The 57,671-nt window shown below is 52.5% G+C and carries 52 protein-coding genes (1 of these 52 running past the window's edge); 23 read left to right on the top strand and 29 right to left on the bottom strand.

Annotation, left to right across the window (positions count from 1 at the left end; translation table 11 throughout):
• From ACQ4M4_RS05805 to ACQ4M4_RS05830, 6 genes are all read left to right on the top strand, one after another.
• A protein-coding gene (locus ACQ4M4_RS05805) for an ArsJ-associated glyceraldehyde-3-phosphate dehydrogenase (RefSeq protein WP_430683526.1) crosses the window boundary here: on the top strand, window positions 1-722 show its 3' portion. It extends 292 nt beyond the left edge of the window; only the last 722 of its 1,014 coding nucleotides appear in the window; the start codon falls outside the window, past its left edge; the stop codon is at window positions 720-722.
• 12 nt (window positions 723-734) lie between these two features.
• On the top strand, window positions 735-1,997 hold the full coding sequence (arsJ, locus tag ACQ4M4_RS05810) for an organoarsenical effux MFS transporter ArsJ (RefSeq protein ID WP_430683527.1): 1,263 nt from the start codon (window positions 735-737) through the stop codon (window positions 1,995-1,997).
• A 187-nt stretch (window positions 1,998-2,184) separates the two neighbouring features.
• Entirely contained in the window at window positions 2,185-2,850 is a 666-nt protein-coding gene (arsH, locus tag ACQ4M4_RS05815) for an arsenical resistance protein ArsH (RefSeq protein WP_430683528.1), read from the top strand.
• Window positions 2,851-3,217: 367 nt separating this feature from the next.
• Window positions 3,218-4,288, top strand: coding sequence for a pentapeptide repeat-containing protein (locus tag ACQ4M4_RS05820; RefSeq protein ID WP_430683529.1), 1,071 nt, complete (start codon window positions 3,218-3,220; stop codon window positions 4,286-4,288).
• Window positions 4,289-4,406: 118 nt separating this feature from the next.
• Window positions 4,407-5,219, top strand: a complete 813-nt coding sequence (locus tag ACQ4M4_RS05825; protein ID WP_430683530.1) for a hypothetical protein — start codon at window positions 4,407-4,409, stop codon at window positions 5,217-5,219.
• A gap of 268 nt (window positions 5,220-5,487) precedes the next feature.
• Complete coding sequence (locus tag ACQ4M4_RS05830) at window positions 5,488-6,189, top strand: cytochrome b/b6 domain-containing protein (RefSeq protein ID WP_430683531.1); 702 nt, start codon at window positions 5,488-5,490, stop codon at window positions 6,187-6,189.
• Between the two features lie 93 nt (window positions 6,190-6,282).
• Here ACQ4M4_RS05830 and ACQ4M4_RS05835 read toward each other — a convergent pair whose 3' ends face one another.
• On the bottom strand, window positions 6,283-6,408 hold the full coding sequence (locus tag ACQ4M4_RS05835) for a hypothetical protein (protein WP_430683532.1): 126 nt from the start codon (window positions 6,406-6,408) through the stop codon (window positions 6,283-6,285).
• Window position 6,409: 1 nt separating this feature from the next.
• On the bottom strand, window positions 6,410-7,747 hold the full coding sequence (gene gorA, locus ACQ4M4_RS05840; protein WP_430683533.1) for a glutathione-disulfide reductase: 1,338 nt from the start codon (window positions 7,745-7,747) through the stop codon (window positions 6,410-6,412).
• Between the two features lie 640 nt (window positions 7,748-8,387).
• Between gorA and ACQ4M4_RS05845 the strand changes: the two genes are divergently transcribed.
• Window positions 8,388-8,552 carry a hypothetical protein gene (locus tag ACQ4M4_RS05845; RefSeq protein WP_430683534.1) on the top strand — a complete coding sequence of 55 codons (165 nt, stop codon included), beginning with the start codon at window positions 8,388-8,390 and terminating at the stop codon, window positions 8,550-8,552.
• A 33-nt stretch (window positions 8,553-8,585) separates the two neighbouring features.
• Here the strand turns inward: ACQ4M4_RS05845 and ACQ4M4_RS05850 are convergent, their stop codons facing one another.
• From ACQ4M4_RS05850 to ACQ4M4_RS05890, 9 genes are all read right to left on the bottom strand, one after another.
• Window positions 8,586-10,037, bottom strand: a complete 1,452-nt coding sequence (locus ACQ4M4_RS05850; protein WP_430683535.1) for a Ni/Fe hydrogenase subunit alpha — start codon at window positions 10,035-10,037, stop codon at window positions 8,586-8,588.
• 8 nt (window positions 10,038-10,045) lie between these two features.
• Window positions 10,046-10,669: a CBS domain-containing protein gene (locus ACQ4M4_RS05855; RefSeq protein WP_430683536.1), complete on the bottom strand. Its 624-nt coding sequence runs from the start codon at window positions 10,667-10,669 to the stop codon at window positions 10,046-10,048.
• Window positions 10,670-10,886: 217 nt separating this feature from the next.
• On the bottom strand, window positions 10,887-11,429 hold the full coding sequence (locus tag ACQ4M4_RS05860) for an oxidoreductase (RefSeq protein WP_430683537.1): 543 nt from the start codon (window positions 11,427-11,429) through the stop codon (window positions 10,887-10,889).
• Window positions 11,430-11,488: 59 nt separating this feature from the next.
• A complete protein-coding gene (locus ACQ4M4_RS05865; protein ID WP_430683538.1) occupies window positions 11,489-11,665 on the bottom strand; it encodes a hypothetical protein in 177 nt (58 codons plus the stop codon).
• A gap of 11 nt (window positions 11,666-11,676) precedes the next feature.
• The gene (hoxU, locus tag ACQ4M4_RS05870; RefSeq protein WP_430683539.1) at window positions 11,677-12,393 is read right to left on the bottom strand and encodes a bidirectional hydrogenase complex protein HoxU; all 717 of its coding nucleotides are present in this window, start codon (window positions 12,391-12,393) and stop codon (window positions 11,677-11,679) included.
• Between the two features lie 36 nt (window positions 12,394-12,429).
• Window positions 12,430-12,978 (bottom strand): universal stress protein, encoded by a 549-nt coding sequence (locus tag ACQ4M4_RS05875; RefSeq protein ID WP_430683540.1) that lies wholly within the window; start codon window positions 12,976-12,978, stop codon window positions 12,430-12,432.
• 119 nt (window positions 12,979-13,097) lie between these two features.
• Entirely contained in the window at window positions 13,098-14,804 is a 1,707-nt protein-coding gene (locus ACQ4M4_RS05880; protein WP_430683541.1) for a NuoF family protein, read from the bottom strand.
• Between the two features lie 23 nt (window positions 14,805-14,827).
• The gene (hoxE, locus tag ACQ4M4_RS05885) at window positions 14,828-15,382 is read right to left on the bottom strand and encodes a bidirectional hydrogenase complex protein HoxE (RefSeq protein ID WP_430683542.1); all 555 of its coding nucleotides are present in this window, start codon (window positions 15,380-15,382) and stop codon (window positions 14,828-14,830) included.
• Window positions 15,383-15,563: 181 nt separating this feature from the next.
• Window positions 15,564-16,106, bottom strand: coding sequence for a universal stress protein (locus tag ACQ4M4_RS05890; protein WP_430683543.1), 543 nt, complete (start codon window positions 16,104-16,106; stop codon window positions 15,564-15,566).
• Window positions 16,107-16,554: 448 nt separating this feature from the next.
• Here ACQ4M4_RS05890 and ACQ4M4_RS05895 point away from each other — a divergent pair, with 448 nt between their 5' ends.
• The 4 genes from ACQ4M4_RS05895 (at window position 16,555) to ACQ4M4_RS05910 (ending at window position 22,198) form a co-directional block, all read left to right on the top strand.
• Window positions 16,555-17,298, top strand: coding sequence for an ABC transporter ATP-binding protein (locus tag ACQ4M4_RS05895; RefSeq protein WP_430683544.1), 744 nt, complete (start codon window positions 16,555-16,557; stop codon window positions 17,296-17,298).
• Window positions 17,299-17,506: 208 nt separating this feature from the next.
• Window positions 17,507-18,934: an HlyD family efflux transporter periplasmic adaptor subunit gene (locus tag ACQ4M4_RS05900; RefSeq protein WP_430683545.1), complete on the top strand. Its 1,428-nt coding sequence runs from the start codon at window positions 17,507-17,509 to the stop codon at window positions 18,932-18,934.
• Between the two features lie 178 nt (window positions 18,935-19,112).
• The gene (locus ACQ4M4_RS05905) at window positions 19,113-19,802 is read left to right on the top strand and encodes a DUF6629 family protein (protein WP_430683546.1); all 690 of its coding nucleotides are present in this window, start codon (window positions 19,113-19,115) and stop codon (window positions 19,800-19,802) included.
• Between the two features lie 35 nt (window positions 19,803-19,837).
• Window positions 19,838-22,198 (top strand): ABC transporter permease, encoded by a 2,361-nt coding sequence (locus ACQ4M4_RS05910; RefSeq protein ID WP_430683547.1) that lies wholly within the window; start codon window positions 19,838-19,840, stop codon window positions 22,196-22,198.
• A gap of 109 nt (window positions 22,199-22,307) precedes the next feature.
• On the opposite strand, the gene ACQ4M4_RS05915 is transcribed toward ACQ4M4_RS05910, so the two are convergent.
• The 3 genes from ACQ4M4_RS05915 to ACQ4M4_RS05925 form a co-directional block, all read right to left on the bottom strand.
• Window positions 22,308-22,670, bottom strand: coding sequence for a response regulator (locus ACQ4M4_RS05915; RefSeq protein WP_430683548.1), 363 nt, complete (start codon window positions 22,668-22,670; stop codon window positions 22,308-22,310).
• A 362-nt stretch (window positions 22,671-23,032) separates the two neighbouring features.
• On the bottom strand, window positions 23,033-23,158 hold the full coding sequence (locus ACQ4M4_RS05920; RefSeq protein ID WP_430683549.1) for a hypothetical protein: 126 nt from the start codon (window positions 23,156-23,158) through the stop codon (window positions 23,033-23,035).
• A gap of 72 nt (window positions 23,159-23,230) precedes the next feature.
• A complete protein-coding gene (locus tag ACQ4M4_RS05925; RefSeq protein WP_430683550.1) occupies window positions 23,231-23,803 on the bottom strand; it encodes a PAS domain-containing protein in 573 nt (190 codons plus the stop codon).
• Between the two features lie 871 nt (window positions 23,804-24,674).
• Between ACQ4M4_RS05925 and ACQ4M4_RS05930 the strand changes: the two genes are divergently transcribed.
• On the top strand, window positions 24,675-31,343 hold the full coding sequence (locus tag ACQ4M4_RS05930) for a PAS domain S-box protein (protein WP_430683551.1): 6,669 nt from the start codon (window positions 24,675-24,677) through the stop codon (window positions 31,341-31,343).
• Window positions 31,344-31,461: 118 nt separating this feature from the next.
• Here the strand turns inward: ACQ4M4_RS05930 and ACQ4M4_RS05935 are convergent, their stop codons facing one another.
• The 8 genes from ACQ4M4_RS05935 to ACQ4M4_RS05970 form a co-directional block, all read right to left on the bottom strand.
• Complete coding sequence (locus ACQ4M4_RS05935) at window positions 31,462-31,884, bottom strand: hypothetical protein (protein WP_430683552.1); 423 nt, start codon at window positions 31,882-31,884, stop codon at window positions 31,462-31,464.
• Window positions 31,885-32,338: 454 nt separating this feature from the next.
• Window positions 32,339-33,442 (bottom strand): hydrogenase expression/formation protein HypE, encoded by a 1,104-nt coding sequence (gene hypE, locus ACQ4M4_RS05940; RefSeq protein WP_430683553.1) that lies wholly within the window; start codon window positions 33,440-33,442, stop codon window positions 32,339-32,341.
• Window positions 33,439-33,654, bottom strand: coding sequence for a hypothetical protein (locus ACQ4M4_RS05945; RefSeq protein ID WP_430683554.1), 216 nt, complete (start codon window positions 33,652-33,654; stop codon window positions 33,439-33,441). The genes hypE and ACQ4M4_RS05945 overlap by 4 nt, the downstream gene beginning before the upstream one ends.
• A gap of 61 nt (window positions 33,655-33,715) precedes the next feature.
• Window positions 33,716-34,837: a hydrogenase formation protein HypD gene (hypD, locus tag ACQ4M4_RS05950; RefSeq protein WP_430683555.1), complete on the bottom strand. Its 1,122-nt coding sequence runs from the start codon at window positions 34,835-34,837 to the stop codon at window positions 33,716-33,718.
• A gap of 98 nt (window positions 34,838-34,935) precedes the next feature.
• Window positions 34,936-35,187, bottom strand: coding sequence for a HypC/HybG/HupF family hydrogenase formation chaperone (locus ACQ4M4_RS05955; protein ID WP_430683556.1), 252 nt, complete (start codon window positions 35,185-35,187; stop codon window positions 34,936-34,938).
• Between the two features lie 3 nt (window positions 35,188-35,190).
• Window positions 35,191-37,527, bottom strand: a complete 2,337-nt coding sequence (hypF, locus tag ACQ4M4_RS05960; RefSeq protein WP_430683557.1) for a carbamoyltransferase HypF — start codon at window positions 37,525-37,527, stop codon at window positions 35,191-35,193.
• A gap of 16 nt (window positions 37,528-37,543) precedes the next feature.
• Window positions 37,544-37,885, bottom strand: coding sequence for a hydrogenase maturation nickel metallochaperone HypA (hypA, locus tag ACQ4M4_RS05965; RefSeq protein WP_430683558.1), 342 nt, complete (start codon window positions 37,883-37,885; stop codon window positions 37,544-37,546).
• A complete protein-coding gene (locus tag ACQ4M4_RS05970; RefSeq protein ID WP_430683559.1) occupies window positions 37,867-38,424 on the bottom strand; it encodes a hydrogenase maturation protease in 558 nt (185 codons plus the stop codon). Before ACQ4M4_RS05970 ends, hypA begins: the two co-directional genes overlap by 19 nt.
• Before the next feature lie 899 nt (window positions 38,425-39,323).
• On the opposite strand from ACQ4M4_RS05970, the gene ACQ4M4_RS05975 reads away from it, so the two are divergent.
• From ACQ4M4_RS05975 to ACQ4M4_RS06010, 8 genes are all read left to right on the top strand, one after another.
• Window positions 39,324-39,623, top strand: a complete 300-nt coding sequence (locus ACQ4M4_RS05975) for a hypothetical protein (RefSeq protein WP_430683560.1) — start codon at window positions 39,324-39,326, stop codon at window positions 39,621-39,623.
• Window positions 39,624-40,344: 721 nt separating this feature from the next.
• Window positions 40,345-40,827 (top strand): MSMEG_0572/Sll0783 family nitrogen starvation response protein, encoded by a 483-nt coding sequence (locus tag ACQ4M4_RS05980; RefSeq protein WP_430683561.1) that lies wholly within the window; start codon window positions 40,345-40,347, stop codon window positions 40,825-40,827.
• A 137-nt stretch (window positions 40,828-40,964) separates the two neighbouring features.
• Entirely contained in the window at window positions 40,965-42,011 is a 1,047-nt protein-coding gene (locus ACQ4M4_RS05985; RefSeq protein ID WP_430683562.1) for a Nit6803 family nitrilase, read from the top strand.
• Between the two features lie 249 nt (window positions 42,012-42,260).
• Window positions 42,261-43,352: an MSMEG_0568 family radical SAM protein gene (locus tag ACQ4M4_RS05990; protein WP_430683563.1), complete on the top strand. Its 1,092-nt coding sequence runs from the start codon at window positions 42,261-42,263 to the stop codon at window positions 43,350-43,352.
• A 217-nt stretch (window positions 43,353-43,569) separates the two neighbouring features.
• The gene (locus ACQ4M4_RS05995; RefSeq protein WP_430683564.1) at window positions 43,570-44,094 is read left to right on the top strand and encodes an MSMEG_0567/Sll0786 family nitrogen starvation N-acetyltransferase; all 525 of its coding nucleotides are present in this window, start codon (window positions 43,570-43,572) and stop codon (window positions 44,092-44,094) included.
• Window positions 44,095-44,218: 124 nt separating this feature from the next.
• Window positions 44,219-45,220 carry a sll0787 family AIR synthase-like protein gene (locus ACQ4M4_RS06000; protein WP_430683565.1) on the top strand — a complete coding sequence of 334 codons (1,002 nt, stop codon included), beginning with the start codon at window positions 44,219-44,221 and terminating at the stop codon, window positions 45,218-45,220.
• Window positions 45,217-46,431 (top strand): MSMEG_0565 family glycosyltransferase, encoded by a 1,215-nt coding sequence (locus ACQ4M4_RS06005; RefSeq protein WP_430683566.1) that lies wholly within the window; start codon window positions 45,217-45,219, stop codon window positions 46,429-46,431. Before ACQ4M4_RS06000 ends, ACQ4M4_RS06005 begins: the two co-directional genes overlap by 4 nt.
• A 63-nt stretch (window positions 46,432-46,494) precedes the next feature.
• Window positions 46,495-46,782, top strand: a complete 288-nt coding sequence (locus ACQ4M4_RS06010) for an MSMEG_0570 family nitrogen starvation response protein (protein WP_430683567.1) — start codon at window positions 46,495-46,497, stop codon at window positions 46,780-46,782.
• Between the two features lie 5 nt (window positions 46,783-46,787).
• On the opposite strand, the gene ACQ4M4_RS06015 is transcribed toward ACQ4M4_RS06010, so the two are convergent.
• The gene (locus ACQ4M4_RS06015; protein WP_430683568.1) at window positions 46,788-47,180 is read right to left on the bottom strand and encodes a tetratricopeptide repeat protein; all 393 of its coding nucleotides are present in this window, start codon (window positions 47,178-47,180) and stop codon (window positions 46,788-46,790) included.
• A gap of 154 nt (window positions 47,181-47,334) precedes the next feature.
• Window positions 47,335-49,137, bottom strand: coding sequence for an ABC transporter ATP-binding protein (locus tag ACQ4M4_RS06020; RefSeq protein ID WP_430683569.1), 1,803 nt, complete (start codon window positions 49,135-49,137; stop codon window positions 47,335-47,337).
• Between the two features lie 354 nt (window positions 49,138-49,491).
• On the opposite strand from ACQ4M4_RS06020, the gene ACQ4M4_RS06025 reads away from it, so the two are divergent.
• Entirely contained in the window at window positions 49,492-49,743 is a 252-nt protein-coding gene (locus tag ACQ4M4_RS06025; protein WP_430683570.1) for a hypothetical protein, read from the top strand.
• 78 nt (window positions 49,744-49,821) lie between these two features.
• Here the strand turns inward: ACQ4M4_RS06025 and ACQ4M4_RS06030 are convergent, their stop codons facing one another.
• Window positions 49,822-50,466 carry a hypothetical protein gene (locus tag ACQ4M4_RS06030; RefSeq protein WP_430683571.1) on the bottom strand — a complete coding sequence of 215 codons (645 nt, stop codon included), beginning with the start codon at window positions 50,464-50,466 and terminating at the stop codon, window positions 49,822-49,824.
• A 120-nt stretch (window positions 50,467-50,586) separates the two neighbouring features.
• Complete coding sequence (locus tag ACQ4M4_RS06035; protein WP_430683572.1) at window positions 50,587-52,116, bottom strand: UDP-N-acetylmuramoyl-L-alanyl-D-glutamate--2,6-diaminopimelate ligase; 1,530 nt, start codon at window positions 52,114-52,116, stop codon at window positions 50,587-50,589.
• A gap of 207 nt (window positions 52,117-52,323) precedes the next feature.
• Here ACQ4M4_RS06035 and ACQ4M4_RS06040 point away from each other — a divergent pair, with 207 nt between their 5' ends.
• On the top strand, window positions 52,324-52,662 hold the full coding sequence (locus tag ACQ4M4_RS06040; protein ID WP_430683573.1) for a hypothetical protein: 339 nt from the start codon (window positions 52,324-52,326) through the stop codon (window positions 52,660-52,662).
• 165 nt (window positions 52,663-52,827) lie between these two features.
• On the opposite strand, the gene ACQ4M4_RS06045 is transcribed toward ACQ4M4_RS06040, so the two are convergent.
• Window positions 52,828-54,297 (bottom strand): choice-of-anchor I domain-containing protein, encoded by a 1,470-nt coding sequence (locus tag ACQ4M4_RS06045; RefSeq protein ID WP_430683574.1) that lies wholly within the window; start codon window positions 54,295-54,297, stop codon window positions 52,828-52,830.
• A 614-nt stretch (window positions 54,298-54,911) separates the two neighbouring features.
• Here ACQ4M4_RS06045 and ACQ4M4_RS06050 point away from each other — a divergent pair.
• Entirely contained in the window at window positions 54,912-55,118 is a 207-nt protein-coding gene (locus ACQ4M4_RS06050; protein WP_430683575.1) for a hypothetical protein, read from the top strand.
• Between the two features lie 371 nt (window positions 55,119-55,489).
• On the opposite strand, the gene ACQ4M4_RS06055 is transcribed toward ACQ4M4_RS06050, so the two are convergent.
• Both ACQ4M4_RS06055 and ACQ4M4_RS06060 read right to left on the bottom strand, forming a co-directional pair.
• On the bottom strand, window positions 55,490-56,542 hold the full coding sequence (locus ACQ4M4_RS06055; protein ID WP_430683576.1) for a threonine aldolase family protein: 1,053 nt from the start codon (window positions 56,540-56,542) through the stop codon (window positions 55,490-55,492).
• A 113-nt stretch (window positions 56,543-56,655) separates the two neighbouring features.
• Window positions 56,656-57,585, bottom strand: a complete 930-nt coding sequence (locus ACQ4M4_RS06060) for a tetratricopeptide repeat protein (RefSeq protein WP_430683577.1) — start codon at window positions 57,583-57,585, stop codon at window positions 56,656-56,658.
• Between the last annotated feature and the right edge of the window lie 86 nt (window positions 57,586-57,671).

A 57,671-nucleotide genomic window follows, 5' to 3' on the forward strand; every position in this document is an offset into this window, starting at 1 on the left:
CGGGCAAGTTTCGCACCACCGAAACGCTAGAGCCCTACTTCAAGCGCGGAGTGCGCAAAGTGATTGTGGCGGCTCCTGTCAAATCCGGAGCCTTGAACGTGGTGATGGGAGTCAACGATCACCTGTACGATGCGGTGCAGCATCATTTACTGACGGCGGCCTCTTGCACCACCAACTGTTTGGCTCCGGTGGTCAAAGTGATTCACGAGGGATTGGGCATCAAGCACGGAGTCATCACCACCATTCACGACAACACCAACACCCAAACGCTGGTGGATGCACCCCACAAAGATTTGCGGCGGGCACGAGCCTCTGCGCTGTCGCTCATTCCCACCACCACGGGCTCTGCAACGGCGATCGGCCTCATCTATCCCGAACTCAACGGCAAGCTGAATGGTCTGGCCGTGCGGGTTCCCCTGCTCAACGCCTCCCTCACCGATTGTGTGTTTGAGGTGGCGCGACTCACCACAGTTGCCGAGGTGAACCAACTGCTGAAACAGGCATCGGAACAGGCACCCCTCAAAGGCATTTTGGGCTACGAAGAGCGTCCGCTGGTGTCGATTGACTATGTGAATGATCCGCGATCGGCCATTGTGGATGCACTGTCCACCATGGTGGTAGATGGCACCCAGGTCAAGATCTACGTCTGGTATGACAACGAGTGGGGCTATGCCAACCGCATGGTGGAGTTGGCGCGCAAAGTGGCCCTGAGTTTAACGTGAGGAATGGCAACGATGACGAATCCTTCAGCCGCTACCGCCAACCTCAAAAACTATGTCCTGGTAACGCTGGCCTATTGGGGCTTTACGCTTACCGATGGTGCCCTGCGCATGCTGGTGTTGCTCTATTTCAACGAAATTGGCTACACCCCCATCCAAATTGCATTTTTGTTTTTGTTCTACGAAATTTTTGGCATCGTTACCAACTTTTTGGGAGGGTGGATTGGCTCTCAGTTGGGGCTCAAGGTAACGCTCTACAGCGGCATTGGGCTGCAAGTGTTTGCGCTAATCATGCTGTCATTTCTCAACCGCGACTGGGTGCAGTGGTTTGCGGTGCTGTATGTGATGACCTCGCAAGCCTTTTCTGGCATTGCCAAAGACCTGACCAAAATGAGTTCTAAAAGTGCGATTCGGCTGGTGGTGCCGCAAGATGCCCAGTCGTCGCTGTTCAAATGGGTGGCCGTGCTTACTGGGTCAAAAAATGCGCTGAAGGGAGTGGGCTTCTTTTTGGGGGCGGCATTGTTGGGGGCGTTTGGCTTTGGAACGGCGCTGTGGATCATGGCGATCGCCCTCATCGGTATCATGCTCACTGGGATGATGTTGCCCAAGGGCATGGGCAAAATTAAGGCCAAGGTCAAGTTCAACCAACTCTTTTCCAAAAGTCAGGAAATTAACATTCTCTCGGCGGCACGATTCTTTTTATTTGGCTCACGAGATGTGTGGTTTGTGGTGGGCCTGCCTGTGTTTTTGCGCAGCGGGTTGGGTTGGTCGTTCTACCAGGCGGGGGGATTTTTGGCCTGCTGGGTAATCGGCTATGGAGTGATTCAATTTCTTGCACCTGCACTTCTGCGACGATTTGGCACAGGGGAACCGCCCAAAGCTAAGACAATTCAGTTTTGGACCGGCATGCTAACGGCAGTGCCTGCCAGCATCGCGTTGGCAATGCAGCTGAATGCACCACTGAATGTAACCATCATTGTTGGATTATTGCTGTTTGGCGTAGTGTTTGCCTTCAACTCAGCCGTTCACTCTTACTTGGTTTTGGCCTTTACGGATGATGACAAAGTTGCACTCAATGTTGGGTTTTATTATATGGCCAACTCTGGCGGACGGCTGATTGGTACAGTGCTGTCTGGATTCGTTTATCAGCTGTATGGATTGGTGGGCTGTTTGTGGATCTCGTCCATCTTTGTATTCGCAGCCTGGGTGATTTCGCTCAAGCTGCCCGATCCACAACTCCGTTATGCGATCGCCTGGAAATCTGGCAATGGCGAATAGGTTTTACAAGCTCGTTTTTAAGTCTCATCACTTAAAAAATTGCAAGATAGTTGCTTTGTAAAAACCGAGCGCTGCGCTAACTTTATGGACTACGGCCTCAACCGCGACGGTGTGGCTGGCTTGCCCACTGCTGCCTAGCTCATTGTGCGCCAACCCTGACTGAACTTGGTGATATTTGGATTACAAGATGACGTTTGATCACAACCCTCGAATATTGTTCCTGTATGGTTCATTGCGCGATCGCTCCTACAGTCGGCTGCTGGCAGAAGAAGCGGCTCGCATCATCGCAGCTTTTGGGGCAGAGGTGCGCTTTTTCGATCCGCATGAGCTTCCCATTTATGGCAGCGTGCCCGATACCCATCCCAAGGTGCAAGAGCTGCGCGAGTTGAGCATCTGGTCTGAGGGGCAGGTGTGGTCTAGCCCCGAACTGCATGGCCAAATTTCGGCGGTGATGAAGAATCAAATTGACTGGATTCCACTCAGTCTTGGAGCAGTGCGTCCAACCCAGGGTAGAACGCTGGCGGTGATGCAGGTTAGTGGTGGATCTCAATCGTTTAATGCGGTGAATACGCTGCGAATCTTGGGACGGTGGATGCGCATGTTTACCATTCCCAACCAATCCTCCGTCGCCAAAGCCTACGAGCAATTTCACGATGATGGCACGATGAAAGATTCCTCCTATCACGATCGCGTGATTGATGTGATGGAAGAACTCTACAAGTTCACGATATTACTGCGGGGACAAGCCGATGAGTTGTGCGATCGCTACAGTGAACGCAAACAGAAAGGCGTACAGGAATCAATGAGTGACATTGGCAGAATGGTAAACAACGTTAATTTGAGCCAGATGTAATGTCCGAATGAGGAGAGCTGTGAACGCAAGCATGATGGAAAATTTCTACCATCTTTCAGAAATGTCATCCTTAGGGTTTGTAGAAACCCAATAGCGCCCCAAGCGCTGGTTGACGTTTGCATTTTTTGGGAGCCTTTGCGCGACAAAGGTTCCCAATCTTTGTCTCAACTCAGCCAGGACTAGAAGGCGAGAGCTCCCCAAAGATAGGAGCTAAGGGGCGGATTGGTTGATGCTGCGACTTCTGGACAACGTTTTGGCATGTAGGACGAGCTGCATTCATCCTGGCAGCTTGTAATTCAGACAATGCCAGATTGGACTGATAGCCGCTGTCGTAGCAGCAGTGCTTGTGAAGAATGTTTGATCAAATATGCGACAGAAAATTGTGGCTGGCTGTGCAGGAACTTCTTTGTTGGTGGTTTTGCTGACGGCGGGGGCGGTGTACTGGCGAATGCATCCTGCCAATGTGGACTGGGCCAGCCGTAGCCGTGATGGCTTTTCCGATTTTCGGGCAATGGATTTGGCCGATGAAAACTTGGCGGAGGCTAACCTGTCGGGCATGGTTTTTCGGGAATCGCAACTGAGCCGAGCCAACTTGCGGAACGCTAATCTGAGCCGAGCCGACTTTAGCGGCGCAACCTATTTGGATGAGGCCGATCTGCAACAAGCCAACCTAACGAGGGCGTTAATCCGATACACCATCGCGGAAAAGGCCAATTTTTCCCAAGCCAATTTGCAACAAGCTGACTTGGAAGGGGCAAATTTGCAAGGGGCAAACTTGAGCAACGCCAACCTGGAAGGCGCGCACCTTTACCGAACGCTGCTAAATGGCGCAAACCTGAGCGGTGCCGATTTAAAGCACGCAGTGCTGAGTCAGGCCAATTTGACGGGGGCGAACCTGGACGGAGTCAACCTAGACGAGGTTCACCTATGCAACACCATCCTGCCCTCGGGTGAACTATCGCAGCGCGATTGCTTTGTCCCCTCTGCTGAGTTGGCCCAAGCACTCGCAGCGCAACAGTGGCGCGAGGCCGAATCTGCCACAAGCTCACTCTTCTACCAAGTGAAATATGATGCGGATAACCAGGAGGTTGAGCCCAATCCGTCTTGCGAAGATTTGGCGCGACTAGATGCTCTGTGGCACGATGCCAGCAACGGTCGGTTTAGCTACCGAGTGCAGCGTCAAATTTGGGAAAGCCCAAGTGTGAATCAAGATTATGGCAAGTATGCGATCGCCGTTGGGTGGCGGCAAGGTAGCGACTGGCTCAAGTTCGACGAACTCAAGTTTGACCCGACGATTGCAGAAGATAACGCCATTCCCGATGGGCATTTGCCGTGGCATCGCTGGCAAGTGCTAGAACCCACGGAAGCTGAACCAACGCTATTTCGGCGAGAAGGCTTTGGGCGATGGATGGCGAAATTGAAACAGTGCAATATCTAATGCATCTCTCAAGGCTGCGGCCAACTTTGGGCAAACTAAGGGAAACCTGCGCCCAAATGATGAATGTATGCTGAGATGGAATCACTTTAGAGCCAAGCATTTGGTTCGGAGTTCGGTCATGGTTGGGCTGTTGTGTGCGCTGGAAGGCGGGGCAGCGATGCTGGCTCCGGCCCAAGCTCAACTGCGTTCTGAGGATGGGGCGATCGCCCTGCCCCAACGCTACTGGGATGCCGTGGAAGATGCCCGCACTCCCGAACCACAAGAAATTTTTCGAGGTTTAACGGCCATTACCCCACACAACCCCGCCCTCCGTTGGAACGACCAAGGGCAACTGTTAGTCGCCACTTGGACGAACTGGTCTGGATACTCCCAAAACATTGGCAATCAGCTCATTTTGACCCGCGACTTGTGGGTCACGGCTGTTCCCGATTTGCAGCTGTTTTGCAAACACTACCGCCCAACCGCAGAAACATCACTCGCGGCTCGGCTCAATCAGCTTTTGGGGCTGCCACCTGAAGTTGCAGAGGTGGCGGCAACTCGGCGTGTGGTGGAACTGTGGGTCGATCCGCAATTCCTGTTTCGTCCCAGCCCTGATCCCGAAATTACCGACTACGAAGCCGAACTGCACTTCCGTCCCTCCACCGAGTTTGTGTCGGTATCGCCGAGCTATCGCCACTGGTTTTATGCGCAGTACGATCAGCGATATCAACATAACGGACTGCCCATGACTCGCAGCAGCGCGGAGTCTGCGAACGTGGTGCCCTATCCCTGGACCCAACTGGGGTACACCTATGATTGGGGCAATGCTGCTGATTGGAGCGCTGTAGATTCAACCCGTCCTGCCCAGGTTGGTTTGAGTGAATTTGTCATTCGCCAATGGTCACCCATTTCGGTTCACATCACTCAAGAACTGGGTGATTACTGTCACTGAACCCTCTAAATCGCCATATTTTTCTAGCAGAATATTATAGGGACTGACGCACTTCATCCAAAAACCAGGGAATTGCATGATGTTTGGGACGCTTAGCACCTCCAAACATCATGTAACTGCGCAAGTCCTGATTGTCGTTTTGTTGTAGTTTTGTGAAAGAGTTGACCCTGTAAAAGTGCGACTCGGCCAGTTTACCGATAGGCTGGGTCATCCATCGTTTATTTGTAATCAACTCTCTCGTCCTCTTTCTTTGGTGTTCTGTGACTTTATGAAAGCTAGTCAACCGTATCAACCGCTGCTGTTCCGCATCCTGCATGGGGTGACGGGCGTATCGCTTATATTGGCGATTCTCACGGCCTACTGGACCTACGACACCTACGATGGCCGCTGGGGCAGAATTCCCTTGCCAACCTATCGAGAAATTGAAGGCATTCACGGCACGTTTGGGTTGTACACGCTGCTAATTTTTCCGGTGTTTGTGATCTATGCCTTTCACCGCGGGCAAAAGCGGTTGGTGCAGTCCGATTCCCTGGCAAAGCTGACCCAGATCGGAACGCCCATTTGGTGGTATACCCTCAACCGATGGATGAATACGCTGGCGTTGCTGGCGCTAACGCTGGCACTGCTGAGCGGCAAGATGGTGGATTCTGAATGGTTGCCTCGGGGGGAACTCAACCACGCCTGGTACTACACGCATCTCATTAGCTGGGTAGTGATGGTGGTGGCGATCGCCCTTCACTTGTTGTTCAACGCTAAGGTTGGTGGCATGCCGCTGCTGCTTTCGGTTTGGAGCCGACAGGTGCGTGAGAAAGATAGTCCGGCTCATTGGTCAGCTCATACAGCGAAGTGGTGGTTTGCCGTTCAACAAGGAGCATGGAAAACCTGGTTTCAGCCCATGACTGTTCCAATCCTGTTGGAATTGTTCATGTTGCTCACAATTGTCATGGCTTGGGTTCTGTCGTCTATTTAAACAACCCTAAGTACCTCGACACCATCAAAACCCAAACTCTAAAACTCTATGCCGCCCGCACTGCGGGCGGCATAGAGTTTTAGAGTTTTATATTTAACTATGGCTTGATGACTTATGACGGAGCTTGTGTTGCCGCATTTGGGGCGTTGCGCTGCCAGGAGCATGGAGCGATGCGATCGCCCCCAATCGCGCAATGGTCAGGTAAGAATGACCAGACACCTCACAGCGACAAAAGTTCTTCGCCACTGGAGGGGTGAATGCCAATGGTGTGCATGAGCTGGTGGTAGGAAACATTGGCATGGAGCGCGATCGCGACGCTTTGTACAATTTCGGCGGCATGTTCGCCAACCATGTGAATTCCTAGCAGACGATCGCTGGCTTGGTCTACAACCACTTTGATGAAGCTTGGTTGAGCGTGCGGTGTGAGGCGATCGCGCAGGGGAATAAACTCTTTGCAGTGACTATTCACCTGGTCAAATTTGTCGCGTGCTTGGGATTCTGTTAGACCTACACTTGCGACTTCGGGACGGCTGAGCACCGCCGATGGAACGAGGTGATAATCCAGCGGAGCAACTTGGCTGCCAAACATGGCATCAACTGCATTTTGTCCCTCGGTACGGGCTACGGGAGTGAGCTGCTTGCGGCTGGTGCAGTCTCCCACGGCATAAATGTGCGGTTGGGAAGTGCGGCTGTGTTCATCGACGGCGATCGCTTTTGGGTCGAACTCAACACCTGCTGCATCAAGCCCTAAGCCTTCTAAATTGGGAGCCCGACCAGTGGCACACAGAACTTGATCGACGACCAGCGTTTCAGGACAGTCGCCTGTGAGCTGGAGGCAGATTCCATCTGAGGTTTGAGTAATGTGGTTGGTGGTGGTGTTACACAGGCTTTGGATGCCCCGTTGGATCAACCCATCTCGAACGCGCGATCGCACGTCATCATCAAACCCTTCCAAAATGCAGGCTTCATGGTTCATGATGGTGACTTCGCAGCCAAATCCTCGCAAAACGCTGGCAAACTCCACCCCAATGTACCCACCACCAATAATGGCAATGCGTTTGGGCAATTGCTGAAGGTTGAAAAAATCATCGGAGGTGAGGGTGTACTCAATACCCGAAATGTCGGGTTTTATGGGCTTTCCTCCCACGGCTAGCAGGACATGGCGAGCCGTGTAGCGCTGACGATTCACCTGTACCGTTTGGGGATCTACAAACTGAGTGTGCCCCTGCAGGATGTGCACTCCAGCTTGGGTGAGGGAATCTTTCTGCACTTGGCGTAATCGTTGCAGTTCGCGATCGCGCTTGTGTTGAAATTTTTGCCAATGAAAGTTAGCCGTGCAGGGCTCCCAACCATAGGCTTCGGCTTCTTGCATCGCTGCTGCAAAGTCAGCCGCAAAAACCATTAACTTTTTGGGAATACAGCCTCGATTGACACAGCATCCCCCGAGCTCCTGCTGTTCTGCGATCGCCACCTTAACTCCATATTGGGCGGCCTGTTTTGCAGCGGCGAGCCCTGCCGAGCCTGCACCAATAATGAACAAATCAAAGTCGTATGTCATAACAAATTTGGAGCTATTCGCGATCGATCTAGATTAAAAAAATTAGCCTAAAAACCTAAAAATAAGAATGGTGGCTGACATAGAGCTAGCCCTGCACCATGGAAAACCAATTCTAAAAGGGTGTCTAAGAAGTATCCAATGTTCTGCATTCGCCCCCCAACCCTCAATTTTTGGGGACTTCCGACCCCGTTTTCCCATTCACAGTCCCCCAACTTTGGGAGATGTCGGGGGCGGTTCGGGTCACAATTGGCACTTTTGAAATATCCTCTAACCGGGAGCCGAATACTTGTCTTGGTTCTAGATGAACTTGATGACTTCGATAATTTAGCAAGAATGTCTCAAATCGTGATCTAACTTATGAGTGAAATGAGCCAATTGATTGAATTTAATCGCTGGATAGATAATAAAGTGAACTAATTTTTTACTGAGAAGCTGATTGGGCTTCCTGCATGAATGGGTCAGGTAGTGGGTCTATCACAGAACATTAAAGCAATCGGTTTTGAGAATCTATTTTCTATGTTGTTATGATCTGGTTAATGGGTTTTTGATAGCTTTTGATAGTCTGTAGTGGAATGGGGTAGAGAATCGTGCGATCGCCGCATTTGATTTACCCAATCAAAAAATAAAAAGGGTAAGCCATATGGAACGCAAAATAACGTTGGCCTCGGAAACCGATTGGTTTGATCAAGGAAAAGAGGACGCATGGCTGAAGCGATCAAAGCGTCCGCCCGAGCATGATCCAGAGGCTGCGAGTTTATACGATTTGGGCTACAGCGAGGGAAGCACACAGCGATCGCCTCACTAACGGTGTCGTGAACGATACAGCGAACGAATACAGCTACTGTCGCCACACTTCGTGAAGGAGCGAACCATCGGAGCTGAGCAATTGAATGTGCAGAGGCATTTGTCCGGCGGCGTGGGTTGAGCAACTCAAGCATGGATCAAACGCTCGAATGCCCGCTTCGACCCGATTGAGCATGCCTTCTGGAATATTGGGGCCTTGAATGAAATGGCGGGCAATTTGGGAAACAGTTCGATTCATGGCCAGGTTGTTTTGCCCAGTCGCTATCATCAGGTTTACCTTGGTGATAAGCCCAGTTTCATCCACTTGATAGTGGTGAAATAATGTGCCTCGGGGGGCTTCGCTCACGCCAACGCCTTTTAATTGATTAATGCCTGCATTGGCCCGTAGGTGGGTCGATTGTAAATCTGGGTCATCTATCAAACGTTCAATCTGCTCGATCGCTGCCAAAATCTCAATCAGGCGGGCGTAGTGATAGAAAAAGGACGAGGTGACGATACGACCACCACGATCGCGAAATTCCTGAAGTTCCTGATCGGCGAGCGGGGTGCCCATGTGCCTGCATACATTGAGCCGCGCTAATGGCCCCACTCGATACATGCCCGTGTTGGCTTCGTGGTCAGCTGTTTCGGTTGGGTAGCCCAGAGGAGAATAGTACGGAAACTTAAGGTAGGACCAGGGTTCTACCGCTTCACGAATAAAGGTGTGGTACTGAGTTGGATCTAGGCGATCGCCCACCACAGTACCTGCACTATCCACAATGCGTAGATGGCCGTCGTAGTGCTCCCATTGCCCGTCTGCCGTCACTAAACCCATGAATAGTGAAAGAAAGTTGCCAAAGGTTTGGGCTTCTTGGGTGTGGGTGTCGAGGATGTGCTTGAACTGAGCAAGCGCCGTTTGTGCAGTCGTGTACGCTTCGGGCAGGCGATCGCAAATGTGAGTTTTTCCGGTGTCGGTCAAAGGTTCGCGCACGCCGCCCGGTACCGCCCAGGCTGGGTGAATTTTGCGCCCTCCCAATAGCTCAATGATTTCTTGGCCAAACTGGCGCAAGCGAATGCCGCCTCGGGCTAAGTCGGGGTTGGCCGCCATGAGCCCAAACACGTTGCGTGTAGCGGGATCACTGTCCATACCCAATAGCAAATCGGGCGCACTCAGATGAAAAAAACTGAGCGAATGCGACTGAATGATTTGCGCTAGGTTCATGAGGCGACGCAATTTGGCCGCAGCGGGGGGAATCGTAACTGCCAGAATGCGATCGCCCGCCTTGGCCGAAGCCAGCAAATGGCTCACCGGACAAATGCCACAAATTCGTGCTGTAATTCCCGGCATTTCCCAAAGGGGCCGCCCTTCGCAAAACTTTTCGAAGCCGCGAAATTCGGTCACGTGAAACCGAGCTTGGGTCACCTGTCCAGCATCATCCAGGTGAATCGTGATTTTGGCATGTCCTTCGATCCGCGTGACGGGATCAATCACAATTCTGTGGGCCATCAGATCCTTTAACCGCTACAAAAGTTATCCAAAAATGCGTTCTCGGTTAGTTCTTCTCGCTCTGTAAGATAGGCCTCTAATGCTGCCTTTAAGGCGTTGTCGGCTGATTGTTGCGAGAGCTCGGTTAGCCTGTCTTCTAGGCTGATATGAGATGGGTGGGGAGTGGGCTGGAATGCTGAAGTGGTATAGGCTGCACGAGCCTGCTGTACGAGATCTTGAAGGTCGCGATCGCCCAGTTTTGGATGGATCTGCTCACCCAAATGACTCTTCACCAAAATATCAGAAATGGAAATAATTCCCAGCAATTCACCCTGAATGACGGGAGCACTGAGCAGGCGGCTGTTGGTAAACAACCTCAGCACATTTTCAACGCTCAAGTCGGGATTCACCACAATGCACGGCTTCGTCATGACTTCATGAACTCGAACCATCGCCGGATCTTTGTTCAACGCCAGCACTTTGCACGCGACATCTGTTTCGGTAATGATGCCGTACGCATCATCTTCATGCTCGCGTTCAACAATGAGCGATCGCCAACCTCCAGTTTGCATGACCTGAATCGCCTCTGCTACCGTTGCAAAGCTGTGAATCATCACCACATTTTGCGTCATAATGTCCGATGCTTTCATCATGATAGTTCCTGCTCTAAGAAGATCTAGTAAGGGTGTTTAGTTAGAAATGTGATACATGAGCTGTGATGAGTTGAATCTATTCAGAAATGAATCTATGTTTTGAGAATTACAGAAGAATCCAGAGGTCCTATTAGACGAGTTCCTTCCTGGCAAAATTGGATTCATTTACATGGATTCATTTACATGAATGGATTGTACAGATAGATTGAATTTTTTCTTAGCCAAATCGAATTTGTTCTCCTTGGAGATGGGGCATTGTGCCTTGCAATAAGGGCTCCAGTGCGGCTCGGATTCGCTCCGCCGAGGGTGGGCAACCCGGTAGGTAAATATCGACGGGAACGACGGTGTGGACGGGCAGAACGCGATCGAGCAATGGCGGCACAATGCCATCATCCCCCGGAAGTTGAGCATGATGATCGGATAGCTCTAGATAGCATCGCTCTAGGACGGGTGTGGCTCCTCCCAAGGGGTTGCGCAGTGCTGTGACATTGCCCGTAACCGCACAATCCCCAAAGGAGATCAAAATGCGCGATCGCTCTCGCACGTCATAGATCATGTGGAGATGATCGCGGTTGGCGATCGCCCCCTCCACCAACACCACATCCACATGATTGGGATACACTTTCACATCCATGAACGGGCTGTACACCCAATTCACCTGATCTGCCAACGTAAATAACCACTCATCCAAGTCGAGAAATGACATATGGCACCCAGAGCAACCGCCTAACCAAACCGTTGCCAGGTTGATGTGATTCATGTATCCCTCCCATGGAGTGAGTGTGAGTACACCTAAACAGAACGACTGAACCAAACGGTTTATCCAAAGCTTTGAATCATCTGCGACAGGAAAGTGTACATGATGTCTTTGAGCTGGGTGGCGATCGCCAAAACTGGCTGAGGCAACAGCACCGCTTCCATCAGCAGCAGCACAATCGCCAACACAAACCAAAGCAAAATCCAAAAATACGCTTGAGGAACATGGTGTCTTAACATAGGAACCTCCTTTAAAGTTTCCACTGATGGGTTTGGCGAGCCGTCACCAGGAATTCGATGCGGGCGCGATCGTGCACCATTTCGCCCACAGTTGAACCCTGGTTGAAAATGGCACCCGTAGGACAAGCCGCCACACACTTGCCGCAGGATGTACAGGTTGGCGAGGTGCCCCACGGTTGGTATAAATCGGTAATCACATGGGAGTGGGCACCCCGACCCGCCATGTCCCACGTGTGGGCACCTTCTAGCTCATCACAGGTACGAATGCAGCGCGTACACAGCACACAGCGATTGTGATCAATCCCAAAGCGATCGTGGGAATGATCGACGGTGCGATGGGGAAACTGATATTCCAAACCCACATGATCCATCCCTACTTCAACAGCCAGGTCTTGAAGCTCACAGTGGCCGTTGGCCACACACACCGCGCAAACGTGGTTGCCCTCGGCAAACAGCATTTCAATAATCGTGCGGCGATACTTCTGCAATCGCTGCGTTTGGGTTTGCACAATCATGTCCTCGGCCACTTGGGTGACACAGGCAGGTTGCAACTTAGTGCTGCCCGCAATTTCCACCAGGCACAGGCGGCATGCGCCCACGTCGGATACGCCTTCGAGGTGGCACAGAGTGGGAATGTGGATGCCATGCTGCTGTGCGGCCTGCAAAATGGTTTCTTCGTCGCGGGCGCTGATGAGTTGATGGTCAATGGTCAGAGTTTTGACTGGCATGGGGCGATGGAAATTAAGGTGAATTCAGGGGATTAATCAACGTGAATGCAGCACCGCTTCGATGGATTGCGGCTGGGTGGAATTGGTTTGCAGGCTGGGGCGCACAATGTGCACTGAGCGAGGGGCATAGTGGGCAACATGATTGCTGACGCTGCCCAGCAACAGTTCAACTAGCCCAGACCGGCCTCGATGCCCCAAGACAATCATCTCGGCTTCCCACAGCTTGGCAAATTCGCAAATGGTGGGGCCGGGTTCGCCAATGCACTGAAAGAACTCAGCAGATACTCCCTGGGCGATCGCATCGTGGGTGTAAGTTCTTAGGGCGTGCAGTTCCGGATTATCCATCGCGCTTAAATGTTCAGAATTCAAATGGCCGAGATAGCACTGAAACGGGCTACCCGGTGGCGTGGGATAAGGCTCCAGCATTGAAACGTGTTCGATCGGGGGCTCCTCAAACTCATCAAAATCCAGCACATACAGAACTCCAATATGACCATGAACTTGCTTAGCCAACGACACCGCAGCATTAATGACCCATCGGCTCATTGGAGATGTATCGATCGCAGCCAAGATCTTATATGTCATGATTTTTGCCTCATCAGATTAATAGATTCTTGAACGAATTGAGAAAGAATTGGTGAATGGTTAGGGAAACGTTGGGTGATTCAATTTAGGAACCGTAACAAACACAGATACAGGTTGCTTTATGACGATCGAAGTCGAGAAAGATAGTCTTCGCGGAAAAACCGCAATGTACTAAACACAGGATTGGGAGACGATTGCCCCAGCCCACATAAACTGGTGTGCTTCACCATGTCGCAGAGTTCCTCCAACACATCAATGTCGGCTAGGGTGGCTTGGCCTTCACAAATGCGGCTGAGCAGCTGATGGAGCTGAACCGTACCCACCCGACAGGGAATGCACTTGCCACAGGATTCATCCCGGCAAAATTCCATAAAATAGCGGGCAATCTCTGCCATATTGGTGTGCTCATCCATCACCAACATGCCCCCCGACCCCATCATGGAGCCAAGCTGAGTCAAGGATTCGTAATCGACCGGAGTATCGAACTTGGATGCCGGAATACAGCCCCCTGAGGGTCCGCCCGTTTGTACTGCTTTGGCTCTGCCACCATTGGGTACACCGCCGCCCATATCCTCTACGATGTGGTGCAGGGTGGTTCCCATGGGCACTTCGATCAGGCCAATGTTGCGCAGGTTGCCCGCGATCGCAAATACTTTGGTTCCTGGGCTGGTTGGGGTGCCAATGTTGGCAAACCACTCGGCCCCATGCTGCATGATGGGCACAATATTAGCCAGCGTTTCCACATTATTGATGAGAGTAGGAAAGCCCCACAGCCCTTTTTCGGCTGGATAGGGTGGGCGCGGACTGGGAATTCCGCGCTTGCCTTCGATCGAGGCCATGAGGGCCGTTTCCTCGCCGCACACGTATGCCCCGGCCCCGGTACGCAAATCAATGCGAAAGTCGAACGGAGAGTCAAAAATTTGGCTACCCAACAGGCTCCGCTGCTGAGCCTGACGAATGGCAATTTGCAACCGATGAATCGCCAAGGGATATTCTGCCCGAATGTAGATGTAGCCTTGGGTTGCCCCAATGGCATGGGCGGCGATCGCCATCCCTTCCAACACCCGATGCGGATCGCCTTCGAGAATGCTGCGATCCATAAACGCACCAGGATCTCCCTCATCGGCATTGCATACTACAAACTTGCGTTCGGCGATCGCCTTGGCCACAGTGGCCCACTTGAGCCCGGTGGGATACCCGGCTCCGCCTCGTCCGCGCAAGCCGCTGCGGGTAATGGTGCTCACTACTTGATCGGGACTCAGGTTCCGCAAGACATGGTGCAGAGTTTGGTAGCCGCCTGCTGCAATGTAGGATTCAATCCGTTCGGGATCAATCACGCCTACATGCTCTAACACAATGGGGCGCTGCTGAGTAAAAAAGGGATGGCTGAGGTCGCCCTGTTGGAGCTGCGTGCCGACTGCGGGCTGAGACGGGGCCGACGTGGTTTGCAACGTGGCGACAAGGGCGTGAGCCTGAACGGGAGTCACGGCCTCGTAAAGAACTGTGTGTGGAGCCGCTGATGGGCCTCTATCCATCTCCCCTGCATTAATCATCCCTGCATCAACCACCCCTGCATTAATCATCCCTGCTTCACCTCCTGTATCAACAGCCACGAGAGGAGCCTGACTGCACAACCGCAAACAGCCCACCCCATAGACCTGTACCGAATCTTCTAACCCTGCCTCGGCAACAGCGGCCTTAAGCTGCTCTTTCACTGCTAACGAGTTGACCGCAAGGCAACCTGCCGCCACACAGCAGCGAATTTGCACCGTCTTGTGAGTTTGGCGTTCGTGTTGGGCGATTTCTAGAAGTTCCGATACATCCATGATGGTTACCTTTGCATGCTCGGTTACAGGTGGGCTTGTTGCGAATGGTTTGGCTGTAAGTTTTGCAGGCGATCGCGCACCATTTCGGACGTTTGCTGGCCATACACCACGTCATCAATCACAACAATGGGCGCAATACCGCAGGTGCCCAAACAACGAGCCGTAGAAATGGAAAGTTGACGGTCTGCGGTGGTTTCTCCAGAGCGAATGTGGGCGAACTGCTCTGCTGTGGCCAGAAGGTCGTTGGCTCCTTTCACATAGCAGGCGGTTCCCGTACACACCACACAACGATGAACACCGTTGGGCTGAAGCGAAAACAAGTGATAAAACGTGGCCACCCCATAGACCTGGCTGGGAGGTAACTTGAGTTGATGGGCGATATATTGCAACACAGCCTCATCAAGATAGCCAAACACATGCTGGGCGCGGTGCAAAATCTCGATCAACGCATCCTGCTGATACTGATGACGCTGAATTGCGGCATCGATCAGCCCCAAGCGCTCATCCTGTTGCAGCGCTTCGCTGAGCTGTGAAGAGAGCGTGCGCCGCTGATTGTGTGCGTGTGAATCAAGGGCCATAACAAACAACCCACTGAAATCTAATTGAGGAAGGTGAGGTGGGGTTCTGTGTGAGGAAGCAACGTACCAAAAGGCTCATAGCCCTGTCAGCTCAAGCTTTGCCGCAATGCTCATTGCAAATGCGATCTTAAATTTGCAAATCTACTTTGACAGAGGGTGGCTTCATTAATCTTGCGGTTGGTCAATTCTGAGATTGGTTATCGGAATCGACAGCAGCGGCAGCGGATTCCCCTGCTGGGCTGGCAAGCAAAGTCCCTTGCAGAACAAGCACCGGGCAGTTCGCATGGTGTAGCACATAGTTGCTCACACTGCCTGCAAAAAACTCCTTCAATCCAGAATGGCCTCGGCGACCCATGACGATGAGATCGGCTGCCTGGGTTTGCGCCACCTCACAAATCACCCGTTCAACATTGCCGTAGTGTTGGGTAAACTCGGCTGTTACCCCAGCTGCAGCGGCCAGTTGACAATGGGCTTGCAGCATATCATTGCCGTGGTGCTCGTAGGCTATCCACTCTTCACGGTGCAGAGTGGCTATTTCATTGGCAACTGAGGCATAGGCTTCGACTCCTACCAGAGAAACATCGGGACTACCTTCTTCTTCGGTGGAAAGCACATGTAGAAAGATCAGCTGTGAACCGACTGTTTGTGCGAGTTCGATCGCCCGATTGACGAGCAGTTGATCCGGTTGAGAATGGCTAATTGGAACTAAGATTTTGTTAAACATCGTGACCTTTTGTAAATACTTGCTGTTTGGTTACTGTTGTGAAAAACAGGCAAGAAAAACATGGGCTGGGTCAGTGGCTGGATCAGTCGTTAAATTCGTGGCTGAGACTATGTAAAGGTGCTGTGAAACTGAGCTCTGGGCGATCTGAAGTGTGAATCGCGTCGGACTTATTGACTAAGTTCACGGCTTTTCGCTCTCTCAAATTAAAGTGAAAAGATGAGGAACTTGTGAGGAGTGATGGAATTGAAAATGGTTTCGTTACAAGGTCGATAAAACCTGAGCGATCGCCCAGATCTTCATGTTATCCTCCAAGCAGTAAGCTGTTTTTAGAAAGGTGGTAAATCTCTACATTCTTACCCGTAACTGAGGCCTGCAACTGAGACCTGCAACTGAATGTTTATTACCTAGCTGAAATGCATGGTTGACATGTAAAGCGATGGGAAAGACCATGAAACCAATCAGCTCGAATGCTCCGATTGCTGCTTTACCTGGGGTGAGTTTTCATATTCATCACCTCACCAAAACGTATCGCATGGGAGATGTGGATGTGCGTGCGCTCCAGTCTGTTGATTTGGATGTGTACGATGGTGAGTTTATGGTGATTTTGGGGCCATCCGGCAGCGGAAAATCCACACTACTAAACATTTTGGGCGGGTTGGATACCCCGACTAGTGGGCAGGTTAAATTTCACGATCAAGATCTCACCCATGCTCATGATGCAGCGCTGACTCGGTTTCGCCGAGATTATGTGGGGTTTATCTTCCAGTTCTATAACCTGATTCCTAGCCTAACGGCAAAAGAAAATGTGGCTCTGGTCACAGAAATTTCTCGCTCGCCCATGCCCCCAGAGGCGGCACTAGAGCTTGTTGGATTGGGCGATCGCCTCAATCATTTTCCGGCGCAGCTTTCGGGTGGGGAACAGCAGCGAGTGGCGATCGCCCGTGCCATTGCCAAACGGCCAGAGGTGATGTTGTGCGACGAACCCACTGGCGCGTTGGACTATAAAACCGGAAAAGTTGTGTTGGAGGTTTTAGAACAGGTCAACCGTGAACTGGGCACCACCACCATTGTGATTACTCATAATGCAGGGATTGCCGATATGGCCGATCGCGTTGTGACCATGCGCAGTGGTGAAATCATTCGAATTCAGCAGAATGAAACCAGGGTCTCGCCTGCTGAATTGGAGTGGTGAGCTGTATTCATATCCTGTTTCACTTTTGCTCGTTTGTTGATTCAGCAATTTGTTCTTGTATTCATCTGTCGCCTGCTTTGATTCGTTTGTTGATGTGTCGTTTGATTCATGTTTGGTTGGTTCTACTCTTCATTCACCATTTTGAGCCAAAGGGATATTGATCATCCGGTAGCTCATATTTATTTATCTGTTGCGATCGCTTTGAACCATGATGATGAAGCAGCTTCGCCACTCCTCTCCCAAAACGATTCCATCCAACGGGCATGGGCCATCTCCGCAAGAACCCCATTCTTGGTGGCCCAAGCTGCCGCGTAAGTGGTTGATTTATCTGGCACTTGCGCTTGCTACCGGGGTTGGCCTTGTGTGGGCCTTTCGTCCGGCTCCGATAGCGGTCGATGTTGCCCAGGTGCAGCCTGGAGAGTTGCAGGTGGCCATTCATGCCGAAGGCAAAACTCGGGTACGCGATCGCTTTGTGATTGCCGCTGAAACCAACGGTCGTTTGGCTAGAGTTGCCTTAAGTGAGGGGGATGCGGTTGCCGCTGGTACCGTGGTGGCCCAGCTCGATCCGTTGCCGCTGAATGCCTCGGTACAAGAAGCCTTGGGGCGGCTGGCGGAATGGCAAGCCCAGCGGGCAGGTGTGGCAACCCAACGCCCCAAAGCCGAAGCGATCGCCCAGGCTCAAAGTCGAACTCAAGCCGCACAAGCCCAGCGCCAACAAGCGGAAGCAGCCGTGACCGAAGCCAGAGCCGCCCTCACCCAAGCCCAGCGCGATCGCCAACGAGCCCAACAGCTTGAAGCCACAGGGGCGATTGCCCGCCAGGATCGGGAGCGAGCCGAGCTGAATGAAACAACGCGCGCTCAAGCGCTAGAAACGGCCACATTGGCGGTGCGATCGCGTGCGGCTGATGTGGATGTGGCGCGGGCGGCCCTGGCAGAAATTCAGCAAGAGCAATCTGATCCGGACTATTTGTTGCAGGTGTACGATGCCCGCATCGCCAGCACCGAAGCCGAACTCTCGAAGCTGCGAGACGAAGCCGCCCGAACCGATATTCGCTCGCCTGTTGCCGGAATAGTGCTCACCGTTCATCAAAAGAGTGCGCAATTTGTAACCGCAGGCACGCCCCTCATGGAGATTGGCAACGCGACCCAGATGGAATTAGTGATTGACGTACTCTCGACCGATGCCATTCGCATCAAACCCGGCAACCGCATCTGGATTAAACCCGGCATTGAGTCTGAGGCAGCACCGATTGCCGCCACAGTGCGAACTGTGGAGCCTTCTGCATTCACCAAGGTCTCGGCCTTGGGGGTCGAAGAACAGCGTGTCAACATTATTGGGGATTTTGTGGAGGCTGAGCAGCCCTTTGGGGATGGATATCGGGTCGATGCCAGCATTGTGGTGTGGAGCGGTACCGAGATTTTGCAAACTCCGATTAGCTCCCTGTTTCGATGTGAGCAATCGGCGTGGTGTGTTTTTGTGGTGGAGCAGGGCAAAGCCTATCAACGTCCGATTCAAATTGGGCAGCGTAGCGATCGCCATGCCGAGATCATCTCAGGGCTTGCAGCCGGCGAAACGGTGATCCTTCACCCGACTGAGCAAATTGGACATGGAAGGCGTGTTGCTGCTCGGTTGTGACCCGTGACCTTGGTTTGCACCGTTAGACATGCGATTTGCTCGATTGAGCAGAAAATCGGTCGTGTTTCAAATGTGTGGTTATTGGTTGTGGAAGGGGTGCATCGCACCCTTCCACAACCAATAACCACACGTCTAGAGCATCACCCAGAAAATTGAGGACAACATTGAGGAGAAAACAATGTGCTTTTCTGCTTCTGTTAGTTTTACGGTCAGCGCCGTATTGATTCCCACAGGCTTGTATTGCATGAATGTGGCACTCAATCGCAACTCAGCCTATCTTCTCCTGGCAGTGATGCCGCTTGCATTTGGCGTGCAGCAGGCGGCAGAGGGTGTTGTATGGATGGGGCTTCATACCCATCAGGTGCCTCTCATTCAGATGGGAGCCGTGGTGTTTCTGTTCTTCTCCCATTGCTTTTGGCTAGCTTGGACACCGTGGCTGGCCTTCAATTTAGAATCTGATTTGGAGACTCAGCGGTTACACCGCTTCTTTACCCTTTTTGGGGTAATTTATGGTGCGATGCTGTATCTGCCTGTTGTTCTGCACTTTGGTGAGATATCGGCTGCGATCGTTCATGGTTCGATTAATTATCAAGCCAGATTTATTGCAGATTTCGTGCCAGTTCTGATATCGCGATCGCTCTATGCAGCTATCATCCTGATCCCGTTACTGCTATCTTCAAATCTCCACATTAAACGATTTGGAACCTCGGTTACGGTCTCTATCTTTATTGCCTATTTAAGTTTTAACTATGCATTTGTGTCGGTGTGGTGTTTCTTTGCGGCATTACTGTCGTTTTATATTGTCTACGTCATTCTTCAAACTGATGCTCTAAACGAAGCATTGGTGTTTGATAAAACGATGCGCTAGGGCGATCGCACTATTTTCCCAATGGCAGCTTTTGTATGACAGCTCTGGATAAAAAGTTGATGCGCGATTTGCTGCACCTGTGGGGTCAGGTGTTGGCGATCGCGCTCATTATTGCCTCAGGAATTGCCGTTTTTGTTGCCATGCAAACGGCCTATGAATCGTTGAACCTATCGCGCTCAACCTACTACGAGCAGTATCAATTTGCCGACGTGTTTGGCTCGCTGAAACGTGCCCCGAATTCATTGGTACCTAGCATTCAAGCCTTGCCAGGTGTGGCCCAAGTGCAAACGCGGGTGCTCGCCGATGTCACGCTCGATGTGCCCGGTCAGCAAGAACCCGTCACCGGGCGATTACTCTCTATTCCAGAGCAGCCTCCCAACCTGAATGGGATATTTATTCGGCAAGGGCGATATATTGACCCAGCGCGATCGGATGAAGTGCTGGTGAGCGAAGCGTTTGCCAAGGCGAATCGATTGCAACTGGGAGATACCGTAGGAGCGGTGATTAACGGACGCTGGCAACCGTTTCGGGTGGTTGGCTTTGCGCTATCGCCAGAATACGTATATGAAATTCGTCCTGGAGATTTACTGCCAGATAACCAGCGATTTGGCGTGCTGTGGGTAGGGCAAACAGCCCTCCAAGCGGCCTACAACATGGATGGAGCCTTTAACGATGTGGCGCTAACCCTGTTGCCTGGGGCCAGTAGGCCAGAGGTTATCTTTCAGCTCGATCGCATCTTGGAACCCTACGGTGGATTTGGAGCTTATAGCCGGGACGATCAAATTTCCAATCGATTTTTATCAGACGAAATTACCCAACTCCGTGCCCATGCCCAAATTATTCCCACCATCTTTTTAGGCATTGGCGCATTTTTGCTGCATGTGCTGCTGTCGCGATTAATCAATGCTCAACGCGACCAAATTGCTGTGCTCAAAGCTTTTGGTTATCACAACACTACGATCGGCGTGCATTTTCTAAAGTTGGTGTTAGCCATTGTGTGGCTTGGTGCGGTTATTGGTGTGGCGACTGGGCTGTGGTTGGGCTCGGCGCTGACCCAGGTGTATGCCCGGTTCTACCAGTTTCCGGTGTTGCACTACGAGGTGAGTGTGGCGATGCTGCTGGGCGCAGTGGTGATTAGCAGCGGTGCGGCGATCGCAGGTGCAGTCTTTGCAGTACGGCGAGCGGTGGTATTGCCCCCTGCCGAGGCCATGCGTCCCGAAGCGCCCCCTCGGTTTCAGCCCACCTTGCTTGAGCGATTGGGGTTGCAAACCCTGCTCTCTCCCGTGAGCAGAATTATTTTGCGTAATTTGGAACGTAAACCCATTCAAGCGCTGCTGTCGATTTTGGGTATTGCGTTAGCGGTGGCGATGCTGGTGTCTGGTGGCTATTCGATGGATGCTACCCAGCACATCATTCACATGCAGTTTCACACGATTCAGCGAGATGATGTGACGGTGGTCTTTCACGAACCCCGGTCCAATCGAGCCCGCTACGAAATTGCTCAGTTGCCGGGGGTGATGGTGGCAGAGCCGTTTCGCAGTGTGGCGGCTCGACTGCGGTTTGGGCATCGCACCTACAAAATCGCGATTATGGGACTAGATCCCATGGGGGAACTGCGGCACCTGGTCGATCGCCATTTTCGACCGGTGCAGCTACCGCTAGATGGACTGTTGCTGACCGATAAATTGGCGGAGCTGTTGCAGGTACAGCCAGGAGATGGGTTGACCGTTGAGGTGCTAGAGGGCGCAAGGCCCATGTATACGGTGCCCGTTGCGGGGTTGGTGGAGGAGTTGGTGGGCGTTTCGGCCTATATGGATCTGCATGCGCTCAATCGGTTGATGCAAGAGGATGGCACGATCTCGGGAGCCTTTTTAACGGTGGATGGCGAGGTGTTGGATGGGCTGTATACCCAACTCAAGCAAATGCCCGCGATCGCCAGTGTGTCGCTACATCAGGCGATGATCGATCGCTTTCAACAAACCATTGCCGAAAATCAAAGTGTTGCCACCTCAATTCAGGTGGTGTTTGCCTGCATTATTGCCTTTGGTGTGGTGTACAATGCGGCTCGTATTGCCCTATCCGAGCGAGGGCGAGAGTTGGCTACGCTGCGCATTATTGGCTTTAGCAAAGTGCAGGTTGCCATTGTGCTGCTGGGCGAACAGGCGGCTCTCACCATTGCGGCCATTCCGTTGGGCTTTGGGTTAGGCTATGGCATTGCAGTCCTGTTGTCGATGGCGTTCAACACCGAGCTGTATCGGTTTCCACTTATTATTACGCGGTCTAGCTATGCCTTTGCCTTTGTGGTGATTGCGATCGCTGCGTTAGTTTCGGGCATGATGGTGCGTCGTCAGTGCGATCGGCTAGATCTCATTGCTGTGTTGAAAACCCGAGAATAGGATAACTGCGATCGGGGGAAACTTGGGCCTCCAATTTGGTTAAACGAGTGGCGAAACGGGACGGCAAACTACTGAACAATAGAAATCAACCCAATCAACAGGCGATCGCCTAGCTAATGGTATGAGTGTGAATCGCATTGCGCAATTTATAAATCGCCCCTGATTTGGAAACCAGTCCACTCGCTCCTAGCTGGTAAGCATCGTGAGCTTGAAGCGTTGAGCCTGCTGTTAAAAATAGGAGCGGAATGTGGGCGGTATTGGCATCTTGCCGGAGCTGCCTCAAGGTTTCTAGACCATCCATGTCTGGCATATCTACATCACACAAAATGAGGTCGGGTTGGCACTCTTGGGCGAGTCGTAGACCGCTCATGCCATCTCCAGTCGTAACCGATTGAAACCCTTCTAGAGTAAGCCATTCAGCCATCGTAACGCGAAACAAATCATTGTCGTCAATCAGCAGAATTAATTTCATTGTTGAGGCCGTGGGAACCATAATGGGAGCCGCTCAGAAGCGGGTAGTGCAAGATGAACGATGGATAGCGTAGCGAATCAGACGGAGCGCTGGCCCATAGATGCATGAAGCGGCTGAGGAATGCGGCAGGTTGTGTCGAGTAGATTGGGCATAGGTTGCCAACAAGAACGACAAAACCAATGAATTTTTTGATTTTGAATGTGACGCAGCAGTTGATTTGAGCAGCAGGGACAAGTGCTCATAATAATCTCGCTTGTTAAAGATGACTGTGGACAGAGATACGAAGCGCCGTAGCCAACAGCGTGAACTTGCAATCAAGAGAATGGGATTAAAACTAGAGCCATCGCCTTAGACTCTCTCTTTCAGTCTGCCGAGTATCGAACGCTGGCATTGTAAAGGCATTGCAGAAACCGTATGTGGAGCGATCGCGATCGCCAAAACAAGGGCGAGATATGCGGTGTGTTTCTCAAGCGTTTGTAATACGCCATGCCAATAGCAGCGGATAAGATAGGCAAACAAAAACAGGTCAACAACTTCAGGTGGTAAACCTGAAAGAAACATCAGAATAAGAAGAGATTCAGGATGGGAATGCTGAGACTTGTGACTGCCAGAATTGTTTCACGCCTGTACTGTATGGTTTCAACGGTCCTCTGCGGCTGTGGCTTGCCGGAGCTGGCGAGATGAGGGGACGGCGGCTTACTTTGAATATGCAGCATCCCCAAAATTTGCAGCGGAAACCCATCGCTAGCCTGTACCAGAGGCGTTTCTTGCGATCGTAGCCAGCACCAATCTCCGTTGGCTAGCTGCATGCGATAGTCGAGGGTGATGACTTCTTCGGGCTGGAGCGTGGTGAATCGTTGGAAATGCTCAGCTACGGGAGCCAAATCGTCGGGATGAATGAGGCACGCGAGGTTGAGTAGCCTCTTGGTTTGAGCAGGGGTGCTGGTGTACCCTAACAAATCGGTTACGAGGCAACTGGAGTACAGAGTATGTTGCTCGACCAAGTCATAAATGTAGACACTGCCCGAAAGGTTGCTATTGGTTTGGGGTTGCAGTCGCCCCAGCGCTGTACTCACGCGATCGCCAAATGAAACAGAAGCTCGCCCAGAACAATGGATGCTATCGATATTCACTTTGACTCCTAGACTGGTCAGTCCTCTTCGAAGCAATACACAGGCTGTGCTGTCTGTGATGTGGGTTCCTCTCCTGGCTGCTCTTGATAGCAGACCAGAAACTTAATCAGGATGGGGGGCGCTCCTAATTTCTTCGCAACTAACCGCTGGAGAGAGCCAGGAGAAGATGTGTAAAAGCCTTGAACTTTAGATGTTAAACAGCGAAAGTTACCAGGCTCCTTACTGCGTTCTATCTTGAAGATTATTTGTAAGGAATGTGTGAGGTGGTGGAAGAAGCTGCTAGGTTATCCGGCTGAGATTGACGGCTTGCCAACAGATATTTAAGAAAGTTTTGTTAAGTTCACAACTTCTTCACATCCACAATTTAATTAAGAAGGGTGGGTCATGGTTTGTGGAAATGCTGAGGTTGTGTGGATGTTGGGTGTTGCTGCGGGATCTAGCATTGCGAGTGCTGCATTGCGAGAGTTGCATTGTAGGGGGCATTGGATTTGGGTATGAAGCGCCAACTGGATTTAGAAAACCGTCCTTGGGGCACGTGCCAATCTCCTGTATAAGGCAGAAGCGCTGTGGGCGATCGCCTGCGGGTTTGAATGATAGACCAAAGCGATCGTTGGCCCAGGTAGGATTTAACCTTCAGGGTGAAACCTTGACAGCGTGAGTCTTTCCAGGTTCCCATCTTTGCAATGTTAGGATCGCTCTATTCAGCTTGAGAAAACTGAAACAACTCGATCTGGTGCTTGAATTACTTAGATTTCTACTTATCTTTTTCGCCTTGAAATTTGAATTTTTATGTCCCGATTTTGAAGGCGCCCATGAGTGAGGGCTCATTGCTCAAGTTCTAACTGGCGGCCATTCACCGTGAAATCTATATATGAAAATTCTTGTTGTTGAAGACGATTCTTCCGTCGTACAAGCGTTGCAGCTTTTGCTGTCGAACTATGGCTATGCCGTAGATATTGCAGCAGATGGCGAGGCTGGGTTGGAGATGATGGAGACCTTTGCTTATGATCTGGTGCTGCTGGATGTGTTTTTGCCCAGGTTGGATGGACTGAGTGTGTGCCAGCAACTGAGGGCAAAGGGCATCCAGGTGCCAATTTTGCTGCTGACTGGACAGGGTGGAGGCCAACAAAAAGCGCTCGCCCTGAATGCTGGGGCCGATGACTATGTGGTGAAACCGTTTGATGCAGAGGAGTTGGTCGCGCGGGTGCAGGCATTGTTGCGACGAGGTGGAGTGTCGCGACAGCCCGTTTTGACCTGGGGCAATTTGTCGGTTGATCCCAGCGGCCGCACCGTCAACTATGGCACCCATTTGCTATCGCTAACGCCCAAGGAATATGCGATTTTAGAGCTATTTCTGCGCAAACCGCAGCAAGTTTTTAGCGCCAGAGTCATTTTAGACAGTGCGTGGAACTCGGTAGAGTCTCCTGGAGAAGAGGCCGTTCGCGTTCACATTAAAGAATTGCGCCACAAGCTGGCGGCGGCTGGAGCCCCCAAAGATTTTATTAAAACGGTGCATCGGGTGGGCTATCGGCTGAACCTGCTGTACTCCAATTTGCTGGCGACGCAAGCCGTCGAACAGCCGTCGATGCCGCAAATTGCCGAGCTAACGGCGGTGAATGAGGACCTGCGGGCAGCCCTGAACCAACTGCAAGTGACTCAAACCGAGCTGAACCAAAAAAATCAAGAACTCGAAGCGGCCTACCAGTCGCTGGAACAAGAGCGGTTCCAGATGCAGGTGACTCGTGATGAGCTAGAGCTGCGGGTGGCAGAGCGTACCGCCGAAATTGTTCGCGCAAACCAGGCGCTGCAGCAGCAACATGAGCGGTGGCAGGCGTTGTTTGACTATGCGCTGGATGCGATTGTGATTGCCGATGATGAGGGGCGGTTTGTGGATGCCAACCCGGCGGCATGTCGGTTGTTTGGGGTGGCCCGAGATGAGTTGCCCAATGTGAGCATTGCCGATTTTGCAGAACCAGGGCAGGGGTTTCCTCAGCTTTGGCAAGCTTTTTTGCACCGGGGAGAATTGTCGGGTGAGTTGTGCCTGTGTTTGCCCGATGGGAGCACGCGCCAAACCGAATTTAGTGCGATCGCCAACTTTGTGCCAGGGCGGCATCTCTCCATCTTGCGAGATGTGAGCGAGCGCAAGCGCTTAGAGTACGAGCGCCACCAGGTAGAACGGGCTTTGCAACAAAGCGAAGAGCAGTTGCGCTTAGCCCTAGAGCTGAACTCGACAGGCATTTGGGATTGGGATCTTGAGCAGGATACGGTCTCTTGGACGACCAACCACTATCATTTATTGGGGTACGAACCCGGATCGGTTGAACCCACTAGCCAGCGATGGCGCGATCGCGTCCATCCGGATGATCTGGACGAGGTCGAGCAGCAAATTTCTCAATCTCTGGCAGCCCAGGCCGACTTTATGGTTGAGTACCGAGTCGTGTGGCCCGATGGCCGCATTCGTTGGTTGTTGGGCAAGGGCCGAGGTATCTACAACGCAGCCGGACAACCGGTGCGTATGGTGGGCATGGTGTTTGATGTGAGCGATCGCAAAGCTGCCCAACTTAATGACCAATTTTTGAACGAGCTAGACTTTCGCCTACGCCAACTGCCAGATGTGGATGCCATGCTGCACGAAGCGATTCGCAGTGTGGGAATTTACCTCAACGTTGAGCGGGCCTTTTGGCATGAGATCGATGTATTGGCTGATCGGGCAACGACGATCCATGATTGGCGGCAACAGCCTGACATTCCCAGCGCGGTGGGAACGTACCGCTTGTCGGAAGTGGTGTTGCCTGGGCTGTTAGCGCAATATCAAGCGGGTCAGCCTGTTGTCATTTCAGACATGGCCACCTACCCTCACACGGCTCCTTTTGCCGATAGCTTTGCCGCGTGCCACATTGGCGCCTTGGTGGGAATTCCCTACATATTGCAGGGGCAATGGGTAGCGGTGCTGGCTGTGAGCACTGCCAGTCCTCGCGTGTGGCTTCCCGATCAGGTATCGCTGCTGCAAGCGATGGTGGGGAGGCTGTGGTCTATTATTGAGCAGGCTCGGGCGGTGCAGGCGCTACGCGACTCCGAGGCAAGATATCGATCGCTGTTTCATTCCATCGATCAAGGCTTTTGCGTACTCGAACTGATCTTTGATCAGCAGGACAATCCTGTTGACTATCGCTTTTTGGAAATTAGCCCCACGTTTGAGCAACAAACCGGGCTGGTGAATGCTCTGGGCAAACGTGCCCGCGAATTGGTGCCTAACCTGGAAGACCAGTGGTTCCAAATCTACGGTAAGGTAGCGCTGACGGGAGAGTCGCTACGGTTTGAAAACTACTCCCAAGAAATGAATCGCTGGTTTGATGGGTTTGCGTTTCGGTTGGGAGACCCAACCCAACGGCAGGTTGCGCTGCTCTTTCAGGATGTGAGCGATCGCAAACGCCGCGAAGCCCATGCTGCATTTCTGGCCGAAGTTACCGAAGCGTGTTCGTGGCTTTCTACCTCTGACGACATAATGCACATGGTCGGTGCCAAAATTGGAGCCTATTTCAAGATTGCCAACTGCCTGTTTGCCGAAATTGACGAATCCCAAAATCGGGCGATCGTCCATTACAACTGGCACACCACAGACACCCCCAATTTAGTCGGTGTCTATTGCCTCTCCGACTTTATTACCGAAGAGTTTCAGCACATGGCTCGTGCGGGCCATGCGGTGATCGTTTGCGATACCGACACCGATCCCCGCACTCAACACGATAGCCATGCGACGCTGCACATTCGGTCGTTTGTGACTATCCCTTTTCTCCGCAATGGGGAATGGAAGTACTTTTTCACCATGACCGATGTTGCTCCTCGCACCTGGTGTGAGGACGAAATCGACCTTATGTTTGACCTGACCAACCAGATCTTTCCCCGCATTGAACGTGCCCGCATTGAGACCACATTGCGAAAAAATGAACATCTGTTGCGTTTAGCCCTGGCTGGAGCCCAAGCAGGCTCTTGGGATTGGGATATGACAACCGGGCAGCTCTTTTGGTCTCCCGAAACCTATCGAATGTATGGGCTAGCACCAACAGAGGCTCCCTTTTTGTATGACGAATGGTACAACACCGCCCTACACCCAGATGATCGCCCCTGGCTCAATGACTATCTGATGCGCCTGGTGGATCAGCACCAGCCCAATGTTCAGCTCGAATTTCGAGCGGTGCATCCTCAGCGAGGGGTTCGTTGGGTGTTGGCATTGGGCCATTTAACGTTTAACGAGCAGCAAGAACCCACGCGATTGACGGGCATTCATTTAGACATTACTGCCCGCAAACAGCTAGAACTGGCACTTCGTGGCTCCGAAATGAAGCTCAACCAAATTTTGAATAGTGCCGCAGCGGCGATCGCAAGTTTTCGAGTATTTGACAATCGAGACTGGGAATACGAGTACTGGTCGGCTGGTTGCGAAACCTTGTTTGGTTACAGCCTTGCCGAGCTTGTTGCTCATAAAACGCAGTGGCTAGAACATATTCATCCAGGAGACTGCGAAACCCTAAGCGCGTCGTTATTTGAGGCATTTTTTGAAGAGCGCGATATCACGGTGGAGTATCGCTTTCACCATCAAGATGGATCGCTGCGGTGGATCTCAAGTGCCTACACGTCACAGAAAATGAATTCCACCTGCTGGATGGTCACTGCGGTCAGCCATGACATTACTGCGCGAAAGCAAGCGGAGATGGCTTTGCGCGATAGCGAAGAACGCTTTCGCAATATGGCCGATCATGCTCCAGTCATGGTTTGGATGACGGATGAGACCGGATATTGCACCTTTTTGAGTGAAACGTGGTATCAGTTCACAGGCCAAACTGAAGAGGCCGCCACCGGGTTTGGTTGGCTGGATGCGGTACATCCCGACGATCGGGATCAGGTGCGGCGTGCGTTTATGGCTGCGAATGATCACATGTCGGCTTTTGAGCTAGAGTATCGGCTGCGGCGACATGATGGGGAATATCGGTGGGTGGTGGATGCCGCCAGCCCGTGGACAGGGGCCGGTGGTGAATACCGGGGTTACATCGGTTCGGCGATTGATATTGGCGATCGCAAGCAAACTGAGCTGATCTTGCAGCGACAAATTCAGCAGGAATATTTGCTGGCGGATATGGCTCAAGATATTCGGCGATCGCTAAGTTTGGAGAATGTGCTGTCGCGAACGGTGGAGCGCGTACGAGAAGTCCTCAATACCGATCGAGTCATTATTTTTCGGTTCCGTTCTGATTGGCAGGGAGAAGTGATGACCGAGTCTGTGGGGAAGGGCTGGCCCACCATTCTACACACCACCATTGCCGATCCCTGTTTTAGCGATCGCTATGTCGAACCCTATCGTCAGGGCCGCATTGCCACCATTGCAGATGTAGAGCGCGACGTGACCGAACCCTGCTACGCAGAGCTGTTGCTGCAATTTCAGATCAAGGCCAATTTGGTGGTGCCGATTCTGCAAGGCGATAACCTGTGGGGCCTCCTGATTGCCCATCACTGCTCGGCACCTCGACAGTGGCAAACGGCTGAAATTGCGTTGCTGCAGCGGTTGGCAACTCAAGTTGGTATTGCGATTCAGCAATCGGAACTGTATGAGCAAACTCGCCATGAGTTGGCTGAGCGCGATCGCATGCAAACGGTTTTGGAAGAGAATGAAGAACGGTTTCGCTCCCTCAATGCGGCGGCCCCCATTGCCATTTGTCAGGCCAATGCAGATGGGCTGTGCCTGTACTGCAATGCTCGGTGGCAGCAGATGTCGGGCCTCACCTTTGAAGAATCGCTGGGGCAGGGCTGGCTCAATGCGGTACATCCCGAGGATCAGGCTGTGCTGGTGGCCGCTTGGGAAGAGTACGTGCTCAACGGTGGCGACTTTTTCCTGGAGTTTCGGTTGCTGAGGCCAGATGGCGATGTGCGATGGGTGGCTACGCGGGCTGCTGCCATGCGTTCGGCGGCGGGTGATGTGATTGGCTATGTGAGTATTGGCGAAGATGTGACCGAGCGCAAGCAAACGGAGCAGGCTCTCCGCGAGAGCGAACAGCGGTTACAGACCATTTTGGACAACTCGCCTGCGGTTATTTACTTGATTGATCCGCACGATCGCTTGCTGTTGGGCAATCGCATTTATGCAGAGCTGCTGTCGATGGCTCCAGAAACCCTGGTGGGCAAGAGCATTTACGAGCTGTGGCCTGAGGAAGAGGCGAGGGTGTTTGCGGCGAATAACAAAAAGGTGATGGAGACGGGGCAACTGCTGCAAGTTGAGGAAACGGCAGTGCTGGCTGATGGTCTGCATACGTACTTGACGGTTAAGTTTCCGTTGTGTGATGCAACAGGGAAACCCTATGCCCTGTGCGGAATTTCGACGGATATTACCGAACGAAAACAGTTAGAGACCCAGTTCTACCATGCACAGCGCATCGAGAGTTTGGGAACTTTGGCCAGCGGCATTGCCCACGATCTTAATAATGCGTTGACGCCCATTTTGGCGATCGCCCAACTGTTGCGGCTCAAACACACTGACCTGGATGCGCGATCGCAAGAGATGCTGCAAGTGCTGTCGGAAAGCGCCAAACGCGCCGCAACCATGGTCAAGCAAATTTTGACCTTTGCCCGAGGCACAGACGATAAACGCATTCTGCTGGAAGTTGCCCCACTGCTGCAAGATGTTGTGAAAGTCATTCAACAAACCTTTCCCAAGTCCATCACCATTCGAGAAACCATCCCTGAGGAACCGCTGTGGCTGGTCTCTGCCGACCCAACCCATTTACATCAAGTGTTGATGAACTTGTGTGTGAATGCGCGCGATGCAATGCCCCATGGAGGCGTCCTGACGCTCTCGGCCGAAAATATGTATGTGGATGGTGCTTTGGCTGAGCTACAGCTCAACTCCCACATGGGAAATTATGTGGTGATTACGATTGCTGATACGGGGATCGGCATTGCACCCGAGGTGCGCGATCGCATCTTTGAACCATTCTTCACCACCAAAGAACCTGGCAAGGGAACGGGATTGGGGCTTTCGACCGTTTTGGGCATTGTCAAAAACTATGGTGGATTTTTGCAGGTTTCGAGCCAGGTGAATCAGGGTAGTCAGTTCAAGGTATTTTTACCCATGGCCGAAGGCGCTGTTGAAGGAACTCCTTCTGAACAAGAGCTGTTGTACGGCAATGGAGAGCGCATTTTGATTGTGGATGACGATATTGCTGTTCGCCAAACCAACCAATCTCTGCTGGAAAGTCATCGCTACACGACCCTAACTGCCAATGATGGCATTGATGCGATCGCGCTGTACTCCAAACATCAACAGGAGATTGATATTGTGTTGATGGATGTGATGATGCCGAACATGGATGGTGTCACCGCGATTCGTACCCTTTGCAAAATCAACCCAATGGTGAAAATTATTGCCATCAGCGGTTTACCCACCAACGGTCAATCCGTACTAGCGGCAGGAGCCGACGTGTTTTTGCTCAAGCCGTATTCCATGGAGGAGTTGTTAAAGCACCTCCACAGCATGGTTCACAGCAGCTAACGAGGCCATGTTGGCGATCGCAACGCGCCTGTAAACCTAGGCTTTTTTTGAGGGGTGTGCGCCGCATAATCTCCAGACAAGCCCTGAACCGAAACCGAAACGGATGCCTCACGAATGTCTACAAAAATTTGCTGTGGTGCCGCTCTCGTAGCCATTGCCAAGAGACAACGTTGAGTAATAGCCCAATACAAAACAGGAACACCATTAACGCAATTTGGTACCATTCGATTTGCGGTACCGTTAAGTCGGCAATGACATGAGCCAAGTTCAACACTGAGTAAAAAACTGTGATGCCAAAGTGTAGCTTGCGGTAAGCGCGCGAATCGTTGAATAGCGGTGCAATCATTGTCAGCATTGGCACGGCAAAGAACCCCAACATGAGCCACAGCACCCAGGCGATTTCTTCTGTGCGTTCGGCTTCAGACGTGACAACGCTGAGATTGTGAAAAAGGGGCATTAAGCCCAGCTGCGTATGAAACAACGTTCCTAACAAAAACACAGCCCATAAGGTAATGATTTTTTCTCGATAACTGACAGTCATGGTGATCCTGCCTATATCAATGGGTTGCCATAGCCATGCGGATCGTCTACAAACTATGAACGGAATAACCTGATGCAGGAGTGCGGTGCATGGGTGCGCGACTCGATTAATTATCCACTGGTCGATTATCTACTCAGTTGATCATTCAATCGGTTCATTATCCACTCAGTTGAGTATCCAATTGGATGATCGTCAATCGGGTACTCGTTCAATTTACGTGTCTACGAATGGAGAGACAGAGAACTTGTGTTCTGTTCGGTGAGATATTCAGTTAGGCGATCGCACCTGTGAGCAATACATGTTGTTGCTGCTTTATCAGCATGTATTCTCACTTGATGAGGACTTACGCAATTCCACCAAATCTGGTGTGTTTGTGTTGTGTGTAAGTCCTGTTGATTTCAGAATAAATCAATTTGTTTGAGGAAAATGTGAAGAGATCTACGATAGGTTTTCGTTAACAAATGCGTGGTAATTGCTCCCCGCTGAGCATGTCAACCATGCGCTGTGCTCCAATGCGGCTTGTCATAGTAACGATGCCTTGGGCTGCGGCTTTGACCTCGCCAATGATGCAGGGTTCGCTCCCTGTCGAGCTGGAATGGGCGCGCAAAATTGCGATCGCTCGTTCTGCATCCTTGGCTGGAATACAGGCTACAAATCGTCCCTCGTTTGCAATATAGAGGGGATCCAGTCCCAAAATTTCACAGGCTCCGCGCACTTCTTCCTGAACGGGGATGCAGACCTCAGCGATCGCGATCTCCACATGGGCAGCGGCGGCAATTTCGTTGAGTGCGCTGGCCAGTCCACCTCGGGTCAAATCGCGCAAACCGTGGATCTCCACGCCCGCCGCGAGCATCTCCAGCACCGCATCGGCCAACGGCGCACAGTCACTCTCAATCGTAGTTTCAAACTCTAGCCCTGATCGCACCGCCATAATGGCAATGCCATGCCGCCCCAGGTCTCCGTTCACGAGCACCACATCTCCCGGCTGCACCTGCTGCGGAGCGATCGCCTGCGGGTACTCCATAACGCCAATTCCAGCCGTATTGATAAACAGACCATCACCCTTGCCCCGATCGACCACCTTGGTATCGCCTGTAACGATGTGTACGTTGGCGATCGCAGCCGCCTGCTGCATCGACTGCACCACGCGCCACAGCGTTTCCATCGGCAAACCTTCTTCCACAATCAAGCCAACGCTCAGATAAAGCGGACGAGCCCCCACCATGGCCAAATCGTTGACTGTCCCATTCACTGCTAACGTGCCAATGTCGCCTCCGGGAAAAAACAGGGGATGAACAACGTAGGAATCGGTGGTAAAGGCCAACCTGGGACTGGGCAACGATGTGGGATTGGAACTGGGATTGGAACTGGGATTGGAACTGGGCCATGGCAAGGTTGCCGCATCCTGCTGCACATTCAGGAGCGGATTGCCAAACGCTGGGGCAATGAGCTGATCAATCAACTGATGCATGAGGGTGCCGCCCCCACCGTGGGCCAGCAGCACATGGGGATACCGCTGAATAGAGATAGGGCAGGTCAGCGCAATCGGGTTGTTCATGAGTCGGTTGGCGGATGGGGAGAGCTTGCTTGGGTTCGTTCATTGATGTGTGCGACCAGGTACTCTGCCATATCCATGGCGATCGCCATCAGTTTTTGCTCTTGTGGCCCCAGGGTTCCCTCATCGGGAATGGTGGGGTAAAGGTGGGGATTGGCCAGCATGCCGCTTAGCAGTTGAGCGGTCATGTGCTTCATTTCGCGATTCACTTCCATAAAACCCTCCAATGGGTGGGACGTGCGATTTAAGTCATGATTTTTGGGGATGTGGATGTTACTACATCCTCCCCAGTGTCATGCGGGAACGGTCAACGGTTGCATGTCGATATCGGTAATAGGCAGCGCAGGCTCCTTCGGAGGACACCATTGGTGCGCCTAGTGGATGTTCGGGGGTGCAGCGCGTTCCAAATGCGGTGCACTCATAGGGTTTTTTTGCCCCTTGCAGGACCAGACCGCTGATGCATTCGGTGGGCTCTGCTGCAGTTTCCATGGGCAGGTCAAAGCGGCGGATCGCATCAAAGTGGGCATAGGCGTCGCGCAGTTGTAACCCACTGCGGGGAATGTTGCCCAGGCCGCGCCACTGCTGCGGGGCGATCGCAAATATCTCTTGCATCAGCTGCTGCGCCATGTCATTTCCCTCAGGTTTTACCGACCGAGTGTACTGGTTTTCCACGTGCGATCGCCCTTCCTCGAGCTGCTTTACACAGGCGTAAATGCCCTGCAAAATATCCACGGGCTCAAATCCGGTGACGACAATGGGCACTCGGTAGGTGTGGGCAATTGGTTCATACTCTTGATAACCCATGACGGTGCACACATGGCCCGCTGCCAGCAAGCCCTGTACCCGGTTGTGTGGCGCACTCAGAATCGTTTCTACGGCAGCAGGCACCAATACATGAGAGACCAGCAATGATAGATTGGACAATCCTTGTTGCTGTGCCTGATAAACCAACATAGCTGTAGCAGGAGCGGTCGTTTCAAATCCAACGGCAAAAAATACGACGGATTGATGGGGATGAGCTGCGGCGATCGCCAATGCATCCAGTGGCGAATATACAATGCGAATATCGCTGCCCGTTGCCCTGGTGCTCAGCAAATCGGTGCGGCTACCGGGCACCCGCAACATATCCCCAAATGAGCAGAAAATGACATTGGGCACAGCTGCGATCGCGATCGCTCGATCAATCACCTCAATGGGCGTCACGCATACAGGACAACCTGGCCCATGAATGAGCGTGATGACTTCTGGTAACAGCGTATCAATCCCAAACTTAACAATGGAGTGCGTTTGTCCACCGCAGACTTCCATAATGGCCCAAGGCCGAGTTGTGATGCGGGCGATCGCCGCTGCATACTGCTGACACACCTCTGCATTCCGGTATTCATCAACAAATTTCATAGGCGTTTGTCCCATGAGATTTAACTGTTCTAACGATTATCTCGGTGACTGTTCGATGACCGTATTGAATCAGATATCCATCGTGGAGAAAAACTAGGTTAAAACCCATCATCTCTTGGTTCAGCCTGTAGGTTTTGCAAATCATTCAGCGTTTGTTCTGCTTCCTGAGGATTCAAAATGCTGAGGGCGAAGCCAACATGCACCATGACGTAATCTCCAATCTTTGCATCTGGAACATACGCCAAACTGATCTGCTTCATAACACCACCAAAACTGACCTTTCCCATCTGCATCAATGGATCGGGTGATGGATAAATTTCAATTACCTTTCCTGGAACCGCTAAACACATACTTCAAGCTCCTCCTGGCTGCATTCGCAACACGGCCATGATTTGACCCAGCGCAATCCCTCCATCATTGCTGGGAATGGTTTGAGGCCAGTGGACTTCCATTCCGTGAGCGGTTAAGGATTGAATCGTTCTTTCGAGTAAATATTTGTTTTGAAAACATCCACCGGATAAGACAACTCGATGTTCGCCTATCTGTTGAGCCATGTGAACGATTAGATGAACCAGCGTGTTGTGAAACTTGGTGGCAATCTGGCTGATGGGAATGTGAAGTACCATGTCTTCTAAAATTTGCGTTACCATCGGTTTCCAATCCATGATATCGATTGCTCCGGGGCCTGACTGCATGGCAAAGGTGTAGGCTGTATCGCTGTTGGGCTGGGCGATCGCAGACTCAATGGCCATGGCGGCTTGCCCTTCAAACTGGGTGTACTGAAGCAGTCCTGTGAGGGAGGCGATCGCATCAAACAGGCGTCCCATACTGGAGGTGGCGGGAGTATTCAATCCCTGGTTCAGCATGGAGCGAAAAATGCGTAATTCCTGAATGGAACACGCGTGGATTGGGGCCAAATCCTGCCGATCAAACACATCATTCCCAAAGACTTCATACAGCAAGCCGATGGCACTGCGCCGGGGTTCTTTGATGGCGGCATTTCCTCCTAGAAGGGGAAAGGGGCGCAGATGGGCAACTCGCTGAACAGATAGGTCGCGAATATGCAAAATTTCGCTACCCCAAATGCTGCCATCCAGCCCATAGCCACTGCCATCCCATGCGATGCCCAACACCGAACCGGTCAGCTGGTGCTCGGCCATGGCCGCCAAAATATGAGCATGGTGATGCTGCACCGGAATTACCGGAATCGAGAGCTGCTGACCCAGAGCCTGAGCAACGCGGGTGGACTGATAATCGGGATGGGCATCACAGGCGATCGCCGTGGGACGTAGTTCATACAGCGACTCAAAGCTTGCGATCGCGTGTTGCAACGCCTCAACGGCTGGTCGGGTATCTAAATCCCCAATGTGCTGACTGACAAAGACCCGATCTTTAAGGGAAAAAGCGATCGCACTTTTGAGATGGGCACCAACGGCAAGAATTTGGGACTCTGGCTGGTGATGGGTTGCGGCTGGAATGGGAATGGGTAGCGGGGCATAGCCACGAGCCCGACGCAGAACGGATACCCGCCCGACCATGACTCGCACAATTGAATCATCAATGGGGTGGGCGATCGGGCGGTTGTGCACCAAAAATAGATCTGCCAGATTCCCCAATCGCTCCAGGGCTTCGTGCTCATGCGTGCAAATGGGCTCATCGGCTCGATTACCGCTGGTCGCCACCACCGGAAACCCTAGTTCCTCCAGGAGCAAATGATGCAGTGGTGTGTAGGGTAGCATGACTCCCAGGTTAGGATTGTCCGGCGCAACGGCCTCATGGGGGCCATCAGCCGTGTGTGGACGCCGCTGCAGCAGCACAATGGGTGCCATCGGCGATCGCAGCAGCAGTTCCTCTTGCGCCGATACGCAACAATGGGCGCGGATCTGGTTTAACGAAGGGTACATCAGGGCAAATGGCTTAGCCTTCCGCTGTTTTACTTGCCGCAACCGCTGCACTGCTGTCCCGTTGCGACTGTCGGCCATGAGGTGAAATCCACCTAAACCTTTAACGGCGACAATGTTGCCCTGGCGAATGGCCTTTGCTGCCAGTTGCAAGGCGGCTTCATGAGTTGCCAGCACCGCCCCGTGGGCACTCCAACCCTCCAGGTGAGGACCGCAAACAGGGCAAGCATTGGGCTGAGCGTGGAACCGCCGATCCAGGGGATTGTCGTATTCCAACTGGCACTGTGCACACATCCGAAAGCCCTGCATGGTCGTGGAGGGACGATCGTAAGGTAGCGTCTGCACAATGCTAAACCGAGGCCCGCAGTGGGTGCAGGTTGTAAATGGATAGCGATAGCGTCGGTTATCCGGATCCAAGACTTCGCGTAAACACTCGGGACAGGTTGCCAAATCGGGTAAAATGATCGCCCGTTTTTTCCCATGCAGGCTGGCTCGTATCTCAAATGTTGTATCCCCAATGGGTGCGATCGCTGAGGTTTCCATCTGGTGAATGGTGGCGTGGGTGGGCAACTCTTGAGGGAGCCGCTGCACAAATCTATCCAGTTGCGATCGCGCGCCTTCTACCTCAAGCTCCACCCCAGCCGCAGAGTTCATGACCCACCCGCTGAGCCGCAACTCGGTTGCCAAGCGGTACACAAATGGCCGAAAGCCAACCCCCTGCACCACTCCCCGCAGCACAATGTGGAGCCGCTGCAATGAAATAGTTGCCAGTCGTTGCCGTTGAGTCACCGTGGTTGAGTCACCTTCACGAAACGTCCAAAAACTCCAGTGTAAATTCGTTGCCTTGCCGAATATTTGTGCTGATACGGTGGCACTCGGGACACTCATTCAACGGATCTGCGGGCTCAAAATCGCGATCGCAATTGTCGCAGTAATACACCGATGGAGTGCGATCGATGCGCAGTTGAGCATCTTCGGCCATGGTTCCTTGCTTCACAACATCAAACGCAAGCTGCAGAGATTCGGGCGCAACACCCGACGATGCGCCAACCCGTAATTGCAGCACTCGAATCTGCTCGGCTCCTTCTTGCTTGGCCCGTTCTACAGCGGCGTTCAGTAAGTTTTGCATCATCCCGACTTCATGCATGGTTGTGTCCTCGTGGGTTGAATCGTGGGTTGCAGAGTCGATTGCAGCGTCGATTGCAGAGTTGGTTCCAGAGCTGATTGAATAAAGGATTCAATCAAGCGTTCAATCTGGTGAATTGCGGCCGTTATTCCTCGATGCGCAACAAGAGAAAGGTGCTCTCCAAATTCAAAGTTGACCCCTGGCACTGTTACCCAATAGGCATTGGGTGCATAGTGGTGCAGTGCCTGAGTCATGGCTAACAAAACAGACGGCTCGCACCAGTGCCCTGTGGCAAGCCCAGCAGGAGCGATCGCCACCGACTCAACTCGAACTTCATCCAGTTCGCTATGGGCAAGATACGCATCCACAAAAATCGCCAGGTCAACAGTGGCTAATGTTTCGACCAATTCAGGGGTGAGTTGATGAAGGGCGATCGCGTCAACCACTGCTTTGATAGATACCTTGTTCCGTTGCATCATCTGGGTCGCAATGTACTGACCTACTCCATCGTCACAACGCAAAAGATTGCCATATCCAATCACAACAATTCTGTGTTCCATTTCGTTTGCGAAACTGAAGAACATTTGCACAAGGTTTTGTTGCCCATCGTGGTTTTATCACTGCGCTGAAACATGGGTGAACAAGTCTCGCTAATCTCGTGGTTTCTTCGAGATGTTTGTGTTAATAAGAATGAACTCTCACATAGGCTAGATCCTTCGCCGACCTGTCGAAACAACAAGGCCACGATGAGCGATCGCACGGTGCAGATCGACCCCTGAATTTCATTGTGCCAATAGGATGCTGAAACTAACCCTATCGCGCCTGAGTTAATACACAACTCTCAATAAAACTTTGTGTTGAAGCGTTGCGGAAACCTTTGTTTGCCTAGAGTTGATGGATTTTGAGGATGTACCCTCTCGATGCTTTTCTCTACCGTAGAGAATGACAGAATAGATCAACTGCAAGATAGATCAGGACTTACGCAGTTGAATAATTTTTGGAGCGCTTAGCGCTCCAAAAATTATTCAACCCTCTGGTTTTTCGGATGAAGTGCGTAAGTCCTAATAGATTAACTATGTAACGTATTGTGGATGATACAGCGGGCAGGATAACTGCTGAAAAAGGGAATCAATGTGAAACCTGGCTGCCAGACTGAGTTTGATTCCTAGAACAATTTTGAAGCGATCGCCGCATATCTGCTCAGGTCTGTTTACTTATATTTAGCCACAATTTCGCACAAGTTTCTAATGATAGGATAAATATATCTGTCAGGCTGGATGATGTTCCAAAAGTAATCACGATAGACGTACCAATAGATCGATTTCGTGATCCTTAATTCACACACTTAATCCAACGAAGATAAACGGTTGGAGGTGATTCAATCATGTCTACCAACTTTGAGAAAAAACCTGATAAGTTGATAACTTCTCGGGATGAAACTGTAGAATCCGATCCTTGGATGACGCCACAATCAGAGCCTCGCTTTCCCTCACCCCTTGAGTTAGACCGCTTGCTGCGAGAGCCTCATCCCTTATTGGGTGCGGCTGAAAAATTTCGGGAAATCAGCTCTGCGGGTTTGCCAAATATTGAATTGTTGCCAGCCCATGCCACAAGCTGCCAAATTAACTCTGTTGGTGTGCTGTTGGAGCATGAACTAAAGCTTCATGATTTTTTTGCTGAGCAGAACAACGGCCAAGTTGATAACGCGTTGGCCCTCCTGTACTGGCTTGCCACCGAACCCGATCAACCGTTTGGGTAATGGTTGTGTTGGCTCATGTGCTTGTGTCTGCAATATCTCTGTTAGAACTGACGCACTTCATCCGAAAAACCATTCAACTGCGTAAGACTTGATCTGTATCGTTGCTTGTGTTTTGTATGTGTGGATGGTTGTTGTAGAAGAATGGCTCCACGAGCCTTCTACAACAACCATCCACATGTCTAGACCATCACCGTATCGTTCTTGCTTTGCCTTACGACGGACTGGAGAATCTGTTCTGGCTGGGCGGCGATCGCACGGTGTTGTGGGATTCGCATTGCAGTTTGTGCGGTTTCGAGCGCAAAAGGTAGCATTGCACACAAAATCTTGCAGGGAGTTTTTGCCCCTATCGAAATCGATAGGTCAGTAATCGTGTTGTGCAAAATAAGTGTGTTTTCGCGCTGCTGACCTGAACTTACCGCTAGACCTGATTACATCCGTAGTAGAAGATACAAAACTCTCTTAAATGACCTCCTACGCTTCACATAGCTTACTGGAGTGCGTAACAGGGGCCGATTAACGGTCTGTCTTTACGCTCCTGCAAGTCTCTATGTTTTCGTGGCACAGGTCGAAGAAAGTTCCCAACTTACCGAGTGCTGCACTCTGTTCTGGTTGGTTACGGCCTGTGTGTTTGTACCCTTCAGCATCAACCTTGACCGACTGTGCGATGGATTGGGGCTTGATGCTGGCTACTGTTACGTACTGCTACTGGAGAACTTAAATCATGCCTGAGGTCACAACCCCAGCTCACCAAGTTGGTGACTTTTTTGTGGACTACGAAGAGAAGGTATTTCCCGATGTTCAGGCCGATCCTGGTGAAAAGGCTCTCGTTACATTCCACACGGTTGCTTTTGAAGGCTCGATTGGCTTAGTGAATTTGCTGCAAGCGATCCGTCTTCAGCGCAAAGGGTTTGAAACTTCAGTGCTGTTGTATGGTCCTGGCGTTACTCTGGGTGTTCAGCGCGGCTTCCCAAAAATTGGTGACGAAGCATTTCCGGGTCATCAAAACTTTAATAACCAGCTGGCTAAATTTATCAATGAGGGAGGCAAGGTGTATGCATGTCGCTTTGCATTGCAAGCCTTGTACGGGCATGGTGAGCCTTCCTTGATGCCAGGTATTCGGCCTATTAGTCCGCTGGATGTGTTGGATTTGATTCTGCTGCATCGTAAGGATGGAGCCTTCATTTTGGATACGTGGACTTTGTAGTGGTGCATCGTCGTAGGCTGTGATGCTTGCAGGGGCAGGGTTATCTGTTTAGAGCAGGGCTACAAATCGTTGGATATCCCTGCTTCTGTCGAGCACAGTAGGTAAAACACACGCTGACGTTTTGGGGAGACGCTTCGATGGAATTTTCGCGAATCGTTCGCGCGGCTGCGGTACAGATTAGCCCGGTGTTATTTAGCCGAGAGGGCACTACTGAAAAGGTGCTGAGTGCGATCGCTCAGGCGGCTCAGGCGGGCGCTCAACTGGTCGTGTTTCCCGAAACGTTTGTTCCTTACTATCCCTATTTCTCGTTTGTGCAGCCTCCCGTGCTCATGGGTAAGGAGCATATGCGACTGTACGAAGAGGCCGTTGTGGTGCCGGGGCCTGTAACCGAGGCGGTTAGTCAAGCGGCGCGATCGCACGAAGTTGTGGTGCTGCTGGGAGTAAATGAGCGTGACCAAGGTTCGCTCTACAATACCCAACTGCTGTTTGACTCAAACGGTTCGCTGGTGCTGAAACGGCGAAAAATTACTCCGACTTATCATGAGCGCATGGTGTGGGGGCAGGGCGATGGCTCTGGGTTGCAAGTGGTGGATACGGCTGTTGGCCGAGTAGGGGCGCTTGCCTGCTGGGAGCATTACAATCCCCTGGCTCGCTATGCGCTCATGGCCCAGCACGAACAGATTCACTGTGCTCAGTTTCCTGGGTCGATGGTGGGGCAGATTTTTGCCGATCAAATTGAGGTGACCATTCGCCATCACGCTCTTGAGTCGGGTTGCTTTGTTGTCAATGCAACGGCATGGTTGTCGCCCGAACAAGTGCAGCAGATTACGCCCGATGAGCGCCTGCAAAAGGTGTTGGCGGGTGGTTGCAATACGGCAATTATTGGGCCAGAGGGCAATCACCTCTGTCCGCCAATTACCGATGGCGAAGGGATGGCGATCGCAGATTTAGACTTTTCCCTCATTACCAAGCGTAAGCGAATGATGGATTCGGTTGGTCACTATGCTCGACCAGATTTGTTACAGCTTCAGGTGGTGCAGCAACCATGGGAGGTCATGCAGCATCAGCCTGTGGCTGGGGCTCCTGCTCAGCCAACAAGCCGTATGGTTGTGCCGCCTATGAGTATGGCAGACTCTTCAATGAGTGTTCCGAGTGATTGGTCGGCTCCGTCCTCGCTCTCTTAACAGATTGCAGTTTTCTACGTTGGCGATCGCATCCATTGCTTATATCGTCTGAATACATCTAATCAGCTGTGAATTTGTAGAGATTGAGTGCTTTTGAGCATTTATGATTGCATGACTGAATTCGCTCAGAAAAGACTCTACACACATTCTTCCAGTTAGTTGCATAGACAGTTTGATGGATTCCGTTTGAGTGTTGTGTTGGCTTCCTCGCTAGAGCGGCTTTTCGTTGTCCTTCTTTGATATTTCCTCATGATGAATAAACAGCGCCTCATCACTGAACTGCAATCTGCCGGGCTCCGACTCCTCGACCAACAAGTTGGTGCATCGGGACGCAAAGGTGGAGCGGGGCCTTCTGATCACAAGGCCATTACGGTAGATGGTACGACAGTGATGGTGCCCATTTACACCAGCGCTGCGGCGGTATCTCCCTTTTCTGCAACGGTGGACGCTTCTGCTGAAGCGATCGCCCTACAGCACGATGGCATGGCGATCGCTCCATTAGATTTTCCAGAGCAGCCTGAGTTTTACCGCCTGACCACCGCCGACGGTATCCCGTATTCCAAAATTGCGCTATTGCATAGCCGTGATGTGCTGGCCACAACGGTTCTGCAAACCTGTATGCGCTATCGCGATGCAGCAACAGCCTGCCAATTTTGTGCGATTGAAAAATCGCTAGAGGGCGATCGCACCATTGCGCGGAAGACCCCGGCCCAACTGGCTGAAGTGGCCGAAGCCGCAGTACGCCTTGATGGCGTTAAGCACATGGTGATGACTACAGGAACGCCCAACACCAGCGATCGCGGCGCTGCTTATCTCACGGAATGTGTCAAGGCCATCAAAGCGCGGATCAATATTCCCATTCAGGTTCAGTGTGAACCCCCCGATGATTTTGCTTGGTTTGCCCGGATGAAGGAGGCTGGCGTCGATAGTTTGGGAATGCACTTGGAAGCGGTAGACCCCGAGGTGCGCGATCGCATCATGCCAGGTAAGGCAACGGTTCCGGTGGAGTACTACTACGAAGCGTTTGCGGCGGCTGTGCCTGTGTTTGGTTGGGGACAGGTCAGCACTTATTTGTTGGCGGGGCTGGGCGATAGTTTGGAAACGCTCCTAGAAGCGTGCGATCGCTTGATTCAGCTTGGCGTTTATCCCTTTGTGGTGCCCTTTGTGCCGATTACCGATACGCCACTGGCCCATCATCCATCTCCATCCAGCGATTTCATGTTTTCGCTATATCAACAGGTTGGAGCCATGCTGAAACAGGCTGGGATGTCCTCTGCCGACATGAATGCAGGCTGCGCCAAGTGTGGAGCCTGCTCGGCTCTTTCCATGTTTGAATCATAAGGTTGATGGGTTCATGAACGTGCCAGAACCGATATGAGTGATGCGATCGCCCATTCATAAATCAATTCGGTTTGGACTCTCCTGTTAATCCATGATCTATCTCTGGCTAAATCAACGAAGCTTTCCGCCTGCATGATTTTTGTTGAACTTGTTTGTTGAACTTGTTTGTTGAACTTGTTTGTTGAACTTGATGTTGTTCCATTAGGTGTTCATTGTCATGACAACCGACCGTTACACCTTTAAACTGGCACTCTCAGATGGCGACGTTGAGGCATATTTTGCCCTTCGGCGTGCCATTTTCTGCGAAGAGCAGGGAATTTTTGATGGCAGCGATGAAGATGAAACCGATCGCATCTCGTATCCCATTATTGCGATCGATCATCAAGCAAACTCGTTGGCCCAGCGACAGGTGGTAGGCGTGGTGCGAATTTATGAGGCAGAACCAGGCTTGTGGTACGGTGGGCGCTTAGGCGTACACCAGGATTATCGTCGGGTTGGTCGCATTGGCAAAGGGCTCATTCACAAAGCGGTTACGACCGCAAATACTTGGGGCTGCGATCGCTTTTTAGCCACGGTACAGTTGCAAAATGTGAGATTCTTTCAGCGGCTTCATTGGGACTCGTTGGAAGAAATCGTGTTGTGCGATCGCCCGCACCACCTGATGGAGGCCGATCTTGCGTACTATCCACCCGGCAACGAACCGCGTCCACACCTGCCCCACCTCATTCAAGCCGCATCCTAGCGCTGCTGGCTTAAGCGTTAGCAAAATTCTTTCCTCCTATCACTCACCGTATTATTGAGCACCGCTCAACCTCACCGGATTCTTCCATGCCGCGTCCAAGTCATCCCTAAGCGAACCATACCGAATGCTACTTTCTCTCGCTGCTAAATTGCAGCAAACGCTTGGTATTTTGCACAAGCGAGATATTCAAACCGCAGCAACGATGTTGCTGCATGACTCCACTGAAGCCGCCATTCCTGTTGGGGATGATTGTGCGGCCATTCCTGATGGGGATGGCTATTTGCTACTGGCGGCGGAGGGAATCTTGCCAGCATTGGTTGGCGCGGAACCGTGGTTTGCAGGTTGGTGTAGCGTATTGGTGAATGTGAGCGATATTTATGCGATGGGTGGGCGACCCATTGCAGTGGTCGATGCACTGTGGAGCCAGTCTACAGATGATAGCAAACCACTCTGGGAGGGAATGAAAGCAGCATCGCGCGTATTTAACGTGCCGATTGTGGGCGGTCATACCAACTGCCATAGTCCTTACAACGCTCTGTCGGTTGCAATTTTGGGACGGGCACAACGGCTGCTTACGAGCTTTGGCGCGCAGCCAGGAGATGGGTTGCTGCTGGTGGCTAATCCTCGGGGGCGCATGCATCCACACTATCCGTTTTGGGATGCAGCAACCCAGGTGGACCCGGCAATCCTACGCGCCAACCTGGAATTGCTACCACAGTTAGCCGAAGCAGGGTTGTGCGATACCGCCAAAGACATTAGCATGGGCGGCATTGTCGGTACGCTGATGATGCTGTTGGAAACTTCGGGCTGTGGTGCGGTGTTGGATTTGGATGCGGTACCGTGTCCGGTCGATGTCCCTCTGGATGCGTGGTTGGTGGCGTTTCCCAGCTATGGCTTTTTATTGAGTGTGCGGCCTGAGCAGGTGCAGGCGGTGCAAGCTCAATTCCATAACCAGGATTTGATTTGTGCGCCCATTGGCCAGATCTGCGATCGCCCAACGCTCGTGCTCAAAACGGCCACAGAATCGATGGAATTTTGGGACTTTACAAAAGCAGATCTAACCGGATTTTCAGCCCATCGCTCTCCTCATCTATCATCCACTCATCCACCATCTACCACATCATGATCCGCCCGCTACGCATTGCCTTGCTAACCTATGCCACCAAACCGCGCGGAAGTGTGATCCATTGTCTGGAACTGGCTGATGCGCTGCATGCACTGGGGCATTATGTTTGCATCTTTGCATTGGATAAAGATGGTGTTGGATTTCATCGTGCGACTCAATGTCAAGTCACCCTGATTCCTGCCTTGCCAGCGCCCCAGGAAATTGGCGAGGTAATTCGTCAGCGCATTCAGGAATTTGTCCAATTTTTTTTGGCAAGTTCGGAAGAGTTTGATATCTATCACGCCCAGGATTGTATTGCAGCGAATGCGCTTCTGGCATTGCGGCAGTGTGGCAAAATTCCCCACTTTGCAAGAACGATTCATCATATTGATGAATTCACCAATGCATATCTTCACGATTGTCAGGAGCGTTCCATTCGGGAGCCCGATTTGCGTCTGTGTGTGAGTCAGTATTGGCAGCAAGCGCTAAAGCAGCGGTATCACATTCAGGCACCCCGCGTGACGAATGGGGTAAATTTGGCTAGGTTTTCCCAATTATCTGAGAATTCGGAAGCGGATGCGTTTGGCGATCGCCCGTCCCCATTTTGCCAGCGATACGGTATCAATGGTGATCCCTTCTTCCTCACCATTGGTGGCATCGAGCCGCGCAAAAATTCGCTGCGATTGTTGCAAGCATTTGCGGCGGTGCTGGCCGATCATCCGCAAGCGCAACTGATGATTGCGGGTGGAGCCAGTGTGTTTGACTACGCTGACTACCGAGCCGAATTCTTTGCCCTAGCGCATCAGTTGGGCATTGAAGTGGGGCGATCGCTATTGCTGCCGGGAGTGATTCCCGACGATGACTTGCCTGAGCTGTATCGCTGTGCGGATGCGTTTGTGTTTCCTTCGCTAAAGGAGGGTTGGGGACTGGTGGTGCTGGAGGCGATCGCCTCTGGCATTCCCGTCATTACATCTAACTGCCATCCATTTACGGAGTTTTTGTGTCCGAATCAGGCGCTGCTGGTCGATCCTCAGCAACCGGAGGCAATCGCCCAGGCCATGCACTGGGTGACTCAACCAGAGGTCGCAACCGCACTCGTGCAAAACAGTCGCCCTGTTTGTGAGCAGTATTCCTGGGAGCGATCGGCACGAATGCATGTGTATCAATACACGCAGCTTTTGATTGCGCGATCGCAGCCACCCCAATGGCCCTTGCCCCTGCTGTCCTCATGATCGTAGCGACCCGCTGCATTGACCGTTCCAGTTTGTACACTTACACCCACATCTCTGTAACCCATGCCCGAAATTCGCTTTCAAATTCAATGGCCCGATGGCAAACAAGAAATCTGCTACTCGCCGTCGCTGGTTGTACAAGACTACTTTGAACCTGGTGTGGAGTACGACCTCGACGATTTTGTGGCGCGATCGCGCACCGCGTTGAATATTGCGAGCGATCGCGTGTTGGCCAAATATGGAATGCCCTGCGGTCGTGCCTTGGGACAGCTTGACCACATTGAATGTACGGCGAAGCAGTACCAATCTCTGCCCAATCCCAAAGTTGCCTTGCTCAAATTTATGACCTGAGGCGATCACACCGTCAGCAGCCTGTTTTGTGCATAGATGCCTTCGCTGGCATCAATGTATTTGGGATCGGGGTAAATCGAAATAGCTTTTGAAAACGATTCCAGTGCGTTGCCGTAGGCCATGATTTCGGCAAACAGTAGCCCCCGATTAAACCAGGCTTGATGATAGGTGGGCTGAAGGGCAACGGCGCGATCGTAGGCGGCGAGTGCGTCGGCGTAGCGCTGCTTGGCGCACAGGGCACTGCCCCGGTTATTCCAGGCTTTGCAGTGGGTGCGGTCCAGCGCGATCGCCTGGTCAAATGCGGCGATCGCCTCGTCGTACTGTTGGGCATCACACAGATCGCATCCCGTTTGGTTCCAGTATTCTGGATGTGTCTGGCTGTCATCAAACTGGGGCATTGGGGGTTCCTCACGTCACAATTACCCTTCCATTGTTGAGATCCCTGATGGTTACGGGCAGGGCGGGTTTCTGGATGAGGAAGTACGGTTTTGCGATCGCGCGGTTCCAGGCTGTCCAGGCTGCCTGTTTTGCCTGCTGCACTTGGGCGACAGATTAAGCGGACAGGTGGGTGGCTTGCCGGGTGCGAATTTCCTCTAGGTCGGCATCGGGGATCGCCTGAATCAACTTGCGGGTGTAGTCGCGGGTGGGGTTGTTGTATACCGCTTCGGCTGGGCCAATTTCCTCGACCCGTCCGTTGTTCATCACCATAATGCGATCGCTCACAAACTTCACCACGCTCAAATCGTGAGAAATGAAGATGTAGGTGAGTCCAAAGTCTTCCTGCAAATCTTTGAGCAAATTCAGCACCTGCGCCTGGACCGATACATCCAGTGCAGACACCGACTCATCGCAAATGATGAAGCGGGGATCGCAGGTGAGCGTGCGGGCAATGCAAATGCGCTGCTGCTGTCCACCCGAAAACTCGTGGGGCATACGATTCATGGCGCTGGAATCTAACCCAACCCGTTCCAAAAGGGCGATCGCTTTTTGCCGCCGCTCCTCGGTGCTGCCGCCAATGCCGTGAATCACCATGGGTTCCACCATCATGGAACCAATGCTTTGGCGCGGGTCCATGGAACCGTAGGGATTTTGAAACACAATTTGCATCTCGCGGCGCAGGGTGCGCAGGTTTGCCTCGCTGAGCTGAAACACCGATTGCCCATCAAACACCACCTCACCCGATGTGGGTTCAATTAGCCGCAACAGCACCCGGCTCAGGGTGGACTTGCCACAGCCGGATTCGCCCACCAGACCTAACGTTTCACCCGGATACACATCAAAGCTGACATCATCTACCGCGTTGAGAAACTGCTTGCGGCCAAACAGGCCAGTGCGAATGGGATAGCTTTTGGTGAGGTGCTGAACTGATAGCAGGGGTTGTTGTTGCATGAGCTGGGTGTAGCGATCGCCCTGCACGGTGTCGCTCACTTCGGCAAACCGGGGATTGTCTGCAATCACCGTCAGCGGTTGGGGCAAAATTTCCAGATCACCATCGTCGGTGCGGGTTACCTGCATAAAGTCTGAAACGGTGGGCAGGCGGTAAAGGCGGCGGTTGGGCGTGGGACGACAGTTGAGGAGCCCCTGCGTATAGGGATTTTGGGGATGGGCAAACAGGTCGTAGGCTTGGGCAACTTCCACCACGCGCCCGCGATACATCACCACCACGCGATCGGCCACTTCCGACACCACGCCCATATCGTGGGTGATGAACAGAATAGCCATATTGCGGCGATCGCGAATTTCTCGCAGCAGATCTAGAATCGTCGCCTGAATCGTCACGTCTAGTGCAGTGGTGGGCTCGTCGGCAATGAGAATGGCGGGATTACCGCTCAGCGCCATGGCAATCATCACTCGCTGAATTTGCCCACCCGACAGCTGATGGGGAAAGCGATCCATCATCACCTCGGGTTCCGGCAGCTTGACTTCGCGAAACAGGTCGATGGCTTTTTGATGGGCGGCCTCGTGTGACAGGTCGGAGTGCAGCAAGATCGCTTCCACAACCTGATGCCCACAGGTCAGCACCGGGTTGAGCGAGGTCATGGGCTCCTGAAAAATCATGGCAATTTTGCCACCCCGAAAAGATCGCCGTTCATCTGGTGTGAGGGGTACCAAGTTGATGGGGGCACCGCGATCGGGATCGTGAAACAGAATGTCGCCCTGCACGATCGCACTGGGAGTAAGTAGGCCCATGGTTGCTAGGGATGTGACCGATTTCCCTGAGCCAGACTCGCCCACAATGCAGAGAATTTCTCCCGGCATGAGCTGAAACGAAATGTCTTTAACGGCATGAACAAGCTGTTGCTCTTGTTTGAAATCGACGGTGAGGTGGCGAATATCTAAAACAGGTTGGGACATGGAAACGGCCAAACAGGAATTTGGTTAAGAATGGCGAGCCTATCTCACCACAATAGGTGGGATGGCTGTGGCTGGGGCAAACTGTTGCGTTTGTTTAATGTTCAGGACTGACGCAGTTGACTGATGTTTGGAGCGCTAAGCTCTCTAAACATCAGTCAACCCTCTGGTTTTTCGGATGAAGTGCATAAGTCCTCATGTTGTTGCGGGGTTTGCGTAAGGGCGATCGCACAACCCGATAGCTATAAAACGGCAAGCCATGCGATCGCAAGCTGCCTTACTCCCCATTTATTTCCCCCATGATTGACGATGAATCCTCTGAATTCTGCTCCTGCGACACATTTCAACTCCGCTGCTGTGGAGATTCTGCAACCATCCACGTTGGCTCAGCGCATCGATCAACGGTGGCGCGAACTGGCTCGTGCGCTCACCGTTTCAACCGAGCGACGGGTTTGGCAACAGCGCGATCGCCACGGCAATCCCGTTTGGCTGACGTACGACCCCTACAGCGATAAGTATTGGGTCTTTACAAACGAGACCGAGATGCGGCAATGGATCGAGTGCCCCACCTTCCGCCAACCACGCAGCGATCGCTCTGGTAGGCACTAAATCAACCAGCGATCGCTGTAAAGAGACATACGATTCAACGGGTGGCGAGTTTCCGCTGCAATGCTTTTGGGTACTACCCTACTGGACAAATTCAGATTCAATGTCCGACATGTGATGTGGCTGTGCCAAATATTCAAAATTGACTATGGCCGTCTCGCCAAAGAGACCGATGGTTTGAGCAAAACCATGTGCCACTGCACCGGGCGATTGGGCCATATTCACGTGTGAGCGTGCTTGCTCAAGAGCGCTCTCAATCTGCATTTGCACAGCTTCCCGAACAAGCTCAGCACCGTCAGTTCCCAAATCATTTGCGATCGCCATGACCCAGTCGTTCGCTGGATAAGGCAGTTCGAAATGGACGAGAACTCTTTCAATGAGGGCTTGAAGTTGTTCCCGACCAAAGGACGGATTTTGGGTAATGGACTTGAGACCTTGTTCGGTATTGGGTGGGATGATGGTTAGGATGCGGTCGATGTTGCCTCCAATCGCTTGCAAAACTCCACCCGCATTTCTGCACAGATAAGTATCGATCAACGTACCGGATACCGTGCACACATACCTAAACTCGCGACTTGCATCAATCCAAAACCCAACGACCGTGGTGTTTAATGCCTTGCTGAATGCGGCAGCTTTAGCCTCAAACTGACTTGGGCTGATGGATTCCATCGCAGCGGGGTACACCGATGCCCAGCGATCGCGATAGGTGCCGATACGAGCAGGCAAGAGATCGTTTGCTCTCAGGGCACCTATTAAATCTGTCTCTATCGCGGCTGTGAAATGGTAATTGACAATTGTCATCTCTCGCCTGCCTTCATCGAGTGCATGCTGAGGAAATAAGCCCTTTTAAGCGGTGACCGAAAACCGGGTGGCGAGGGCATCGCGGGCCTGTTCGCGATCGTCGAAGTGAATTTTCTCGGTGCCCAGGATCTGGTAATCTTCGTGGCCTTTGCCGGCAATGAGCACGCCATCGCCGGGTTGTGCCTGAAGGATGGCAGTCCGAATCGCCTCGGCGCGATCCTTGAGAACGAGGGGTTGTACCTCGGCTGGAATGCCCGCCACCACATCCTCCAAAATGCGCTGGGGATCTTCGGTGCGGGGATTGTCGGAGGTGACGATGACCCAGTCGGCCAACCGGGCAGCGATCGCCCCCATTTGAGGCCGTTTGGTGCGATCGCGATCGCCCCCGCAGCCAAACACGCAGATCATGCGTCCCTGAATGAAGGGGCGCGATGCCTTCAGCAAATTCTCTAAACTATCGGGTGTGTGGGCATAGTCCACAATCACGCGAATATCTTGTTCCGGCTGAATTTGCACCGTTTCCACTCGACCGGGCACGCCTGTAAAGTGGGGCAACGATTGCACGATTGTGGTCAGCTCCACCCCCAGGTGCAAGGCGGCTCCGGTGGCGGCCAATAAGTTTGCCAGGTTGAACTGGCCCACCAACGGGGATTTGAAGGCGATCGCCCCTTTGGGAGTATGCAGCATGCCTTTCACGCCATCCGGCTCGTAGGATAAATCGCTCGTCCACAGGTCGGCGTCGCTGCTTTGGGTGCTGTAGCTCCAGCGCTGCTCTGCTGGGAGAGATTGCAACAACCGCTGACCATAGGGATCATCCAGATTCACAATGGCTCGGCCTCGCAGCATATTCGGCGCAAACAGGCGCGCCTTGCTGGCGAAATAGTCTTCCATGTCCTTGTGGTAATCCAGGTGATCCTGCGTCAGGTTGGTGAACACTGCCGCCTCAAACTCGCACTGGTTGACTCGGCCCTGCGCCAATGCATGGGAGCTGACCTCCATCACTGCAGATGTGCAGCCTGCGGCGACGGCTTCGGCCAACTGCGCCTGTAGTTCCAGCGCAAAGGGAGTGGTGTGAACAGCCGTTTTTTGGTAGCCCTGCCAGCGGGTGTACAGCGTGCCCAGCAAGGCCACCTGCTGCTGCGCCCGCTGTAGAAAAAATTCGATCAGGTGGGTGGTGGTGGTTTTGCCGTTGGTGCCCGTTACACCCACCATGTGCAATTGTTTCGTTGGATAGTTGTAGAACTTGGCGGCAAGGGCGGCGCTGGCCTCGGCCATGGCGATCGCCGGGTCATCTCCATTCGGCACAGCAATCACACAGGGCGAGCTGGCCTCTTGACTGGGGGGACGCTTCTCATAAGCCTGTTGGGAAATGACGGCGGCGATCGCCCCTTCTGCCAGGGCACTGGGCCAAAACTCGCCTCCATCCACCCGCGTTCCCGGCATCCCAACAAACACATTGCCCGGTTTACACGCATGGGAGTTGGTTGACAAACCCGTGACCTCGGCATCCAGTCCCCCACGAGAAGCCACCGATTGCCCCGTGGGTAGCGCTGCCAATAGCTCTTGTAGTTTCATGTCAACAACTCCTCACAACTGCTGCCCTTATTCTGTCTGATTTCTGGCTACTTTTTGTTACCAGATGCACAACGCTCTCCAAGTTTTGTGCAAAGGGTAGCTCGTCTGGGTTGGGGTTGCTAAATTAAAACCAACAGTCTTGGCTCTGTGTTTGCTACCCAGGCAGGATGGGGAATCTTGAAAGGAGAATTTGCAGGACTGTAATTTATGAACCGCCTTGTGCGATCGTTTGTGATTGTCTCTACGCTTGCGTTTCCGCTGTCGGCTGCACCCAGCCTCAGCCAAACGAGCACCTCAACCTCTGCCCAGTCCAATGCGTATCCGCCAGAAGTGGCGCAAGCATTTTTAACCGCGTGCCTCACCGAAGCCGAAAAGATTGGGATTTCGGGCGAGCCCGCCCAGGCCTATTGCTCGTGCTCGCTGCAAGAGTCGCAGCAGCGCTTCACCCTAGAGCAATTGGTTGAGCTTGAATCGCGCATCCGTCCCGACTCGATTCCTCCCGAGCTGATCGAGATTGCCACGACGTGTATTTCCAACTTGCAGTAATCGACCTGTGACTCTGCCCCACACCGATTCACCCCGTAACTAACCCTTCGTCCAGCAGAGGGCTTTCCCTCCAGCAAAAGGCCCACCGCATTGCGGTGGGCCTTTTGCGATGGGGATCTGTTTTTAAGTACCTCGACACCCCACACGCCAACTCACAGAGATCCGTTATTCCCCAGCAACCAGGTTAATGAGGCTCATGGAGCCACCTTCGGGGTTGGAAACCACGACCTGATTGCGAGCGAATACAAATTCAATGCCCTCGGGCTCTAGTTCGGCTGCGCGATCGCTCTTCACCACATTGGGATTGAGCACAACCAAGTCCACAAGCTGAATGTTGGCTGGGTCGGTCACATCATGAATTGAGATGGCATCCGCTCGCTCCAATGCAACAAATGCCAGCGTGCGACCGTTCACCTCGCCAACGCTCACAACCTCGGGTTCTGGGCCTTTGGCGTTGCAGCGCATGGGCAGCCCTGCTGCAATCACCGCCTCTTCAATGGAACTGCCGCTATCGCCCAGCAATTCTCCTGTTTGCGCATCAAATACGCTGATGGTGCGCGTGCCATGGGGGCTCAACGCTTTGCCATCTACCGCCTGGTTGTTGACAGCGGTGAGGTTGTCTTCATCGGCGGTGATGAGATAGCGACCATTGGCGGCGATCGCCAATCCATCCGGTTCCCGTGCCGAGGTAAATTCCTGCATCAGTGACGGAGTATACGCGCTAGAGCGGCAAGCTCCTTCACCCACGCGATCCTGCGTGAGGCCAACATTGGTGCGAATGCCTGCATCAAAGTTCTGCACCCGAAATACGGCGGGATTGGGTCTGCGGGGCAATCGAGCGGGCAGGTCAATGCGAGCAATGGCGTTGTTTTCTTGCAGCGTGGCGAAAATGGTGCGGCTGTCGGCAGAGATGCGCACCGTTTCTGGCTGAGGATCGTGGGCAAAGAAGGGAATGTTGTCGGCCGGAATCGCCACCTCAACCTGCGTCATGCGGCCAGGGCCATTGCGCAAATCAATCACCGAGATGGAGCCTGGGCGATTTTCCAGGTTGGTGAGGTCTTCTTCGTTTTCCTCATCTTCGTTGGCGATCGCCGCAAATTGGCCATTAGGGGCGATCGCCACAGAGTCGGGGCCGCGTCCCACGGCTACTTGTCCTATGGGCTGCAAGTCGGGCAAGGAGTAAGCCACCACCTTCCCCGGCACTTCGTCAAACGTGGCTAAGTTGGCATCGTCGTTATCCTTCACCGCCACCAGCACATAGGCACCATCGGGACTGATGGCGAGCCCTGTAAATTCTGCGGCTGTGGAGCCATTGGGCAGGTACTCGGCGGCTAATGTTTGGGTCGCTACGATGTCGAGGGTGTCTGACCCGATGCGCACCAGGGTTAGGCTATCGCCTCCGGCAACAGCCGCATATTGTCCATCCCGGCTCACAGATAGCATTTCTGCACCGCCCAGGCCCTCTAGCGTAAAGGCCAACTCGCCGCGCAGAGCGGGCGTTTGGGCATAGCTCGGCTGCATGGAATGCTGTAGCGCGATCGCACCACCCCAGGCGATCGCACTCACAAGCCCCAGCACGGCTCGATGACGGGTAATCCAGGCTGAACAAACAGGGAAAAGTTGACTTCGCTTCATGGAGATTGATGGCCACGGTTAAGCATTACAGACATAACCGTACAGGGCTGTGGACCTGCCATCGTAAAGGGAAGAATAAGCCTGGGTTAAATCATTTTTAGGCTCTGGTTTGTTCGTGTTTGTTTAGGTTGCGGGCTGGGTTAAACCTCATCCTTTCCACCGAGTTTCCCAAAACTGTGCGCAAAACCAAAGGATCAAAACAGCAACTCAGGGATTTTGCTGACACACCTGACCGAGGCCATCGTAGATGAGGCGACACGGAGGGATATAAGTATAAAAAGGCACGCCCTTGATTGAGCCTGCAAGCCGCGAATCTCAGGATTTCTCGTGACGCGATTCAGAAAACTATATCTTTGGGGGCTTGAGCCGCGAAAATATGGATAACCTACGTTTGCAAAGACACGACAAAATACTGATTTTTCAATGAGGACGCGTTGTTAAGATGGCTACTAGAAAGTCGGACTCTACAGCGATCGCGCACGCTACATGTTTGGTGCTGTTTTAAAGAGGGGCAAAAGACTCTTTGAACCGAGGCCTAGGATGGAAGCGATCTAATCGTTTTAGAGTTCGAGACTTGTTTCATCTTGTGTTGCTATCTACTAACAACCGCTGAAATGGCACTGGGTCCTGTGAATCTTTCCGACAATCCCGTCGATGAGTTAGTCAAGCGAATTCTAGCCAGTCGGCAAATTACCCGGGCTGACCAAGAGCGCTTTATGTCTGCGCTGCTATCTAAAAATAGCCTGAGCGACAGTGAACGAGTCCAGGTTGATCAACTGTTTGATGCCCTCCGCAATGGGCGCGTTCGGGTGGTCGATTAGTTGAACTGGGTGGTCTTTCGGTTGCTGCTCAGCACTGTAGACGACATCGAGCAAATTGCTTTGGCCTTATGATTGGTTACCACGTTTGCTGGGCCAATTCCGAAAAAAATCAAAATGGTTTCTTGCTCTCTCAACGCTGGAGGTGGGGCAAGCATGCGCCTTGGCAACATTCAGGTGTGGCTGCGCTGGCCGCATCAGCTTTGGGTTGCAGTATTAGCTTGAAGTGCGGTGGCAAAAGAATGGGCGATCGCAGCAGCTCGGTTTCAGCAATGCAATCGAAGAGCTTGAATCATCGTCCAGCGATCCAACACCAGGGTATGGCGCTACCGACTCAAAGCGTTCGCCTCATCTGGGATGTTCTTCCTCAACCATCACACCGACGCTTGAGCGGTTGCCATTTGGGCGTAGTGCTGAGCCGTTGTCAAAAACTTCTGCACATGAGCTTCCTGGGTGTTGAAGGCCGTCACGAGGCGTATCAAGTTGGAGTCGCTCCAAACATAGAATCGGAATCCCTCTGCCTGTAGCCCTTCGATAATTTCTGTAGGCAGTTTGACGAACAGCTCATTGGCTTGCACTGGATAGCACAACTCTACGTGGGGAATTTTAGTGAGTCCTTGCGCCAAAACCGCCGCCATGTGATTGGCATGTTGGGCATTGCGCAACCACAGGTCATCGGTCAGGTAAGCCTGCAACTGGGCAGACAAAAAGCGCATTTTCGAAAATAGATGGCCCCCCCGCTTGCGCCGAAAAATAAAGTCTTTGGCCTGGTTGGGGTTGAAGAAAACAACGGCCTCGGCGGCCATCGCTCCATTTTTTGTAGCTCCAAAGGAAAGCACATCGACTCCGGCTCGCCATGTCATGTCAGCCGGGGTACACCCCAAGCTCACGAGTGCATTGGCAAACCGGGCACCATCCATATGCAAGGGTAGGCGGTGGGTGTGCGCAACTTGGGCGATCGCCTCTATCTCTGCAATGGTGTAGACGGTGCCCGCTTCGCTGGCTTGAGTGAGGCTAATTGCGCTGGGCTGCACGTGATGAACCACGCCCGCACCGCCCTGTCTGAGGGCGATCGCCAAATCCTCGGCGACAAGTTTGCCATTTGCCCCGTCCAGCGTTACAAGCTTGGCACCCCCCGTATAAAACTCAGGCGCACCGCACTCATCAACATGAATATGGGCCTGGTTGTGGCAGTAGATCGAGCCAAACGGTGGGGTGAGTACCGACAGAGCCAAGGCATTCGCTGCAGAGCCCGTAGCCACCGGAAATATTACCACTTCCGTTTCAAACAGGTCAGAAAACTGAGTTGTGAGCTGCTGGCTAATGTCGTCATCGCCGTAAGGCATGGCGCTGCCTTCATTGGCAGCCGCTAGCGCAGCCAGCATCTCTGGCGACATGCCAGTCACATTATCGCTACAAAAATTCATGATGTTGCACGAGTACTCTGCCACACAGGTTTTGATAGGTTGCAAATCTATCAAAACCTATCAATCATCGTTTTCGGGGTTTTGCAGCCTGTCAAACCCCCTGTGGTGGGCTACTAGGGGCTACCCGTCACCCGCGATGGAGATGAAGACTCAGCAGCTCCCGCCGGAGTGGGAATGGTTTCGGTCGGATCAGCCGCATCTTCTGATGCAGCACCCTCAGCAGCACCTGCATCGGGAGTGGGCTGCTGGCCAGAGGCCAACTGGTTGATTTGATCTTTGTATTGGGCTGGAGCCAAGGCAGCAGCGGTTTCAAACAACGGTTGGGCATCGGCCTCTCTGCCGTCGCTTTGCAGCACGAGGGCTTTGGCCAACACGGGGCGGAAGTCTTGTCCATCGTTGCGAATGGCCTCGTCGTAAACGGCGATCGCCTCATCATCTCGATTCTGCTCGGCGTATACCTGCCCCAGTAATAGCTGTACAGAGGTTACGTTCACGCTACCGGGCTTCACCTGATTTTGTTCGCTAGCAGTTCGTAGCGTGTCTTGCAGAAGGCCAATGGCTGCCTCCGGACGCTGCTGCTGAATCAACAACCCAACCAGGCCCTGCAGCGCATTCATATCTCCTGGCTGCCGCGACAAAATATCTCGGTAGGCGCGGGCGGCTCCCTCGCGATCGCCCACTTGCTGCTTTGCTTGGGCCAATAGCACGGTATATTCCGTTTCTTCGGGATTGAGCTGGGCCAACTTTTCTAACGGCTCAATCGCATCCTCAATCTTGCCCTGGCGAATCCGAACTTCCAGCAACCCTTTCAGCGCCGTTTGGTTTTCCGGTTCGCGCTGCAGCACCAGGGTATAGCCCTTGGCCTGAGCCTCTAGCTCTTCTTGCTGAGCCGTAGGGCTCGCTGCAGGACTGCTGCCTGGTTGCGCGGTTCGGCTCCCAGCCTGCAATGCTCCCAAAATGGGCATAAACATAAGGCCCAAAAAGGCCAAGGCCGCCACGATCAGAATGCTGCTGAGAACAATACGGTTGCGTTTATCAAACACAGGACTGCCCAAACTCTAATTGCCATTATTACCACAATGTTTCTTTTATCGCCTTTCCAACAAAATGGCGCACTTTTCTTAATCGT

It is taken from the genome of Leptolyngbya sp. AN02str (genome assembly GCF_050565595.1).
GTDB lineage: Bacteria > Cyanobacteriota > Cyanobacteriia > Elainellales > Elainellaceae > Kaiparowitsia.

Excerpts from the sequence above, each read along its gene's own strand:
- arsJ (WP_430683527.1), top strand. The coding sequence starts at position 735 with ATGACGAATCCTTCAGCCGCTACCGCCAACCTCAAAAACTATGTCCTG.
- arsH (WP_430683528.1), top strand. The coding sequence starts at position 2,185 with ATGACGTTTGATCACAACCCTCGAATATTGTTCCTGTATGGTTCATTG.
- ACQ4M4_RS05820 (WP_430683529.1), top strand. The coding sequence starts at position 3,218 with ATGCGACAGAAAATTGTGGCTGGCTGTGCAGGAACTTCTTTGTTGGTG.
- ACQ4M4_RS05825 (WP_430683530.1), top strand. The coding sequence starts at position 4,407 with ATGGTTGGGCTGTTGTGTGCGCTGGAAGGCGGGGCAGCGATGCTGGCT.
- ACQ4M4_RS05830 (WP_430683531.1), top strand. The coding sequence starts at position 5,488 with ATGAAAGCTAGTCAACCGTATCAACCGCTGCTGTTCCGCATCCTGCAT.
- gorA (WP_430683533.1), bottom strand. The coding sequence starts at position 7,747 with ATGACATACGACTTTGATTTGTTCATTATTGGTGCAGGCTCGGCAGGG.
- ACQ4M4_RS05845 (WP_430683534.1), top strand. The coding sequence starts at position 8,388 with ATGGAACGCAAAATAACGTTGGCCTCGGAAACCGATTGGTTTGATCAA.
- ACQ4M4_RS05850 (WP_430683535.1), bottom strand. The coding sequence starts at position 10,037 with ATGGCCCACAGAATTGTGATTGATCCCGTCACGCGGATCGAAGGACAT.
- ACQ4M4_RS05855 (WP_430683536.1), bottom strand. The coding sequence starts at position 10,669 with ATGATGAAAGCATCGGACATTATGACGCAAAATGTGGTGATGATTCAC.
- ACQ4M4_RS05860 (WP_430683537.1), bottom strand. The coding sequence starts at position 11,429 with ATGAATCACATCAACCTGGCAACGGTTTGGTTAGGCGGTTGCTCTGGG.
- ACQ4M4_RS05865 (WP_430683538.1), bottom strand. The coding sequence starts at position 11,665 with ATGTTAAGACACCATGTTCCTCAAGCGTATTTTTGGATTTTGCTTTGG.
- hoxU (WP_430683539.1), bottom strand. The coding sequence starts at position 12,393 with ATGCCAGTCAAAACTCTGACCATTGACCATCAACTCATCAGCGCCCGC.
- ACQ4M4_RS05875 (WP_430683540.1), bottom strand. The coding sequence starts at position 12,978 with ATGACATATAAGATCTTGGCTGCGATCGATACATCTCCAATGAGCCGA.
- ACQ4M4_RS05880 (WP_430683541.1), bottom strand. The coding sequence starts at position 14,804 with ATGGATGTATCGGAACTTCTAGAAATCGCCCAACACGAACGCCAAACT.
- hoxE (WP_430683542.1), bottom strand. The coding sequence starts at position 15,382 with ATGGCCCTTGATTCACACGCACACAATCAGCGGCGCACGCTCTCTTCA.
- ACQ4M4_RS05890 (WP_430683543.1), bottom strand. The coding sequence starts at position 16,106 with ATGTTTAACAAAATCTTAGTTCCAATTAGCCATTCTCAACCGGATCAA.
- ACQ4M4_RS05895 (WP_430683544.1), top strand. The coding sequence starts at position 16,555 with ATGAAACCAATCAGCTCGAATGCTCCGATTGCTGCTTTACCTGGGGTG.
- ACQ4M4_RS05900 (WP_430683545.1), top strand. The coding sequence starts at position 17,507 with ATGATGATGAAGCAGCTTCGCCACTCCTCTCCCAAAACGATTCCATCC.
- ACQ4M4_RS05905 (WP_430683546.1), top strand. The coding sequence starts at position 19,113 with ATGTGCTTTTCTGCTTCTGTTAGTTTTACGGTCAGCGCCGTATTGATT.
- ACQ4M4_RS05910 (WP_430683547.1), top strand. The coding sequence starts at position 19,838 with ATGACAGCTCTGGATAAAAAGTTGATGCGCGATTTGCTGCACCTGTGG.
- ACQ4M4_RS05915 (WP_430683548.1), bottom strand. The coding sequence starts at position 22,670 with ATGAAATTAATTCTGCTGATTGACGACAATGATTTGTTTCGCGTTACG.
- ACQ4M4_RS05920 (WP_430683549.1), bottom strand. The coding sequence starts at position 23,158 with ATGGCGTATTACAAACGCTTGAGAAACACACCGCATATCTCGCCCTTG.
- ACQ4M4_RS05930 (WP_430683551.1), top strand. The coding sequence starts at position 24,675 with ATGAAAATTCTTGTTGTTGAAGACGATTCTTCCGTCGTACAAGCGTTG.
- ACQ4M4_RS05935 (WP_430683552.1), bottom strand. The coding sequence starts at position 31,884 with ATGACTGTCAGTTATCGAGAAAAAATCATTACCTTATGGGCTGTGTTT.
- hypE (WP_430683553.1), bottom strand. The coding sequence starts at position 33,442 with ATGAACAACCCGATTGCGCTGACCTGCCCTATCTCTATTCAGCGGTAT.
- ACQ4M4_RS05945 (WP_430683554.1), bottom strand. The coding sequence starts at position 33,654 with ATGGAAGTGAATCGCGAAATGAAGCACATGACCGCTCAACTGCTAAGC.
- hypD (WP_430683555.1), bottom strand. The coding sequence starts at position 34,837 with ATGAAATTTGTTGATGAATACCGGAATGCAGAGGTGTGTCAGCAGTAT.
- ACQ4M4_RS05955 (WP_430683556.1), bottom strand. The coding sequence starts at position 35,187 with ATGTGTTTAGCGGTTCCAGGAAAGGTAATTGAAATTTATCCATCACCC.
- hypA (WP_430683558.1), bottom strand. The coding sequence starts at position 37,885 with ATGCATGAAGTCGGGATGATGCAAAACTTACTGAACGCCGCTGTAGAA.
- ACQ4M4_RS05970 (WP_430683559.1), bottom strand. The coding sequence starts at position 38,424 with ATGGAACACAGAATTGTTGTGATTGGATATGGCAATCTTTTGCGTTGT.
- ACQ4M4_RS05975 (WP_430683560.1), top strand. The coding sequence starts at position 39,324 with ATGACGCCACAATCAGAGCCTCGCTTTCCCTCACCCCTTGAGTTAGAC.
- ACQ4M4_RS05980 (WP_430683561.1), top strand. The coding sequence starts at position 40,345 with ATGCCTGAGGTCACAACCCCAGCTCACCAAGTTGGTGACTTTTTTGTG.
- ACQ4M4_RS05985 (WP_430683562.1), top strand. The coding sequence starts at position 40,965 with ATGGAATTTTCGCGAATCGTTCGCGCGGCTGCGGTACAGATTAGCCCG.
- ACQ4M4_RS05990 (WP_430683563.1), top strand. The coding sequence starts at position 42,261 with ATGATGAATAAACAGCGCCTCATCACTGAACTGCAATCTGCCGGGCTC.
- ACQ4M4_RS05995 (WP_430683564.1), top strand. The coding sequence starts at position 43,570 with ATGACAACCGACCGTTACACCTTTAAACTGGCACTCTCAGATGGCGAC.
- ACQ4M4_RS06000 (WP_430683565.1), top strand. The coding sequence starts at position 44,219 with ATGCTACTTTCTCTCGCTGCTAAATTGCAGCAAACGCTTGGTATTTTG.
- ACQ4M4_RS06005 (WP_430683566.1), top strand. The coding sequence starts at position 45,217 with ATGATCCGCCCGCTACGCATTGCCTTGCTAACCTATGCCACCAAACCG.
- ACQ4M4_RS06010 (WP_430683567.1), top strand. The coding sequence starts at position 46,495 with ATGCCCGAAATTCGCTTTCAAATTCAATGGCCCGATGGCAAACAAGAA.
- ACQ4M4_RS06015 (WP_430683568.1), bottom strand. The coding sequence starts at position 47,180 with ATGCCCCAGTTTGATGACAGCCAGACACATCCAGAATACTGGAACCAA.
- ACQ4M4_RS06020 (WP_430683569.1), bottom strand. The coding sequence starts at position 49,137 with ATGTCCCAACCTGTTTTAGATATTCGCCACCTCACCGTCGATTTCAAA.
- ACQ4M4_RS06035 (WP_430683572.1), bottom strand. The coding sequence starts at position 52,116 with ATGAAACTACAAGAGCTATTGGCAGCGCTACCCACGGGGCAATCGGTG.
- ACQ4M4_RS06040 (WP_430683573.1), top strand. The coding sequence starts at position 52,324 with ATGAACCGCCTTGTGCGATCGTTTGTGATTGTCTCTACGCTTGCGTTT.
- ACQ4M4_RS06045 (WP_430683574.1), bottom strand. The coding sequence starts at position 54,297 with ATGAAGCGAAGTCAACTTTTCCCTGTTTGTTCAGCCTGGATTACCCGT.
- ACQ4M4_RS06050 (WP_430683575.1), top strand. The coding sequence starts at position 54,912 with ATGGCACTGGGTCCTGTGAATCTTTCCGACAATCCCGTCGATGAGTTA.
- ACQ4M4_RS06055 (WP_430683576.1), bottom strand. The coding sequence starts at position 56,542 with ATGAATTTTTGTAGCGATAATGTGACTGGCATGTCGCCAGAGATGCTG.